The sequence below is a fragment of the Paraburkholderia adhaesiva genome, assembly GCF_021390575.1.
In the GTDB taxonomy this organism is placed as follows: Bacteria; Pseudomonadota; Gammaproteobacteria; order Burkholderiales; family Burkholderiaceae; genus Paraburkholderia; species Paraburkholderia adhaesiva.
In genome coordinates, this window is the sequence record NZ_JAJEJQ010000001.1 from 2405940 (window position 1) to 2463610 (window position 57671).

Consider the following 57671-nt stretch of genomic DNA (forward strand, 5'->3'; position numbering starts at 1 on the left):
TGGAGCGCCGTTTCTGGAAGCACACCCGCGTCGATGAAAGGGCCGCAGCAGTCGACATAGCGCGGCGGCTTCGCAGACGATTTCTGGTTGGGTGCGGCACCGCCGCAAGGACAGTCGGTAGGCCGGGCGGCCCGGGAAGTTTCAGCAGTCATCGGGGAAAAAATCCATTCGGGTGCCGTACGCGGATTCTCCGGACGGCGCGCCCTGTCGCTTTCAAGCAGAAAAATCGTGCCGGTCGGGTTGATTCGCGATCGGTGCGGGATGTAACGTCACCAGTCGAGTTCGGTGCCGTCGTACTGGAAGAAGCGTCCGTTGAACACTTCGCGTGCCGCCGCCGCTTCGGCGATCACCTCGCGCATGGCCGTGACGCTGTGCGCCACGTCGATGGCCGCTTGAGCGCCGCCCATGTCGGTGCGCACCCAGCCGGGATGCAGCGCGATACACGTGGCGCGACGCGTCTGCAGCGAGGTGATCTTGATGACGTCGTTGAGCGCGGCCTTGCTCGCGCGATAGAGCCAGCCCGTCGTGCCCGTGGCCTGCGCGATGCTGCCCATGCGGCTCGACAGTACGCCGAGCACGCCGTTCGCCGCATCGACACGCGGCAGCAACGCCGGAATCAGTTGCATCGGGCCTCGTACGTTGGTGTGCATCACCTGGTCGAAGTCCTCGGCCGTGATCGTCTCGACGCCCTCGGTGCGCGGGCCGTAGATGCCCGCCACGATGAGCGCCACGTCGAGCCGCTCGGCTTCGAGCTTCCAGCCGAGCGCCGCGATCTCATCGGGATGCTCGATGTCGAGCTGAAACGGCTGTGCGCCCAGCTCGTGCAGTCCTTCGAGCGCAACGTTGCCCCGCGCCGTGGCGAGCACGCGCCAGCCCGCCTTCGCATATTGCCGCGCAAACTCGCGCCCAATGCCGCGCGACGCACCCACGATCAACGCTGTTTTCATCTGGCCACCCTGGCATCCTGGTATTGGACGCGCCACCTCCTTGCGGCGCGTCTGTCGCGAGACTACCGCAATTAGCCAGCGTTACAGCAGTTCGATGCCCATCGCCGTCGCTTCGCCCCCGCCGATACACAAGCTCGCGACGCCCCGCTTGCCGCCGCGCGCGCGCAGTGCGCCGAGCAGCGTGACGAGGATACGCGCGCCCGATGCGCCGATCGGATGACCGAGCGCGCACGCGCCGCCGTTCACGTTGACCTTCTCGTGCGGCAGGTTGTGCTCCTTCATGGCGGCCATCGTGACGACGGCGAACGCCTCGTTGATCTCGTAGAGGTCGACATCCGACGCGCACCACCCAGTCTTCTCGTAGAGCTTCGCGATGGCGCCGACCGGCGCAGTGGTGAACTTCGAAGGCTGCTGGGCAAACGTCGTATGACCGGTCACGCGCGCAAGCGGCGTCACGCCGAGCCGCAACGCCGTCGATTCGCGCATCAGCACGAGCGCCGCGGCGCCGTCCGAGATCGAGGACGAATTCGCCGCCGTCACCGTGCCGGTCTTGCTGAACGCGGGCTTGAGCGTCGCAATTTTTTCGAGGTTGGCCTTGAACGGCTGCTCGTCGCGATCGATGGTGGTTTCGCCCGCGCGCGAGACCACCTTCACCGGCGCGATTTCCCACGCGAACGAACCGTCCTCGTTGGCGCGCTTAGCGCGCTTGAGCGACTCGATCGCAAACGCGTCCTGGCGTTCGCGCGAGAAGTCGTATTCGCTCGCGCATTCCTCGGCGAACGTGCCCATCAGACGGCCCTTGTCGTAGGCGTCTTCGAGACCGTCGAGGAACATGTGGTCGAGCACCTGGCCATGACCCATGCGCATGCCCGCGCGAGCCTTCGGCAGCAGATACGGCGCGTTGGTCATGCTTTCCATGCCGCCCGCGACGATCACATCCACCGATCCCGCCAGCAGCATGTCGTGCGCGAACATGGCCGCGCGCATGCCCGAGCCGCACATCTTGTTGACGGTCGTGGCGCCCGCCGCGAGCGGCAAGCCCGCTCCAAGCGCTGCCTGGCGCGCGGGTGCCTGGCCCTGCCCCGCGGGCAGCACACAGCCCATCACGACTTCTTCGATCTGCGCGGGTGCGAGGCCGGCGCGTTCGACCGCCGCCGCAATCGCAAACGCGCCCAGTTGCGGCGCGCTCAGCGACGCGAAATCGCCCTGAAAACCCGCCATCGGCGTGCGAGCCGCCGAGACGATCACGATGGGGTCTTTCAATGTCTCACTCATGTTTGTGCTCCTTGATGACTTCCGCGATAACGGCCGGCACGTCGCCAAGACGCGCGGCGTCCCCGGCGAGCACGTCGTTGTCCGCCTGATGCGCGCCGTGCGCGGACACGGCAGCCACGCAGCGCGCATACGTCTCGTGCAACTGGTCTTGCGCGCCAATCGACATGCCGAGGTCGCGGATGCGCCCGTCGTGCACGCCGTACGCCCAGCCATGAACCGTGAGCGTCTGGCCGCGCGCCCACGCGTCGCCGACGATCGTCGTCCGGCACACGTTCACGACCTGCTCGATCGTGTTGAGTTCGACGAGACGGCGATGGCGCTGCTCGCCCAAGGGCCACTCGTCGAGCAGCCCCGCGTGCTTCTCGCGTACGTCCTGCACGTGCTGGAGCCAGTTGTCGGCGAGACCGACACGGGTGCCGTGCAGCGCCGCGCCGACGCCGGAGCAGCCGTAGTGCCCCACCACCATGATGTGCTTCACCTTCAGCAGATCCACAGCGAACTGGATCACCGAAAGACAGTTGAGGTCCGTGTGCACGACGACGTTGGCGATGTTGCGATGGACAAACACCTCGCCCGGCGGCAGGCCGATGATCTCGTTCGCGGGCACACGCGAATCGGAGCAGCCGATCCACAGGTATTCGGGCGCCTGCTGATGCGCGAGACGCGAGAAGTAGCCGGGATCGGCGGCGAGGCGTGCGGTAACCCACTGGTCGTTGTTCTCGAACAGAGGGGCAAGCGGATGATCAGGGGATGGGGCCATGTCGGTTCAGCGGGTTGGTCCGTGTGCGTCAAGCCGCGCGCGCCGCAGCGGGCGGGCTTTGCTGCGCAAAACATTCGGGGTAGCGCATGCGAAAACGCATCGACGGATCGTAAGGAAAACAGTCCGGCACCTCACCTGCAATGAGACGCGCTTTGCTCTCCTGCCAGAGCGCCGGGTCGAAGAAATCGGGATGATACTCGAGGAAGTAGCGCTTGACGCGCGGGTCGCCCAGCAAGAACGGGCGATACGTCTCCGGAAAGATGTCGCGCGGGCCCACGGTGTACCACGGCTCGCCAGATAGTTCGTCTTCCTCATTACGTGGCTGCGGTACGGTTCGCACGTTGCAGTCCGTGAGGTACTCGATTTCGTCGTAGTCGTAGAACACCACGCGGCCGTGACGCGTCACGCCGAAGTTCTTGTACAGCATGTCACCCGGAAAGATGTTCGCACGCATCAGATCCTTGACCGCGTTGCCGTACTCGCGGATGCCGTGCTCCACATCCGCGTCAGTGCCGTTCTGCAGCCACATATTGAGCGGCACCATGCGGCGCTCGATGTACACATGGCGGATCACGAGATTGTCGCCTTCGTACTCGATCATCGAGGGTGCAAGCCTCTCCAGTTCGCGCACGAGTGCGTCGTCGAGCCGCGAGACGGGCAGCGCGACGCTCGAATATTCGAGCGTGTCGGCAAGACGCCCCAGACGGTCGTGGCGCTTCACGAGCCGGTACTTCGCCTCGACCTCTTCGCGCGTGGTGTCCTTCGGCGCGGGGAAGCTATCCTTGATGACCTTGAACACGTAAGGAAACGAAGGCAGCGTGAACACGATCATCACCATGCCGCGGATGCCGGGCGCGACGACGAACTGGTCCGACGAATGCGAGAGATGGTGCAGCAGGTCCCGATAGAAAAGATTCTTGCCCTGTTTCTGCAGGCCGAGCGACGTGTAGATCTCCCCCTTGGACTTGCGCGGCATGATCGTGCGCAGGAACTCGACGTAGGCCGAAGGCACATCCATATCGACCAGAAAATACGAGTGCGAGAAGCTGAACATGATGAGCAGTTGCTCGGAGCGCAACAGCACAGCGTCGAGCGCGAGGCGACCGCCCTCGACATGGCGGATTGGCAAGACGAACGGCGCGAGCACATCACCGTTGATGATGCGCCCGATGATGTACGCCGACTGGTTGCGAAAAAACAGCGACGACAGCACGTGAATCTGGAAGTTGGTCTTCGGCTCGACTTCGCCGTAGGTGTCGAACATCGTGCGTATCACGCACTTGACGTCGCGCGTGAGGTCTTCGAAGGGCGTCTCCAGCTGGAAGTTCGTGACGATGCGCTCGAGCGTCGCGGCGAGCCCGTCCTTGCCCGGATAGTACGCGCGGTAAGTCGGCTTCGCCGCGGGCTCTTCGTTTTCGATGTATTCCGTCGAAGTCGCGGGACGCACGAAGATGAAATCGTTGTTGAAGTACGAGCGGTGCAGGATCTTGCAGCACACCGAGTTGAAGAACGTCTCGGCGCACTCGGGTTGCCGGTGCGTCGTGAGCAGGCCGATGTAATGCAGCTTGATCTGCTGCCACACTTCATCGTCGATGTTTTCCGCGTCGTACTCGTCCTCCATCGCCACCACGCATTGCTCGACGCGCTCGTCATACGATGCGATGCGCTCGCGCGCGAGCCGCTGCAGACCGTGCCAGTCCGCCGACTCGAAGAGCCCCTTCGCCCGCACCCCCGCGTCGCTGAAATTGCGGTAGTGACTGTCGAAGCCCTCAAGCATCGTCTGGGCAACGTCGAAGCCTATCTGCGAGGAGAGCAGTTTCGGAAAGTGTTTCATCGCGGGCTGGCCTGTGGTGCGTCGGGAGACGACTCCTTCATTGAACCGGGACTTGAACCGAAACCCGGCCGCGACTACTTCTTTGCACCCGCGGCGTCAGCTTCGCGCGCGTCCGCCCGCGCAAGGAGTTCGCGCGCCTGCATCTCGTACTGCGCGAGATCTTCGAGTGTGGCGTCGAGATCGGCGCGCTGGCGCTCCAGGATCTCGCGGTGGCGCACCACCGTGTCGAGAAACGCCTGCAACTGCGGGAGCGTGTCGGTGGGCGAATCGTACAGGTCGAGCAGCGTCCTGATCTCCGAGAGCGTGAAGCCGAGCCGCTTGCCCCGCAGCGTCAACCGCAACCGCGTGCGGTCGCGCCCCGAAAACACGCGCTTGAGGCCGCCCGCCCCTTCGCGGCTAGGCGCAACCAGGCCCTGGTCTTCGTAGAAACGGATTGCGCGCGGCGTCACGTCGAATTCGTGGGCGAGTTCGGTAATCGTGTACTGAGTCATGGTGCGTAATGAGCGACGGGTCCGTAGCCGCCAGCGGGGCGGCGCATTGGGCGATAGAATCAACGTTTACGTTATCGTCAACCTGCCGGTTGCGCAACCTGCCCGCCCACGGGCCGCCTGCAGGATGGATGCGTTGCAACGCCGCTATCAGCGCGCAAACGCCGGTAACAGCCGATAAAAACGGAGAAGACACCCGCAATGAACGCACTCGAACACCAGCTCGACTATCCCTACGCCGACGCCCTTCCGGAACCTGGCCACACCCTCGACGTTGCGCCCGGCGTCAAATGGGTGCGCATGCCGATGCCGTTCGCGCTCGACCACATCAACCTGTGGCTGCTGCGTGACGAGATCGACGGCCAGGCGGGCTGGACCGTGGTCGATTGCGGCATCGCAAACGACACGATCAAGGCGCACTGGGAGCAGGTGTTCGACACGGCGCTGGAAGGTCTGCCTGTGCTGCGCGTGCTGGTCACGCACTGCCACCCCGATCACATCGGTCTCGCCCACTGGATCTGCTCGGGCGGCGACAAGAAGCGCTGGAACGTGCGGCTGTGGACGACGCTCGGTGAATACGTGAGCGCGCGCGTGATGTCGTCGGGCGACGGCTCGAACGCGGGCGGCGAAGGCGCGGCGCGTCATTTCGGGCGGCACGGCCTTATCGATCAACAGTCGCAGGAGTTGCTGCGCAACCGCGGCGGCTATTACACGAACCTCGTGCCCGCGCTGCCGACGCAATACCGCCGCCTGCGCGAAGCCGACATCGTAACGATCGGCGGTCGCGCGTGGCGCATCGTGACAGGCTTCGGCCACTCGCCCGAGCACTGCGCCCTCTTCTGCGAGGAAACCCGCGTGCTCCTGTCCGGCGATATGGTGCTGCCGCGCATCTCGACCAACATCTCCGTATTCGACGTGGAGCCGGAAGGCAATCCGCTACGCCTGTACCTCGAATCGCTCGGGCGCTACGAGACCATGCCCGAGGACACGCTCGCGCTGCCCGCACACGGCAAGCCGTTCCGCGGCGTGCGCACGCGTATCGCGCAACTGCGCGAGCATCACGACGCGCGCCTCGCAGAAGTGATGGAAGCGTGCGCCGCCGAGCCGCGCAGTGCGGCCGACATCGTGCCGCTCATGTTCAAGCGCCCGCTCGACATCCACCAGACGACCTTCGCCATGGGCGAAGCGCTCGCGCATCTGAATTTGCTGTGGCTCGCGGGCAAGCTCAAGCGATCGACGGGTGAGGATGGTGTGATCCGGTTTTCGGCCTGAGCGACACGCGGACACAAAAAGCAAACGGGCGGCTCGCAATGAGCCGCCCGTTTTTCCTGGCAATCTGCAAACCCCGCCGCGTCAGTTAGCGCCACCAGTCACAACATCAGCGCCGGGCGGTTTCACGAACTTGAACGCCGACGCGGGCATCGGCGGATTCTTTTGAATGTTGGAGAACGTGAGCAGCGTCACATTGCCGAACACGTCGTGCAGTTCCATCGCTTCGAGATTGCCGTCGCGAAAACCGATGCCGACGTTCTGGAACTGCGTGTCCTTCGACTTCGGAATGAGCTCCAGCCAGTCGATGCCGTTCTTCACGCCCGCATCGCGCAGCGTGAAGTTCTTCTCGAGGTCGTTGCTGCCGAACAGAATCGCAGCCGGGCTCGCGCCGAGCGCGCCACCAAGCTTGCGCTCGGTGACCTGATTCAGGTCCTTGTCGTAGACGAAGAGGGTCTCGCCGTCGGCCTGAAGCAGTTGTTGATACGGCTTCTCGTACTGCCAGATGAACTTGCCGGGCCGCGCGAACGCGAACGTGCCGCTCGAAGTCCTCGCGTTCAACGTGGCCGTGGCGATCGCCTCGCTCGCGCTCTTCGCGCCCGGCTGCGCCTTCAGCTCGCGCTGCACGAATTCACCGCGCGCCGAATGCACTTGCGCCACGAACTGCTTGAGCTGATCCGTGCCGCTCGCGAACGCGTGCGACGCCAGCAGCACGGAAGTGCCGAGCGCGAGCGCCGCACGTACGCCCATCTGGACAAAACGGGTGGAAAGTCCTGCCTGGAACTGCTTCAAAACGTTCTCCATAGGGAAAGGGAGGTGCGCGGCCGCGTCGGTATCAAGCGTCGGCGTCGCGCGTGGGTACGAGAATCTCGCGGTTGCCGCTCGACGACATCGCGGAAACGAGCCCCGATTGCTCCATCTGTTCGAGCAGCCGCGCTGCCCGGTTGTAGCCGATGCGCAGATGCCGCTGCACGAGCGAAATCGACGCTCGCCGGTTCTTGACGACCACTTCGACGGCCTGGTCGTACAGCGGATCGGACTCATCTCCAGTGCCGCTGGTTCCCGCGCCCGCCGATCCTTCGTCGCCCTCGCCTGCCACGCCGCCTTCAAGGAGGCCGTCGATATAGTTCGGCTCGCCCTGCTCCTTGAGCTTTTCGACCACGCGATGCACTTCGTCGTCGGAGACGAATGCGCCGTGCACGCGCACGGGCAGGCCGGTGCCCGGCGGCAGGTAGAGCATGTCGCCCATGCCGAGCAGCGACTCGGCGCCCATCTGGTCGAGAATCGTGCGCGAGTCGATCTTCGAGGACACCTGGAACGCCATGCGCGTCGGCACGTTGGCCTTGATGAGGCCGGTGATCACATCCACCGAAGGCCGCTGGGTCGCGAGGATCAGGTGAATGCCCGCCGCGCGCGCCTTCTGCGCAATACGCGCGATCAGTTCTTCAACCTTCTTGCCGACCACCATCATGAGGTCGGCGAGTTCGTCGATCACGACCACGATGTGCGGCAGCTTCGCGAGCGGCTCCGGATCGTCCGGCGTGAGGCTGAACGGATTCGGAATCTTTTCCTCGCGCTTCGTTGCCTCGTCGATCTTGTTGTTGTAGCCCGCGAGATTGCGCACGCCGACCTTGCTCATGAGCTTGTAGCGGCGCTCCATTTCGGCGACGGTCCAGTTCAGCGCGTTACCGGCCTGGCGCATGTCGGTCACGACCGGACACAGCAGATGCGGTATGCCCTCGTAGACGCTCATTTCGAGCATCTTCGGATCGATCAGGATCATGCGGACCTGTTCGGCGCTCGATTTGTAGAGCAGCGACAGGATCATCGCGTTGATCCCGACCGATTTGCCCGAGCCGGTCGTACCGGCCACGAGCAGGTGCGGCATCTTCGCGAGGTCGGCGCACACGGGCTTGCCGCCGATGTCCTTGCCGAGACCCATGGTGAGCGCGGACGGCGCGTCCGCATAAACCGTCGAGCCGAGAATCTCGGACAGGCGCACGGTCTGGCGGCGCTGGTTCGGCAATTCGAGCGCCATGTAGTTCTTGCCGGGAATGGTCTCCACAACGCGGATCGACACGAGCGACAGCGCGCGTGCGAGGTCCTTGGCGAGACCCACGATCTGACTGCCCTTCACGCCGGTCGCCGGCTCGATTTCGTAACGCGTGACGACGGGGCCCGGATACGCGGCCACCACGGCGACCTCAACGCCAAAATCCTTGAGCTTCTTCTCGATGAGGCGCGACGTGAACTCGAGCGCGTCGTCGGAGACCGTTTCCTGCGTGGCGGGCGCCGGATCGAGCAGCGAGATGGCCGGCAGCGTGGAATCGCCCGGCAGGTCGGTGAAGAGCGGCACCTGGCGCTCTTTCTCGACGCGCTCAGAACGCTGCGGCGTGGCCACCGGCGGCACGATCATGACCGGCTCGTGCTCCTCGATCTTCACGCGGCTGCTCTCGACCTTGCCTTCACGCTTGACGGCCGCGGCCTCGCCGAGCTTGCGGTCGCTCCGTGCCTCGCGGCGCATCCTCGCGAGCGTGACCGCATTGATGAGCGCCTCGCCGACCTTCTCGGACACGGACAGCCACGAGAAACGGAAATACAGCGACAGCCCGATGCCGAGCGCCAGCAGGAGCGCGAGCGTACCGCCGGTGAAGCCGAACGCGTGCGAGACACCGCGCGCCACGGCATCGCCCACCACGCCGCCGGGCGTGTGCTCGCGCGGCAATTGCACCCTGAGCGACCACATGCGCAACGCCGCGATGCCGTCGCTCGCGAGCAGCACGAGAACGAACGCGAGGCTTTCGGTGATCCAGCTGTGGTCGCGCGGTTTGTCGTCATCGTCGGCGAGCGCTTCGTTGAGCGTGATGCGCCGATAGTTCGCGGAAATGCGCCGGGCGAGCGGCACGACCCACCAGTAGGCGGAGAGGCCGAACAGCAGCAGCAGAATGTCAGAGGTCCACGCGCCGACGCGGCCCGCCCAGTTCGAGATGTGATCGACATGGGCGGCGTGGGTCCAGCTGGGGTCGAGGCGGCTGTAACTGATGAGCGCCATCAGCAGGAAGACGCCGAGCGCGACCTGCAAGAGCCAGCGGATTTCGGTGAACAGGCGCGACATGCGATGGGGCAATGCCTGCGCCTGCGCGGAATAGGTAGCTTTGGCCATTGAATCCTGGTGCTGATCCTTGATGCGTTCGCGGCCGGCGCGCGCTGCAGGCTGATGCAGCGGACCCGCGCAGCCGCCTTTCGTCCGATCCGGCTTATTGTAAACGTGTTGTTTCGGCCCCGGCTGTAAATGACGGTTACCGGCAACAGTGGCGCTGCCGCGCTCAGGGCCGAACCAGCGCGCGTGGCGCATTGTCGCGCACTGGCGGGCGCGCCGCGCCGTGCCTCGCATCCCGGCACATCCGCTGCCGCCCAACCGCCCGCCCACGTACAGGCTATCGGCACGATCAGGAAGCTTCATGAGGCGCGGGCAGGCCCCGGCCTTTATAATTGCGCCCTGATGCCCATATCCATGTGTGTGCCCTGTCGCACCGCCGGGCGGTCTCGCTTTACAGCGCGCTTTTCAGCGTCTGTCTCTGTAGCGTCATACGCAGCGCCTTTTTACGGATTTCGACCATGTCTGTAACCAAACACGCCAAAGTCCTGATTCTCGGTTCCGGCCCCGCCGGCTACACCGCCGCCGTCTATGCGGCTCGCGCGAACCTTTCACCGCTCCTCATCACCGGCCTCGCGCAGGGCGGCCAGCTCATGACGACGACCGACGTCGAAAACTGGCCCGCCGACGCGAACGGCGTGCAGGGCCCGGAACTGATGCAGCGTTTCCTCGAGCACGCTGAGCGTTTCAACACGGAAATCGTGTTCGATCACATCCACACGGCGAAGCTCGATGAAAAGCCGATCCGCCTGATCGGCGATTCGGGCGAGTACACCTGCGATTCGCTGATCATCGCGACCGGCGCGTCGGCGCAGTACCTCGGCCTGCCGAGCGAAGAGCTGTATATGGGCCGCGGCGTTTCGGCCTGCGCGACCTGCGACGGCTTCTTCTACCGCAACCAGCACGTCGCAGTGGTGGGCGGCGGCAATACGGCCGTCGAAGAAGCGCTGTACCTCGCGGGCATCGCGAAGAAGGTGACGGTGATCCACCGCCGCGACAAGTTCCGCGCGGAGCCGATCCTGATCGACCGCCTGCTGGAGAAGGAAAAGGAAGGCGTCGTCGAGATCAAGTGGAATCACGTGCTCGACGAAGTCAAGGGCAACGAAGGCGGCGTGAACGGCCTGCGCATCAAGAACGCGCAGACCGGCGAGACGACCGACCTCGACCTGCAGGGCCTCTTCGTCGCGATCGGCCACAAGCCGAACACCGATATCTTCCAGGGCCAGCTCGAGATGAAGAACGGCTACATCATCACGAACGGCGGGCTGAACGGCAACGCCACCGGCACGAGCGTGGCGGGCGTTTTCGCGGCGGGCGATGTGCAGGACCACGTCTATCGCCAGGCGATCACGAGCGCCGGCACCGGCTGCATGGCCGCGCTCGACGCGCAGCGCTATCTCGAGAGCATCCACGAGATCGCCCAGCCGCACGTCATGAGCGCAGAAGCCGAGCGCTGAAAGCTTCCGGCGCTGGCGGGCGCAGACGGCTAAAATAGCGGTCTGAAGCCTGTCGGCGCACCGGAATCAGGGCCGCGGCCAGCCAGCCGGCGGCCCTTTTCTTTTGTGCCGCGATTTTGTGCCCGGAATTTGTGCTGCGATTTTTTGCTGCGATCGCCACCCGGCTGTCGGCGCGATTTCCGGTGCCATGTCGATATAAGAGCCTCTTCCATCGCTACACTCGCCGCACTGCGGGCGCACCTCGCGCGCCAGGCGGCGGTTGAAACCAGACGACCACGACAACGCCTTCCGCCATGCCGAAGAACAAGCCTCATCCCGGCGAGCCCAAGCGTCCCGCTGCACAACGCCCCGCCGCGCCCGAACCCACTGCCACGACACCTGCTGTCACGACTGAGAAGGGCAATCTCGCCGCGGGCTTTGGAGGGCTAGGCAGCCTGCGCGACGCGTTGAAGGTGCAGACCCGCCAGCGCGAGCGTGAACGCGCGGCGGCGCTTGCGGCCCGCGTAGAAGCCGACGCAGACAGCGAACTCTTCCGCCGCGAGATCGGCACCATCGCGCCGTTGAACGCACCCCCGCGCTCGCCGGCGCGCCGCGCGGCGCCCGTGCCGCTGCCCCTCCAGACGCAGCGCGACGAGCAGGCCGTGCTGCACGAAGCCATCTCCGACGACTTCGATCCCGAAGCGCTCCTCGACACGGACGACTCGCTCTACTACCACCGCCCCGGCATCAGCGACGAGGTCGTGAAAAAGCTGCGACGCGGCACGTGGATCGTGCAGGCGCAACTCGACCTGCACGGCATGCGCCGCGAAGAAGCGCGCGAGGCGCTGCAGACGTTCATCCGTGAAGCGGGCAAGCGCGGGCTGCGGTGTGTCCGCGTGATTCACGGCAAGGGACTCGGCTCGGTCGGGAAGGGGCCGGTGCTAAAGGGCAAGGTGCGCGCGTGGCTCGTGCAGAAGGAAGAAGTGATCGCGTTCTGCCAGGCGCGGCCGCACGATGGCGGCGCGGGCGCGGTGCTCGTGCTGTTGCAGCCGCAAGCGGTTGGTCCCGCTGGAGCACATACGCCGCGCTGACCGGTGCGCCTTCAGTCGTAAGGGGACGTATCGTGAGGATACGTGATGCGTTCCCTCGAAAAAGAGTGCTTCGCGGATTTCGTGGAAGACCGCTAACGGACGGACCGTAGTCGGCCAGGATGTGACATTTGCTTAACGTCTCGCTACGACGTTCCGATGTCCACGGTTCACTGTATTGCAGTCTCCCGCACGCTATAAGACAAAGCCTTCTGATCGACCTTGCCATTGGCTCGCCAGTGCGCACCAACGCATGCCCAGGCGCGAACCGGCCCCGCAGCACCCAGTCCTGCGTGATTCAGCGTACTGTACCGGCAACCCATTGCAGGATCAGCGCTACGGGTGAACTAACCCCCGGCGGGGTCAAGAGGCGCCCTGCAGAGCCTGAATACGACGGTTCATGATCTCTGCGCTAATCGGCAGGTAAGGGGTAAGAACCAAGGCGCACTTCCAACATGTTTAGCGGTGGCCGTCCATGGACGATGATGTCAAGGGTGCGTCTTCCAGATCGATCGGGGCGCAATTGCGCGGACTCATCTCGCGAGGAATCGCAGCCGCTATCCGCAGGACGGGCGGCCACCCGTATGCCGTAGGCATTGCCGGCACCATTTTCGCGGTCGTGGTGATCGCGCTCCCCTTCGTCGTGATGGTGGCCGGTCGCGACGAGACAATCGACCACGCACGGGAAACGTCGAGGAATATGAGTTCGCTTATCGCGCTCGACCTTGAACGTAACTTCGAGTTCTACGATGTTCAGCTTCTGGACCTGATACGCAGCATCGAACAACTAAAAGCGGGGCCTCTATCCACCGCGCTGCAAGATAACGGATTGTTTCGGAGTCTGCCGGACAGCGCCTTTGTTGACCGAAAACTCATTATCGACGCCTCCGGGCGGATCGTTGCGTCCGCTGATGGCCTGAACCGGGACCCCGCGTTGGCGCTGCGCGATCGCGACTATTTCATCGAGCAGCAGCGTAACCCGGCGATGGGCCTCGCCATTTCCCACCCCCTTCGCTCCCGGTTTCCGGACGGCAAGCTATCCATCGCGCTCACCCGTCGTATCAGCGGTCCAGACGGGTCGTTCGCGGGCATCGCCCTTTTCACGGTCCAGTTGGAAAGCTTCCAGCGACTTCTCGACACGATCGACGTAGAGAAGCCGGGATTGGTCGAGATCCTGTCGGCAGACGGAACAGTCCTCGGAGCGAAGCCTGGGTCCGATCGGCCAGTTGGCACGAGCGTTGCCCAGCGCCCGACTTTCGCGGAAATGCGTCAGCGCGATAGTGGCTCGACTATCGCGACCGGAAGTGACGGTATCCAACGGATCTACACCTACCAGCGTGTCAAGGGGCTGCCTTTCATTGCGGTCGTGGCGCCAGCGACGGACGATGTGATGAGGGCCTGGCGGCGCCAGTTTTTTATTACCGCTGCCGCCTCGGTCCTCTGGGGGCTGGTGCTGACCGTCGGCGCCTGGCTTCTCGCGTTCACCTTGCGCGACAAGCTACGCGCGCAGGCCGAACTCGCTCAGTTGGCCGCCACGGATCCGCTGACGAAGCTGAAAAACCGTCGCACACTCGACGACCGGCTTCAGGCTGAGTGGATTCGTGCTGTGCGCGATGGACACAGCGAACTCTCGATGCTGTTCATCGACATCGACCGCTTCAAGCTGTTCAACGACACCTATGGGCATGCAGCCGGCGACGACATTCTCGCGACCGTCGCGGGGTGTATCGCATCGTCGGCAAGACGGTCGATTGACCTCGTGGCCCGATACGGTGGCGAGGAATTCGTGGTCGTGTTGCCGGATACGGGCCACGAAGCCGCCCTCGAAATCGCGGAAACGATTCGTCGCAATGTCGAGTCACTTCGCATCGCGAATCCGGGAAGCGAAACTGGACAGGTGACGGTCAGCATCGGCTGTACGACATACCATCCGGCAGACGGAGGCGGCCCGGAGCAACTCGTTTCGATCACGGACGAACAGTTGTACGAGGCGAAGTCGTCCGGACGAAACCAGGTCAAGGCGATCGTCGTGACGTCGATGCTCGACAAGCAAACCTGATCGGGCGTGGCTGCCTTATTGCGTTACGCGGTAGCAATGTGGATGCTCCCGGACAAGGTCATGCCCGGTGTGTGCTAACCAGTCTCGCTGTTCCATAAGGGCTAGTGGCCGTTATGTTCTCACGTGAGACACAGGTGTCGCCGTGAGCGGGAAAGACCACTTCGGGTCAAACAGAGTCCTGCCCCGGAAATCTACGAAGAACCGATAAAAAAGCCTCACGCGCAACCCGCACGTGAGGCTTTTGCATTAAATCGCCAACACTGAGAGGTGGCCGCGCAAATTCGGACAGTCGGATAAGTGGTTTGGCCGGGGCCTGAGCCAGCGATAATGCTGGCAAAGGAACCGAGGAAATGACGAAGAGAACCCGACGGACGCACTCAGCGGCGTTCAAAGCGAAAGTGGCACTGGCAGCGGTCAAAGGTGAGCGCACGCTGGCCGAACTGGCACAGCAGTTTGATGTACATCCGAACCAGATCACGGAATGGAAGCGGCAGTTGCAGGAGCGTGCGGCAGACGTGTTTGGTGCGACAGGTGCACCGTCGAGCGATCCGCCGGTGGACGTGAAAACGCTGCACGCGAAGATCGGGCAGTTGACGCTGGAGAACGATTTTTTGTCAGGAGCGCTCGGCAAAGCCGGACTGCTGAGCGCAAAGCGATGATTGACTGTACGCATGCGCTGCCGGTTTCGCGACAGACGCGACTGGTTGGCATCGCGAGATCGAGCGCATATTACCGGGCGCAGCCGGTCAGCGAGGTCGATCAGTTGCTGATGCGGCGAATCGACGAACTGCACATGGAGTTCCCATTTGCAGGGGCGCGGATGCTGGCGCGCCTGTTGCGCCGGGAAGGCCATGAGGTGGGTCGCCGTCGCGTACGCACGCTGATGAAGCGCATGGGCGTCGAGGCGCTGTACTGCAAGCCGAACACGAGCCGCCGCAACGCGCAGCACAAGATCTGGCCGTACCTGCTGCGCGGCATGAAGATCGAGCGTGCCAATCAGGTGTTCGCCCTCGACACGACGTACATTCCGATGGCGCGCGGCTTCGTGTACCTGACGGCAGTGGTGGACTGGGCGAGCCGCAAGATTCTCGCGTACCGGGTCGCCATCACGCTGGAAGCCACGCACGCCGTCGAGGCGCTGGAAGAGGCGTTCGCCCGCTACGGACTGCCCGACATCGTGAACACCGATCAGGGTAGCCAGTTCACGGCGGGCGCGTTCACCGAGGCGGTGCTGAGCCGGGGCGTGCGGCTGTCGATGGACGGCAAAGGGGCCTGGCGCGACAACGTGTTCGTCGAACGGGTGTGGCGCAGCATCAAGTACGAAGAGGTCTACCTGAAAGCGTACGAGTCGGTCAGCCATGCCCGGCGCTCCATCGGCGAATACGTCGAGCTGTACAACCGGAAACGGCCCCATTCGAGCCTGGCGGATCAGACCCCGGATGAGGCATACTTCGCGACGCTGCCTGCGATCAAATCGGCAGCATGATTGCCTCGGACGTTCCACTTAAAAATCTCAGATGACTGTCCGAACGAGTGAGGCCACCTCTCTGCTCGTATCAGGCGATCCGCTCTTCCGACTTCGGATCGAAGAGCACCGCCTTCGAAACATCGAACAGCAGTTCCATCTCCTTCTCCGGCTGCGGATTCGCGCTCGGGTGCACGCGGCTCACAATGCGCTTGCCGTTGACCTGCGCGAACACCAGCGTATCCGGCCCGGTCGGCTCGATCACGTCCACCTTCACGGTATGGCGTTGCAGTTCGTGGCCATGGCCATCGTGTGAGCTGCGCGCATCGGTGATGCGCTCCGGCCGCAGGCCGAGCACCACATTCTGACCAACATGCCCGCGCAACTTGTTCACATCGAACGGCAGGTTCAGCACGCTGCGGGCAACACCCGTGTCGAGTTCAAGACCCACACCCGCACCCTGCTCCACGAGCTTGCCGTCGATGAAGTTCATCGGCGGCGCGCCAATGAAGCCCGCCACGAACAGGTTCGACGGCGAATCGTAAATCTCCTGCGGCGCGCCGAACTGCTGAACGATACCGTCCTTCATCACCGCGATGCGGTCGCCGAGCGTCATTGCCTCGATCTGGTCGTGCGTCACATAGACGATCGTCGTGCCGAGACGCTGATGCAACAGCTTGATTTCCGAGCGCATCTCGATACGCAGCTTCGCGTCGAGGTTCGAGAGCGGCTCGTCGAACAGGAACATGACGGGGTCGCGTGCGAGCGCACGACCCATCGCGACGCGCTGGCGCTGGCCGCCCGAGAGCTGACCCGGCCTGCGGTCGAGCAAATGCTGGATCTGCAGCAGCTTCGAGACGCGCTCGACGATCTGCGACTGCTCGCCCTTGGGCACCTTGCGGATGTTCAGGCCGAACGAGATGTTCTCGCGCACCGTCATCGACGGATACAGCGCGTACGACTGGAACACCATCGCGATATCGCGGTCCTTCGGCGAGAGGTTGTTCACCACCTTGCCGTCGATGGAGATCTCGCCTTTGGTGACGGTTTCGAGACCCGCGATCATGTTGAGCAGCGTCGACTTCCCGCAGCCCGAACCGCCGACGAGAATCAGGAACTGTCCGTCCTCGATGTCGATGTTCACGCCCTTCAGGACGGGCACCCCGTTCGGGTAGGTCTTGTAGACGTCGCGAATGGAAAGGCTTGCCATGCTGTGAATCCTTTTCTCAAACTTGGGGATAAGCCCCCGTATCAGCCCTTCACCGCGCCCGCCGTGAGGCCGCGCACGAAGTAGCGGCCGGCGATCACGTAGATGAGCAGCGTGGGCAGCGCGGCGATGATCGCGCCGGCCATGTCGACGTTGTATTCCTTCACGCCCGTGGACGTGTTCACGAGATTGTTCAGCGCCACCGTAATCGGCATCGAATCGACGCCCGAGAACACGATACCGAACAGGAAGTCATTCCAGATCTGCGTGAATTGCCAGATCAGGCACACCATGAAGATCGGCAGCGAGATCGGCAGCAGGATGCGCGTGAAGATCATGAAGAACCCGGCGCCGTCGATGCGCGCGGCCTTCACGAGTTCGGCGGGCACACTCACGTAGAAGTTGCGGAAGAACATCGTGGTGAACGCGATGCCATACACGACGTGCACGAGCACGAGGCCGCCGATCGTGTTCGAGAGGCCGAAGAAGCCTTGCAGGCGCGCCATCGGCAGCAGGATCGCCTGGAACGGAATGAAGCAGCCCACGAGCAGCATCGTGAAGAGCGCATCCGCGCCGCGAAAACGCCAGTGCGTGAGCACGTAGCCGTTGAACGCGCCGATGATCGACGAAATCAGAACGGCCGGAATCACCATCTTCACGGAGTTCATGAAGAACGGCTGCATACCGTCACAGCGCACGCCGGTGCAGGCACCGCTCCACGCCTTGACCCACGGTACGAAGCTCGGATGCGCGGGCAGCGTCAGCATGTTGCCCTGGTGAAGCTCGTCGAGATCCTTGAACGATGTCGACAGCATCACGTAGAGCGGAAACAGGAAGTACAACGCGAACAGGATTAGCGCCGCATAGACGACCACGCGGCTCACCGTCATCTTAGGCTGCATTGCGCGTGCTCCTCGATTCCAGATACATCAGCGGCACGAGCACGGCCACGACGGTGGCGAGCATCATCATCGACGAGGCCGCGCCGACGCCGAGTTGCCCGCGGTTGAACGAAAACGTGTACATGAAGATCGCAGGCAGCGACGACGCTGTGCCCGGCCCGCCCGCGGTCAGCGCGACGACGAGGTCGAACGTCTTGATCGTGATGTGGCACAGGATCAGCAGCACCGAGAAGAACACCGGACGCATGCTCGGGATCACGATCTTGCGATAGATCGTCGGGAGCGTCGCGCCGTCCACCTGGGCGGCCTTGAAGATTTCGCTGTCCACGCCGCGCAGCCCGGCGAGGAAGAGCGCCATGCAAAAGCCGGTGGACTGCCAGACGGCAGCGACCACGATGCAGAAGATGGCCCTGTCCGGATTGTTGAGCCAGTCGAACGTGAAGCTCGTCCAGCCCCAGTCGTGCAGCACGCCCTGGATGCCGAGATCGGGATTCATGATCCACTGCCACGCCGTGCCGGTGACGATGTACGAGAGCGCCATCGGATAAAGGAACACCGCGCGCAGCGCGCCTTCCTGGCGAATCTGCTGGTCGAGCAGGATCGCGAGAAAAAGCCCGAGCGCCACGCAGATGCCGATGAACGGCACGCCGAACCAGCCGAGATTCTGCGCCGAAGTCCACCAGACGTCGTTCTCGAACAGTTCGCGATAGCGATCGAGGCCGGCGAACTCGTAGCGCGGCATCAGTTTCGAGGTGGACAGCGACAGCCAGCCGGTCAGGAGGATGAAGCCGTATACAAATACGAGGCTGATCAGAATGCTGGGCGAAAGCACCAGCTTCGGGATCCAGCGGTCTGCGAACGCCGCCGTCTGCGACGCGCGGCGGGCAGCAGCCGTCGCCGCCTTGCCGTTACCGCTAAGAGAAGCAGTCACTGCGTAACTCCTGGTGCAGTGCGAAAGAGGGTTTCGCACGATGATTGGGTTCAGGTCGAACCGTCATGTCCAGGGGGCCGCGCGCGGCGCTTCGCACGCCGCGCGCGGAACTCACCCTGCTTACTTCGTCTTCGCTGCCTTCGCGAGCGCTTCGACTGCGCTCTTCGAGTCCTGCGTCGAGTTCATGAACTTCGTCACGACGTCGGTGATCGCACCGGCGACCGCGTCCGGCTGAGCCATGCCGTGCGCGAGCGACGGCACGTAGCCACCGGCCTTGATCGCGATCTGCTCGTCAGCGTACGACCGCTTCGCACACGCGTCGAACTTGCTCATGTCCACACCCAGACGGACCGGGATAGAACCCTTGTACAGGCTGAACTGCTCCTGGAACGCCGGGCTCATGATGGTCTTCGCGAGCGCGATCTGACCCGGCGTCGCCGCCTTCTGGTCCTTCTGCTGGAAGAACACGAACGAGTCCACGTTGAAAGTGTAGGCCTTCTCCGTGTGCGGTACCGGTGCGCAGACGTAGTCCTTATCCGGCACCTTGCCGGCGCTCGCGAACTCGCCCTTCGCCCAGTCGCCCATGAACTGCATGCCGGCCTTGCCGTTGATGACCATCGCCGTCGCGAGGTTCCAGTCGCGGCCGGTGCGGGCGTTATCCATATAGCCTTCGATCTTGCGGACCGTGTCGAACACGCCGACCATCTGCTGCGACGTCAGCGTCTTCTGGTCGAGGTCGACGAGCGCCTTCTTGTAGAAGTCCGCGCCCTGCGAGAGGACCACGTCTTCCCACAGCGTCAGGTCCTGCCACGGCTGGCCGCCCGCGGCGACCGGCTGGATACCGGCGGCCTTCATCTTGTCGGCGAGCGCAAAGAATTCCGGCCACGTGGTCGGCGCCTTGCCGCCCACCTTGTCGAGCGCCGCCTTGTTGATCCACACCCAGTTCACGCGGTGCACCGAGAACGGCGCGCCGACGTAGTGGTTATCCGCGCGCATGATCTTGTCGATCTGCGGCGGCAGGTTGGTCTTCCAGTCGGCCGCAGCGGCATCGATCGGCACGAGCACGCCCTGCGAAGCCCATTCCTGGATCAGCGGACCCTTGATCTGGGCGGCGGTCGGCGCGTTGCCCGAAATCACCTGGGTCTTCAGTGCGGTCATGGCCGCCGCGCCCGCGCCACCGGCGACCGCGAAGTCCTTCCACACGAAGCCCTGCTTCGTCATGTCGTCCTTCAGGACGCCAATGGCTTTCGATTCGCCGCCCGACGTCCACCAGTGCAGCACTTCGAGGGATTCGGCTGCCTGCGCCGTCGCGATGCTGCCCATCAGACTTGCGGCGCACAGGGCACCTGCGATCGCCCGGAATTTCATCGTCATAACTTTTCTCCTCCAGACACCTGAACAAAACGATTGACCCCTGATGTCGCCAGGGTGTGGTTGTGGTTCAAACAGGCAAAACACGGGACGGCCGGGCGCCGGAGTGCCGCGCGCGCGTGTGTTTTCATCAAACGCGCACGGACAGCGTGCCGGCTTGCAGCCGCCGGACGCTCAAGAGATGAGTGATTCGGGAAGCAACTGATTGTCTCCTCTTCTGTTTTTCACCGGCGCGGCGAGCAACATGCAGATTGCCCGGCGCCTGCGGCAAGTCGAGGCGCCGCTACGTCACGCGGCCCCACGTCCCTCAGGGCAGCCCCACCCGGCCGCCCAGTTCGCCAAACGACGAATTTCTCGTCCAATGGCATGAGGGATGTTCCGTCCACCCGTGGAAAGCGCGTGCCGATGCCGTTATACCGCTGTTGGCCACGCTTTTTTCATCGAATGAACGTTACCTCTTGATTTGGATTGTAGTTAAACTACAATTCAGTGTCAAAAAAAATTTTATCGGACTACGGCCGCCCGAGCTCTCCTGCAGCGGCCCCTCAGCACTGCGTTGGAGACTATGCAATTCCCGACTGATTCCGGCTTTACCTTCGTTCTCTTTGGCGGCACCGGCGACCTGTCGATGCGCAAGATCCTCCCGGCCCTGTACGAGGCGCACCGTTCGGGCATGCTCGCTGAGGCGGGCAAGATCGTGGGCGTCGCACGCCAGGAAGAGAACCGCGCGCAGTACATCGAGTGGGTCGACACGCACGTGAAGCCCTACGCCGCGAAAAACGGCCTCGACGAGGCCGCGTGGACCAGCTTTCTCGCGCGCATCGACTACGTGAAGCTCGACCTTTCGCGCGCCGAAGACTTCGCGACGCTGCGCGAGGCCATCGCGCCGCTACCTGGCATCCGCGTGTTTTATCTCGCGACGGGCCCGTCGCTCTTCGTGCCGATCTGCCAGGCCCTCGCGTCGGTCGGGTTGAACAGCAACGCGCGCATCGTGCTGGAAAAGCCGCTCGGCTACGACCTCAAGTCGTCGAATGCGATCAACGATGCCGTCGGCGAGATCTTCGCCGAAGAGCAGATCTACCGGATCGATCACTACCTCGGCAAGGAGCCGGTGCAAAACCTGCTCGCGCTGCGCTTCGGCAACGCGCTCTTCGAGCCGCTGTGGCGCCGCGAATGGGTGGAGAGCATCCAGATCACGATCGCGGAAGAACTTGGCGTCGAGGCGCGCGGAAACTTTTACGACAACACCGGCGCGCTGCGCGACATGGTGCAGAACCACCTGTTGCAGCTCTTGTCGATCGTGGCGATGGAGCCGCCGCACTCGATGGATTCCGACTCGGTGCGCGACGAGAAGCTGCGCGTGCTGCGGGCGCTCAAACCCATTGACGCCGACGACATCAACAAGGTCGCCGTGCGCGGCCAGTATCAAGCAGGCGTGAGCGGCGGCCAGCCCGTGCCGGCCTATGCGACCGAGCCGGGCGTGAAGCCGGACAGCCGCACCGAAACGTTCGTCGCGCTCAAGGTGGAAATCGAGAACTGGCGCTGGGCCGGCGTGCCGTTTTTCCTTCGCACTGGCAAGCGACTCGCGGACCGCGTCGCGGAAATCGTGGTGAACTTCCGCCCGGTACCGCACTCGGCGCTCGGCCCGAGCGCGCTGCGTGCCGGTTCGAACCGCCTCGTGATCCGCCTGCAGCCGAACGAAACCATTCGCCTGTATTGCCTCGCGAAACAGCCCGGCGAGGGGATGAACCTCGCAAGCGTGTACCTCGACCTTGCGTTCGATCGATTCTTCCGCGAAGGTCAGATGGAGGCGTATCAGCGCTTGCTGCTCGACGTGATCCATGGGAGGCTCGCGCTTTTCGTGCGCCGCGACGAACAGGAAGCGGCCTGGAAGTGGGTCGAGCCGATCCTTAACGAGTGGGCAACGGCGCCCCGTCAGCCGAAGCCCTACACGGCAGGCTCGTGGGGACCGGCCGCGTCGAGCGCCATGCTCGCGCAGCACGGGACCTGCTGGCTCGAAGAAGAAAACTGACACATGATGGCCATGCCGGCGGTCACGCGAAGTGCAGCCGCCGGGACCTGAAAGACGAAACGCAGTAGAGACGTACAAGAAAGCAGCATGGAGGAGAAGTGATCGAGCTTCATGTATTCGACGACCCGCGCGTACAATGCGACGCGCTGGCGCGAGCCGTGGGCGATGCATTACGTGCGTCGCTCATCGCTCAACAGGCGGCGCCCGGCGCCAGCGCGCATCGTGCGACGCTTGCCGTTTCGGGTGGCACGAGCCCGCGACCCTTCCTCGAAGCCCTGTCCACGCACCGCTTCGACTGGTCCCGAATCGACGTCACGCTGGTGGACGATCGCTGGGTGCCGGAAGCCGACCCGGCCAGCAACGCGAGCCTCGTGCGCGAAACGCTGCTGAAAAACGAGGCCGCGAACGTGCGTTTCCTGCCGCTCGTGGATGTATCGACGACGCTCGACGCCCACGTCGCCGCGCTCAACGCCGACCCGCAACGCCGGTTGCCGAACGTTGCTGTGCTCGGCATGGGCGAGGACGGCCACACGGCGTCGATTTTCGCGGACGCGCCCGAGTGGCACGAGGCGATTACGACGGCCCGCCCGTTCGTCGCCGTGCATCCGCAGGCAGCGCCACATGCGCGCGTGTCGTGGTCGATGCAGGCGCTGCGCCAGGTCGACCGCCTCTTCCTGCTGATCGCGGGAGCGCGCAAGCTCGAAGTCCTGCAACAGGCCGCCGCGGCGGAACAGAACAACGCCATCTCGAAGCTGGCGAACGATAAGGGGGTAAGACTCGATGTCTACTGGTGTGCCTAACAAAGCTGCCCCGTCCGCGGGCCAGCACGCCGACGGACCGAGGCTGCTCGCCGATATCGGCGGAACCAACGCGCGCTTCGCGCTCGAAACCGGCGCGGGCGAGATCGGCCAGGTCCGCGTGTATCCGTGCGCCGAATATCCCGGCGTGGCGGAAGTGATCCAGCAGTACCTGAAGGACACGAAGACTGCACGCGTGAACCACGCGGCGATTGCGATCGCGAATCCGGTCGACGGCGACCAGGTGCGCATGACCAATCACGACTGGACGTTCTCGATCGAGGCGACGCGCCGCGCGCTCGGCTTCGACACGCTGCTCGTCGTCAACGATTTCACCGCGCTCGCCATGGCGCTGCCGGGGCTCACCGACGCCCAGCGCACGCAGGTGGGCGGCGGCACGCGTCGCCAGAACAGCGTGATCGGCCTGCTGGGTCCGGGCACCGGCCTTGGCGTCTCGGGCCTGATTCCCGCCGACGACCGCTGGATCGCACTCGGCAGCGAAGGCGGTCACGCAAGCTTTTCGCCGCAGGACGAGCGCGAAGACATCGTGCTGCAGTTCGCGCGCAAGAAGTGGCCGCACGTCTCCTTCGAGCGCGTGTGCGCGGGGCCCGGCGTCGAGCTGATCTATCGCGCGCTCGCCGCGCGCGACAAGAAGCGCGTGAACCCGAACATCGACCCCGCAGACATCGTGAAGCGCGCCCACGAAGGCGAAGCGCTCGCGCTGGAAACCGTCGAATGCTTCTGCGGCATTCTCGGCAGCTTCGCTGGCAATATCGCCATGACGCTCGGCTCGCTCGGCGGCATCTATATCGGCGGCGGTGTCGTGCCGCGTCTCGGCGAACTGTTCGCGCGTTCGTCGTTCCGCCAGCGCTTCGAAGCCAAGGGCCGCTTCGACGCGTACCTCGCGAACGTCCCGACCTACGTCATCACCGCCGAATATCCGGCGTTCCTCGGCGTGTCGGCGATTCTCGCGGAGCAGTTGTCGAACCGCGCGGGCGGCAGTTCGTCGGCCGTGTTCGAACGCATCCGCCAGATGCGCGACGCACTCACGCCCGCCGAGCGCCGCGTGGCCGACCTCGCGCTGAACCATCCGCGCTCGATCATCAACGATCCGATCGTCGACATCGCGCGCAAGGCCGACGTGAGCCAGCCCACCGTGATCCGCTTCTGCCGCTCGCTCGGCTGCCAGGGGCTCTCCGACTTCAAGCTCAAGCTCGCCACGGGTCTCACGGGCACGGTCCCCGTGAGCCACAGCCAGGTGCATCTGGGCGACACCGCGACCGACTTCGGCGCGAAGGTGCTCGACAACACGGTTTCCGCGATCATCCAGCTGCGCGAGCACCTGAACTTCGAGCGCGTCGAGGAGGCCATCACGCTGCTCAACGGCGCACGCCGCATCGAGTTCTACGGGCTCGGCAACTCGCACATCGTCGCGCAGGACGCGCACTACAAGTTCTTCCGCTTCGGTATCCCGACCATCGCGTACGGCGATCTGTACATGCAGGCGGCGTCGGCGGCACTGCTTGGCAAGGGCGACGTGATCGTGGCCGTGTCGAAATCGGGCCGCGCGCCCGAGTTGCTGCGCGTGCTCGACGTCGCCATGCAGTCCGGCGCGAAGGTGATCGCGATAACGTCGAGCAACACGCCGCTCGCGAAACGCGCGACCGTCGCGCTCGAAACCGATCACATCGAGATACGCGAGTCGCAGCTCTCGATGATCTCGCGCATCCTGCATCTGCTGATGATCGACATGCTTGCGGTGGGTGTTGCGATCCGCCGTGCGTCGTCGGAAGGCGAACTGCACGATGCCGTGGAGCGCGCGCGCGAGCAAGCCGACGACGACGCATCCGCCGTGCTCGACTGGCTGAGCCACGGGGCGTCTTCGACAACTCGCGACTGATTGCGGCTGCTCGCACTTTGCACGTGCGAAAAAATGGGACGCCGAGGCGTCCCATTTTTCATTGCGGCGGCTTTCACACGATCACGTCGAGACAGGCTGCTGCACCTGCCCCGGCACCGGATGGTTGTGCCAGCGCACAACGAGGATGCGCCCGACGTACGTCAGCACGCCGCATGCACCGATCGTGATGCCCATGCCGAACGGCGAAACACCGGGAAACCGGCCGACCACGGCACTCGCGAACGCGCCGAGGCCGAGCTGCGTTGCACCGAACACGGCTGCCGCCGCGCCCGCGTTCTTCGGATAGCGATACATCAGATCGGTCGCGCAGTTCGCGCTGAGCACGCCCACCACGCCCACGACAAAGAAAAGGCCGAACACGATCGACCACAGCCCGCCCCAGCCCGTCAGGCACATCAGCGCGACGAAGAGCGACGCGACACAACTCACCGTCGACGCCATCGACACCATGCGCAGCGCGCCGAACCGTCCGACGAATCGCGTGTTGAGGAGGTTGCCGAGCATGATGCCGATGATGTTCATGCCGAAGAAAAGCCCATAGTGCTGCGGCGAGACGTGGAAGTACTCGATGTAGACGAATGGCGTGGCGGAGATGTACGTGAACATCGCGGCGAACGCCATGCCGCCGCAGAGCATGTGCCCCCACACGAGCGGATCGCGCAGCAGACGCCCATAGGCCCCGAACGACCGGAGCACAGCCGAGCTTTCGCGCTTCTCGCGCGGCCAGGTCTCGGGCACGCCAAGGTATGCCGCGACGGCGCACACGAGCCCGAACAGCGTGAGCGCGACGAACACGACGCGCCAGCCGCCGAGCAGCAACAACTGTCCGCCGATCAGCGGCGCGAGCAGCGGTCCGATTGCCGTGACGATGGCAACCATCGAGAGGACTTTGGCGGCATCGGACGGCTCGTGGGCATCACGGGCGATGGCACGCGAAAGCACCGATGCCGCGCCTGCACCGAGCGCCTGGAGGAAGCGCACGATGATGAGTTCGTGGATCGAGAACGACAGCCAGCACGCGACGCTCGCCACGGTGAAGAGCGCAATGCCGCCGAGCAGGACGGGACGGCGGCCATAGGCGTCGGATACCGGACCGTAAAGCAACATGCCGATCGAGAAGCCGGCCATGAAACTCGTGAGCGTTGCAGCCGCCGCAGCCGTCGGCACATCGAACGCCCGCGCGATGCTGGGCAGGCTCGGCAGGTACATGTCCGTCGCGAGCGGGCCGCAGGCCGCGAGTGCGCCGAGCAGCAGGATCAACCGGATATCGGGCCGGCGGCGTGACGAATGAGGCATGGGAGCGAGAGGAAACGGGCCGTGTGCGGTACGCCGCGGCCGCAGGTGTTATGGGCCGCTTCGCGCGTAACGCGAGGCGGCGTCAGAGCATGCAATTGTACCCGACGCTTTGAAGCGTCTTGCGCGGAAATCAGGCTGCTGCCGCCCTTCCCCGCGGCCGGAGCGGCTTCGGGTTTTGCCCGGCGTTGCCTTGCAGTTTCAGACCTTAGCGGGCTCGCGGCGCGCCTCGCGGGCGCATTTCCGCCGATCCGGCGCATCAGGACCGGAACCCGCCAGGCGACAAAGCGGTATGAGGCCCGCCAGCCATGGCGTGTGCGCATGCGGCGCGGAGCGACGTTGCGCCTCCGCCCGTTGCCTTCGACTCCGGTACAATTTCGGGAGAATGTCCCATCGCCGCGCGAGACCTTCGCGGCATATCGGCCACACTGGCCACCCCGGCCACGCCACTCACGCAGATCCAGCACTCATGTCCAACACCCAGTCCAGGAACGAAGTCCTCTTCGAACGCGCCCACCGCACCATTCCGGGCGGCGTCAATTCGCCCGTGCGCGCCTTCCGCTCGGTCGGCGGCACCCCGCGCTTCATCGAGCGCGCTGCCGGGCCGTACTTCTGGGACGCCGACGGCAAGCGTTACATCGACTACATCGGCTCGTGGGGCCCGATGATCGTCGGCCACGTCCACCCGGAGGTGCTCAAGGCCGTCGAACAGGTGCTCGCGAAAGGCTTCTCGTTCGGCGCGCCGACGGAGTCCGAGATCGAGATCGCCGAGGCAATCTGCAAGATCGTGCCGTCGATGGAACAGGTACGCATGGTGTCGAGCGGCACCGAAGCGACCATGAGCGCACTGCGTCTCGCGCGCGGCTTCACGAAGCGCGATCGCATCGTGAAGTTCGAGGGCTGCTACCACGGCCACGCCGACAGCCTGCTCGTGAAGGCCGGCTCGGGTCTGCTCACGTTCGGCAACCCGACTTCGGCGGGCGTGCCGGTCGATATCGCGAAGCACACCACCGTGCTCGAGTACAACAACGTCACGGCGCTCGAAGAGGCGTTCAAGGCGTTCGGCGACGAAATCGCTGCGGTGATTATCGAGCCCGTCGCGGGCAACATGAACCTCGTGAAGGGCTCGCCGGAGTTCATCCGCGCGTTGCGTAGCCTGTGCACGAAGCACGGCGCCGTGCTGATCTTCGACGAAGTGATGTGCGGCTTCCGCGTGGGCCTGCACGGCGCCCAGGCGCTCTACGGCGTCGAGGCCGACATGGTGTGCCTCGGCAAGGTCATCGGCGGCGGCATGCCCGCGGCGGCGTTCGGCGGCCGGCGCGAGATCATGGACCATCTCGCGCCCAACGGCACCGTGTATCAGGCGGGCACGCTCTCGGGCAATCCGGTGGCGGTTGCAGCCGGTCTGAAGACACTCGAACTGATCCAGGCGCCCGGTTTCTACGATCGCCTCTCGGCACAAACCGCGCGTCTCGCACACGGTCTGACCGAGGCGGCGCGCGAAGCGAAGGTGCCGTTCGTCGCGGATTCGGTCGGCGGCATGTTCGGCCTCTACTTCGCCGACAAGGTCCCGGCGAGCTTCGCGGAAGTCACGAAGAGCGACATCGCACGCTTTAACCGCTTCTTCCATCAGATGCTGGACGAGGGCGTGTACTTCGCGCCGTCGGCTTACGAGGCGGGCTTCGTGTCGAGTACGCACGACGACGCGATCGTCGACGAAACGATCGCTGCCGCGCGGCGCGCGTTCGCGTCGGCATAACGCACGCGATACACGCCACACACGCCACGAGAGAGCGCCGGGTGGCTCACCCGGCTCACCCGACCCGCCGCCGCGGAGAAAGCACGACGATGTTCTCGCAAACCGATTTCGTCCACATGGAACGCGCGCTCGCCCTCGCGGCGCGCGGCCTTTACACGACCGATCCGAATCCGCGCGTCGGTTGCGTGCTGGTGAAGGACGGCGTCGTAATCGGCGAAGGCTTCACGCAACCGGCAGGCCAGGACCATGCCGAAATTCAGGCGATGAAGGATGCCCGCGCGCGCGGGCACGAACTGCGAGGCGCCACGGCGTACGTGACGCTCGAACCATGCAGCCACTTCGGCCGTACGCCGCCCTGCGCCAACGCGCTGATCGAGGCGAAAGTCGCGCGCGTGATCGCTGCCATGGAAGACCCGAATCCGCTCGTTTCGGGGCGCGGCCTCTCGATGCTGCGCGACGCGGGCATCGACGTGCGCTGCGGGCTGCTTGCCAACGAAGCGCGCGAGATGAACATCGGCTTCGTCTCGCGCATGACGAGGAAGCGCCCGTGGGTGCGCATGAAGATCGCGGCGTCGCTCGATGGGCGCACCGGTCTGCCCTCGGGTGAGAGCCAGTGGATCACGGGCGAGGCGGCGCGTGCCGACGGCCACGCGTGGCGCGCACGCGCCTCGGCGATTCTCACCGGCATCGGCACCGTGAAGGAAGACGATCCGCGCATGACCGTGCGTGCAGTCGACACGCCGCGCCAGCCGAAGCGCGTACTCATCGACAGCCGACTCGAAGCAGCGCCCGAAGCGCAGATTTTTGTGGGCGCACCGACGCTCGTGTTCTGCGCCTCGCTCGACGAACGCAACGCCGAGCGCGCAGAGATTTTGCGCGCGCACGGGGCTGAACTGGTGGCGCTCGGCAACGGGCACGGCAAGGTCGATCTGCCCGCGATGCTCACCGAGCTGGCCGCGCGCGGCGTGAACGAGCTTCACGTCGAAGCGGGCAACAAGCTCAACGGCTCGCTGCTGCGCGAAGGTTGCGTAGATGAACTCCTGCTCTATGTCGCGCCGTCGCTGCTCGGCAGCGACGCGCTCAGCATGATCGACATCGCAGCCCCGGCAAAGCTCGACGAGCGCAAGCAACTCACCTTCCATTCAGTCGAGCGCATCGGCGACGACCTGCGCATCCTCGCGCGGCTCGTGCGTGCCGAAGACCTGCAGGCGCAGTGAGCCTCGCTAACGAAACGAACACAAGGAACAGCACGATGTTTACCGGAATCGTCGCGGCAGTGGGCCGCATTGAATCGATCAAGCCGCTCGGCGCAGGCGCCGACGCGGGCGTGCGTCTCTCCGTCAACGCCGGCGGGCTCGGTCTCGACGACGTGCAGGTCGGCGACAGCATCGCCATCCAGGGCGCGTGCATGACCGTGATCGAAAAATCGGCGACGGGTTTCGACGTCGACGTATCGCGTGAAAGCCTGAATCGCACCGTGGGGCTCGCCGCAACGGGCGAAGTGAACCTCGAAAAGGCGCTGCGCGCGAACGACCGGCTCGGCGGACACATCGTGTCGGGGCATGTGGACGGTCTCGGCACCGTCACGCGCTTTGCGCCGGTGGGCGAATCGCATGAACTGCGCATCCTCGCGCCCGCCGAGATTGGCCGTTATTTCGCGTATAAAGGCTCGGCGACGGTGAACGGCGTCAGCCTCACCGTGAACTCGGTCGAAGACCGCGCCGACGGCTGCGAATTCTCGATCAACCTGATTCCGCACACCGTCGAAGTTACGACGCTCAAGCATCTGCAGGCCGGCTCGCTCGTGAATCTGGAGATCGATCTGATTGCGCGGTACGTCGAAAGGATGCTCGGGGCGTCCACAGACGCCTCTAATTCGTTGAAATAACAGCGTTTTTACGACATCCACTGTCTATTGTCGCCTAGTGGAATCCAGCTACATCCACAATATGTGACGGTATTTCTGACGGTATACGGCCGTTTTTTGCGATTCGTATACCGTCACGATCCTGGAACTTGGCTGTTCCGTGCTCCTGCAACTGGCGGTCTGCCGCGCCAGTGTTGGCGTTACGCCGGATCAACCCGGAAGACTCACTGCGGGTATTTTTCAGCTTGGCGCGGGTTTTCCAGCGGGATCGTTGGGAATTAAGGATATGTGCATCGCGGTTGATGCACGCACTCCTCGTTGCGTTGCATCAACGCGCTGAAGCCGCACATCAACTCGGACATCCGTTCATTTTGATAACAGTTTCTCAGCAGCTACCCGACATCCAGCGACGCTGAACATACAACGGATCAATGACTTAGTCTCCGACGGATTCGGTGTTGCCCGCGCCCCTCTTCGGCAGGGGCAGGTTGGTAACGACGAATAGGTTGAGGATGTAGTGGTCTAATGAATCCGGACACTGATTTAGGCGAGAATGGTCGCCATGAAGAGGTGTCTGATGAGCAAGCAACGACGTACGTTTTCCCCGGAGTTCAAACAGCAAGCCGCCTGTCTGGTGCTCGACCAGGGCTATAGCCATATGGAGGCAAGCCGCTCGGTCGGTGTCGGCGAGACGGTGCTGCGTCGCTGGGTGCAGCAACTTCAGATGGAACGCCAGGGCGTCACGCCGCAGGGCAAGGCAATCACGCCGGATCAACAGCGTATTCAGGAACTCGAGGCGCGTATCGAACGCCTCGAGCGTGAGAAGGCCATTTTAAAAAAGGCTACCGCGCTCTTGATGTCGGAAGGCATCGAACGTACGAAGTAATTGATCAGATTGGCGCAAGCGAATCGGTCGAACTGATCTGCGCGGTATTCGACGTATCGCGATCCTGCCTGTATGCGTACCGGGAGCGCGCCCAGCGCGTTGACGCCGAGCGCATGGCACTGCGTAGCCGGGTACACGAGCTGTTCGTCGAGAGTCGAAGCTCTGCCGGCAGCCGCAGCATCATGGGCATGATGCGCGAAGAAGGTACGGTGATTGGCCGCTTCAAGGTCAGCCGCCTGATGGAAGAACTCGGGCTTATCTGCAAGCAGCCGGGTCGCCATGCCTACAAGCAGGCCACGGTCGAGCGGATCGATATCCCGAATCATCTCAATCGTGAATTCGAGGTTGGTACGCCGAATCAGATCTGGTGTGGTGACATCACCTATGTCTGGGCGCAGGGCCGTTGGCATTATCTGGCCGTAGTGCTCGACCTGTTCACGCGTCGGGTTGTTGGCTGGGCGTTCTCGACACGCCCGGATGCCGATCTGGTCGTGCAGGCGTTGGAGATGGCCTATGAGCAGCGTGGTCGTCCGCAAGGCTTGCTGTTCCACTCGGATCAAGGCGGCCAGTATGCAAGCCGGAAATTCCGTCAGCGCCTGTGGCGCTATCGGATTCAGCAGAGCATGAGCCGTCGTGGAAATTGCTGGGACAACTCCCCGATGGAAAGGCTGTTCCGCAGCTTCAAGACGGAATGGCTGCCGTCAGTGGGGTACACGTCGACGCAGGAAGCACACCGGGATATCAGCCACTACCTGATGCACCGTTACAACTGGATACGGCCGCATCAGTTCAATGACGGACTGGCGCCGGCTGTTGCGGAAGAAAAACTTAACGCAGTGTCCGGGATTAGTTGACCACTACAATTACCGGTGGTTTGTTTGGAAACGACGCCTTCTGGCTGGCTGGAAAGTGCTCCAGCCAGCAGACAGCCGCTTCAGTCCAGCCGATATCCAGCAATTCATATTTCGCGTATCCGACGAGATCTCCTTCATCGGATACCGAGGACATCACGAGCCCACTCGACGCCGTCGGAACCAACTGCGCATTCAGTAGCAAGCTTTTGAGGTTTGCGAGAATGTGATGCACGGGTGAAGAATTGGCGTCTCCGTTGATCAGATCATTGGTCTGGCTTTGCGCCTGGTTTAAAAGAAAGTCGACCATGGGGGCGTTGGACGTTGGGTCGGCTCTAATGGCGGCAATCGCGGCCAACGCCCTTTGTCTCAGAGAATTGAGCTCATCAGGGTCAGCCTGTGCTGCGGCGAGAGGAGCAAGATTCTGCGTGACGGAGGCGGGCGTATTCATCTTTTGACTCGTCTTTGCGATATTGACCTGCCTGATTTCTTCGGACCGGTTCAATCTTGGAGAACGGCCTCGGTTGCTTCAGTTGAACAATACCGCTGCTTAAACTCGTTGGGCGTCAGGTAGTCCAGCGCCGAATGCGGCCGAATCGCATTGTAATGACGCCGCCACTGCTCAATCACGACTTTGGCTTCGACCCGTGAGCGGAACCATTCCAGGCTCAGACATTCGTCACGGAACTTGCCGTTGAAGCTCTCGTCTGCACCGTTCTGCCACGGCTTGCCGGGATCACTGAGCGCCATGTCCATTCCGTTCTGTGCGGCCCACTTCAAGATGGCGCGGGACACAAACTCTGGGCCGTTGTCCGAGCGCAGGTAACGCGGTGTGCCATGCAGGCTGATCAATTGCGACAGCACTTCGATTACCCGCCCTGAGCGAATCGACCCGGCAACATCGATGGTCAGACATTCGCGCGTGTATTCATCGATCACCGTCAGGCACTTCAACTGCTGACCGTTGGCGCATCCATCGAACACAAAGTCGTAAGCCCAGACGTGTCGTGCTGCCGTGGCTGGTGTCGGCCAGGGACGACGAACCGACACACGCCGACGCGGACGCTTGCGTGGCACCTGCAATCCGGCGAGCCGCCACAGTCGCCATGCTCGGTCGGCGCTCATCGGGTAGCCCTGCCGTTCCAGAAAAATCTGGATGCGACGGTAGCCGTAGCGCGGGTATTGCGCCGATAGCACGCACATGGCCGCCGTCACGGGCGCATCCCGCTCAGCCAGCTTCGACTGGTAATGCAGCGCTGATCTTGCCACCAGCATCAGCGCGCACGCTCGTCGCTCCGACAGGCCCCGTGCCCTCGCATAGGCAACCTGCTGGCGTCGTGCGCACGCGCTCACCACTTTTTTGCGTTGATCTCCTTCATCACGTCCAGTTCGAGATCGCGTTCGGCCAGCATCTTCTTAAGCCGGGCATTCTCCTGCTCCAGCTGCTTCAGGCGCTTGACGTCCGCCGCATCCATGCCGCCAAAGTGCTGGCGCCAGTTGTAGATCGTCTGGTCGCTTACCCTGTATTTCTTCGATACCTCCGCGACCGACGTTTTGTCCGCCTCGCGCAGCATCGTGACCATCTGCTCTTCCGTGAACCGGCTCTTTTTCATGACTTCCTTCTCTCGGTTGGAAGCCATTCTCTCAAGTTTCAACTGGTCCGAAAATCGCCGGGCAGGTCAATATCGGCAAAAGAGGCAGCGGGCGGGCCGGATACGTTGGGCCCTTTGAATAGCACGAATGCGAAGTACGATCGGAACGAATGAAGGCCCATAGGTCGCCGCCCGATCGAACAAGCATAGGTTGGCGTTCGCACCCTGCGAAATTTCGTCGTAGCCGTTATGCCGTCTAGCAGACATTCGATGCGTCATACGAAACGCGATCGCGGGCGGATAGAACCAGTCTTCGTGCGTCTCGAACAAGCCCGCGATTCGCCTCTTCTCGCCATAAGTATTCGAAAGTGCTTGCCGTCCGCGGTCAATACGGAAGCCGCCGATAATCCAATGATCTTTGGCGTGCGTAGCCGACGGCGTTGCCGTCATCCGCCACGAAGGATGAAAAACAGTTTCTGTGCGAATTTTTCTTGGGAAAATGCTCGTCATTGAGCCGGCAGCGGCCACGAGAGGTCTCGTGAATCGAGAACCCTAGTCGTTGGCAGATAGAGTACATTGGGCTCCTTAGTTGGTCGTGAGCATACGGCTCCGCCGCGCAGTTCCCAACGTAATCGGATGCGGCGCACGTCCATCTGGCGTTCAATCGAGCGTCCCTTACCACGTCTAAACTGCGGAACTTACTGGCAAAAACATCCTGCTACGAAAATACAACGGCGAAAGCAGGACAGTCCGAGCTAGCCATCGGACCATGACTCAAACTAACCTACGGCCGGCGAATAACTGGCGTAAGCCATAACGCGACTCCACGCCCTGAATGTGGTCAATGGCCGCGACGGGTTGCCTGCAGCCGTTTGCTGCCCCGCGAGGTACGGGGTGCGTGAACAACTACGCATGAAACCTCATGGACGATCTGTCGCATGAATGCCGAACAACACCGTGTTTCACGACCATATTTCATCAATATTGCTATCTTTTTCGAGCTTATCCCGCAGTGCAAAACGGGACGCTCGCTGCGTGTGAGCGCTGCATTCAGGAGGCGCCTGATCTTGCAGATGCGCATTCAACCTCGCGCCATTGCACGACCCACTGGGAGAGACTCGATTTTATCGAGGACCGTTCCGTGTGAAGTTTCCGGCCCGTACAGGGGAGTGGCAGCACATCACGGTCGCATAACTGCATGCCTGCGAGAGACGGAGAGAGGCGGCAGGCCTCTGAACGCGACGTATGCGGCGTTGCGCACAGATTGCTTTCCGCTTTACTGCCATAAATCGGAAAGTTGCGCTCCGATCTTCGCGGCACGTTACGCCGAACTTGATGAGCGTCAGTGACCTGAGGACAATTTATGCCCTTACAAAGTGTCGGCTTCTTCGCACTCGGCGAGCTAGCGATCGTATTCGTGATGGCTTTGTTGATCTGGTCTCTGGGAATACCCAATTCACAGGAATCAAAGCTGGTTCACTTCGCGGCTGTCATACTCACGACCCTTGCCCTCATTTTCTTGCTTAGCATGGCAATGTACTACTGGGAACCCAGTCTTCCCAATCTCAATCCCAGTGACGGTCGAGGAGCGAAGATTTTCGACCGATGCGCGCAAATCATTCCGCCAATCGTAACGCTTGTCATAGGTTACTTTTTTGGTCGACAGGAAAAGTAAACACTAGCAATCGAATGCTCACCTGCGCTCGATCGTTCGAGCTAGCTTCCGGGCGTTGCAGGGGAAGAACTGCAGGTTTCTTCGACTTCGGGACTTCAACGGCAAATGGCCTTCTCGACGGCTTGAACAGAGGTGGCCGCGCAAATTCGGACAGTCGGATAAGTGGTTTGGCCGGGGCCTGAGCCAGCGATAATGCTGGCAAAGGAACCGAGGAAATGACGAAGAGAACCCGACGGACGCACTCAGCGGCGTTCAAAGCGAAAGTGGCACTGGCAGCGGTCAAAGGTGAGCGCACGCTGGCCGAACTGGCACAGCAGTTTGATGTACATCCGAACCAGATCACGGAATGGAAGCGGCAGTTGCAGGAGCGTGCGGCAGACGTGTTTGGTGCGACAGGTGCACCGTCGAGCGATCCGCCGGTGGACGTGAAAACGCTGCACGCGAAGATCGGGCAGTTGACGCTGGAGAACGATTTTTTGTCAGGAGCGCTCGGCAAAGCCGGACTGCTGAGCGCAAAGCGATGATTGACTGTACGCATGCGCTGCCGGTTTCGCGACAGACGCGACTGGTTGGCATCGCGAGATCGAGCGCATATTACCGGGCGCAGCCGGTCAGCGAGGTCGATCAGTTGCTGATGCGGCGAATCGACGAACTGCACATGGAGTTCCCATTTGCAGGGGCGCGGATGCTGGCGCGCCTGTTGCGCCGGGAAGGCCATGAGGTGGGTCGCCGTCGCGTACGCACGCTGATGAAGCGCATGGGCGTCGAGGCGCTGTACTGCAAGCCGAACACGAGCCGCCGCAACGCGCAGCACAAGATCTGGCCGTACCTGCTGCGCGGCATGAAGATCGAGCGTGCCAATCAGGTGTTCGCCCTCGACACGACGTACATTCCGATGGCGCGCGGCTTCGTGTACCTGACGGCAGTGGTGGACTGGGCGAGCCGCAAGATTCTCGCGTACCGGGTCGCCATCACGCTGGAAGCCACGCACGCCGTCGAGGCGCTGGAAGAGGCGTTCGCCCGCTACGGACTGCCCGACATCGTGAACACCGATCAGGGTAGCCAGTTCACGGCGGGCGCGTTCACCGAGGCGGTGCTGAGCCGGGGCGTGCGGCTGTCGATGGACGGCAAAGGGGCCTGGCGCGACAACGTGTTCGTCGAACGGGTGTGGCGCAGCATCAAGTACGAAGAGGTCTACCTGAAAGCGTACGAGTCGGTCAGCCATGCCCGGCGCTCCATCGGCGAATACGTCGAGCTGTACAACCGGAAACGGCCCCATTCGAGCCTGGCGGATCAGACCCCGGATGAGGCATACTTCGCGACGCTGCCTGCGATCAAATCGGCAGCATGATTGCCTCGGACGTTCCACTTAAAAATCTCAGATGACTGTCCGAACGAGTGAGGCCACCTCTAACCTTGGAATAAGGCCGATTTCTTCCACGTCTGATCTCAATGGGCTTCGTTTACCACCAGGCGTCTAGAATTGAAAACCGAGATTGCGTGGGCCATATGCAAGCAAACTCTCGAGATGGTTCACGTTTTTGTCTTCGAAAAAGTTCGTGGATGGCCCGGGCTGGGAAACACCGCATCATAGCAGCAGGCTCGACGTACTAGCGGCGGAGGGTCTGCTTCCGCACTAAGTATCGAATGCGGTGTTCGCCAGTCGATTTATTTGCTGACCTCACGGGAAACGCAATCTGTCCCGACCTGCTCAGCGACTATGCGGATTCGCGTGGATACGATAACTCGGGTGACGGACCGAGGAAGCCTGGTTTTGTGGACGAAGCACAGTCAAAATCGCGACGCCGAAGAAATCGCGAGTGTGACTCATGAAGGCGTGGTAGTGACCGAAGACGTATGGATCGTCGACGCTGTGCTCCAGTACGAGATCGAGTTGCGTTAGGCAGGCCACACACCATCGGTCTCGTGCATTGCTATCGTATTCGCCGCGGAAGCACAACTCCACGCGGACCGAGCTGGACGGCAGTGTTCAGTAGCAGAGGACATACAAACAGTGAGGCGACCATGAATGATCGATATGGCCTGCGCACCATTGCCGTCGTGGCGGGCGTGTGCCTGTGCCAATTGTTGACGAACTGCTCGAGTATTCCACCGTCCTTCAGCGGGGCGCCAAATGACTGCTGGCCGATGGGAACGAGCGGCAACCAGGTACCGTCGTCCAGCGCGCCGAAATGCGGGTCTCAGTCAGCGGGTACGCCGGTCGTCCAGCCAGACAATCAGACACGCGGGACGGACATTGTCAAGGCAACCGAACTGTCCGACGGGACGTTCGTCGGAATCGCGCTTTCGGGCGGCGGCAGTCGCGCCGCGAATTTTTCCGCCGCTGTGCTCTACTACCTGAAGGAGGCGGCCATTTTCGACCCAGCACATGCCGCAATCATCTCGTCTGTATCCGGTGGCTCGCTAACGGCCGCCTATTTCGCTGTGTACGGCGACGCGGGTCTCATAACCGTCAAACAAAAAATGTTCCAAGACTTTCAGAGTTCCTGGGAAGCACGCTGGTTCTATCCGGGAAATGTGGTCAGATATTGGTTCACGCCCATGAGTCGCACCGACATCATGGCCGGTGTCTTCGATGAAAAGCTGTTAGGTGGAAAGTGGGTTACCTACGGTGACCTTCCAGGAACCATGCCCAAAATCGTCCTGAACTCGACTTCGGCGATGCAAAATCGATTTTCATTCACCGATACATCCTTCAATCGCCTATACGCACGACTCGGAGATTTCCCCATCGCCTATGCGGCTGCCGCTTCCGCTGCATTCCCCGCCGCGTTTAGCAGCGTCGCCCTGCGGGACTACAGTCCATCCAATGGTTCCCCGCTGTCTTCAGAGTCACGCGACAGCTATGTCCATGTGTTCGACGGTGGCCCGTCGGACAACCTCGGCGTCGACGCCATTCAACAAGGTATTCTGACAGTGGGCAGGAAAACGACCGCGAAAAGCTGCCTAATGATTATCGTTGACGCTTACCCCGATGAATCGGACGAAGAACCCCACACGCCGGATACAAGGGGGCTGTTCGGTAGACTCATTGATCAGAACGCGATGTGGGCTATGGATACGTTGCTGACGCAACGTCGGCTCGACACCCTGCGAGAACTCGACTACTGGAACAACTCCCAGACTTCGGGCTCGTCGTTCAGCGTAAACTCGCCGCTGAAAGTCAGAAACCTGGTAAGTGGCAAGCCGGCCATTCTCAACACTGACCCGCCCGGGAACCGGTCCGTATGGGTGGCTGATATTCAAAACTCGCGGAATGTCTGCACAATTTGGCACCTCACGTTCGATCATCTGCCAATACTCAGCCGCGATGACTCATTTTCGCGAACCGAGCCTGCACTGCCAGAAAAGATGGTGAGGATTGCGACTATTGCGAACTCAACGCCAACTTTGTTTTATCTGAAGCCCTATCGAAACCTCGACTCCGCCACCGTCCAAAATGCGATCTTTTGTGCGGCCAAGATCCTGGTAACAAAAGACCAGCAGGCTTTGGACAGGGTGCGACAGATCGTCGGTGCGAATGCCTCCGGCGATCAGAGCGAATTCGGCAACGATGATGTATGTGACAAATCATTCGACTATCAATAGGGGCGACACAAAACGGACACTCCACTCACTTGATACGGGCAGCATGCACGCAGGGGTCAGGAATGCATACCAAGCGGAAATACAGATGGCTTTCGCTCGTGGCGGGCGTCGCCCCCTTAGGGCTGTCGGGCTGCGCGCTCTGGATTCCGGGAGGAGATCCAACAGGCCCACAGGCTTTGGTTGAGACGATTGCTCCGGATTGCGAGCTACCCCGTCCGACCGCTCTGTCGCACGGGATAGCAAGCGTGGTTCTCAACGAAGCGTTCAATCGCGTGCGCAGCGCGACACCAGTGGATATCGATACACGTGCCTCTGCGGCGGCCGCGGCGAGCGGGGTCGTGCTGACTAACCAGAAGATCGGCGCACCGGTGCAACATGTCAACGCCACTTCACTTGTGGCTCATGACAACGCGCGTATTCAGAATCTACAAAGCACGCTTGCAGCATTGCAGGCGGCGTTCAAGGCAAATGACAACTCGGTCGAATACGAGCTGGCCCGGCGCATTCCATGGCTCGCTGACGAAGTACTGCCGAGTGGACGTCTCTCCGGCTCACAACAATCGGAGGCGGCAAACGCCACGCTCAATCTGATCAGTTTCGTAACTGATAAGAAAGCCACGCTCCTGAGCAAAAATAGCGGTGGAGCCACGACGACGTTCGGTGCCGGTGACCAGAAACAACTCTTGCCGACCCTTCAGCAACTTGCCGGCCTAGCGCCGTTCCGGCTTGTAACGCTGCTCGTCGCGCAACAGATCATTGACCAGTTTCCCGAACCACGCACGGACGCCACCGAAACTCCGCAGCTGATTGCGCTCGTCGCGATTTTCAATGCTGCCGACTTTCTCGCAACGTATTTCGACGCTTACTTCAGGAGCAATCAGTTCATTCAGGTAACAGTCGACGAAAGGGCTCTTGAGAACGAGGTCCTCAACCTTTTCAACACGCGGTTGAGCTCGCCTCTCCCCGACAGCGCGCAAACGGATTTGCGCAATGCGATTGCTGCGGCCTGCAACAAGATTGCAGGAAATTGCGCATCGCCGCCGGCGCTCGGAACCACGAGTTTCATCGCCTTGTTTGGGCAGTCCGTGCAATTCGGGGGCGTCACCATTGCGGTCAGCGACACCGCGGCGGGAAAGCCAGTGCGGGCTAGCGCGCCAGCGGTAGGTGTTTTTGGTCCCCAGATGACACAGGTGCTAATCGAAGCGCTGTTCGACGCAAACGGCCCGCATCCGCCCGCGCTCACCACCTCGACAGCTTGTGTGACCGGCCTCTATTCGATGAAGAGCGAATGTGTAGCGCCCACCAAAACCGATAGCCTTTGGTCGAAGACGAACCTTGTGGGTAACGCAACGGAGGGGCTGATGACGGCTGGCGTTGGCACCGTGATTCGTGGAGGCAATGTCGCAGCGCTCAACAACGAGGCAATCGCATCGATCGTCGAAACACTGGCGGGTGTGTCCACCCGCAAGGCTGTGCAGCAAATCATGGCGTTCTGTGGTGGCAATCCATCGTCGGCAAGTGTCTCTCAGCAAGCCACGTCAAAATAACCGCGGCGTGTGTTCCGCGATTTGCATCACACCATTGGCGGCAAAGCAGATGCTGCGGGCGGCGTCTCGCATCCTTCGTGGTAAGGTCGCCGACGAGGCTTCGGTCGACATAGCGCCTCAATGCGCTAACAACGCGGCGTGCTGGGCCTCGTAATCGATGTCGGTGCCCATCGGGGGGCCGAATAGTTGCTACCTGCTGCTCCCGCCCGACGAATTTTCGGGTTTGCCGCCGTGGGACAAAGGCGTGAAATTGCGTAAGTGACGTGGCTTAAGCGTCGGTGATCGCGACGTGACGGCCGTCGGAAAGATGGCGCCGAGAACGCACGAATGGATGATTCGGCCCCGTCAACCTCGTCGAGAAGACTCGGGTTGGCCGAATGCGCGGGGATGCACGGCGGGACGAACCGGCGCAAGGCGACGGCGTGTTCGATCCACAGAATCACGTCATAGCCCGTTCGGCGTAGCTGGTCCGGCGCAGTCATCAGTTCCGCGAATGGCTGTTGGCTGTCCACGTCAATACTCCTCGGGAAAGAGCAACGTCGTGACGCTGCGATCAGCCTCGGTGATGATCCACACGCGTTCGTTGGCGATCAGGTAGCTCGACAGGATGCGCGCGCCATTCACGACTGCCCACCGGTTCGCCTCGGCGTCTTCGGGCGGCACCATACCCCAGTCACCCCACGCGTGCCGCCGCAGGTACTGTTCAGCGTCGATTCCATTTTTTTCTAGGTGCAGCAAAACGCTGCGGGTCGCGACTGTTCGCCCTAACGGGAACAACGGACGTGATGGAGGGGGCGGCACATCACAGCGATCATCGGGGTTGCTTGATGGTGAGAATTTGCAGGACATGAAGGTCTCCTTCGTGGAAAAACGCCCTCCACCACAAACACGCACCCCGTAAACGGACGAAGCCGGAGCATTGCGCTCCGGCTTCGGTGTGGTGTTGCGGCAAAGGGAATGGTCCGGGCCGTCAGGCCCGATTGCTTAATTGCGTGATTGCACGCCCGTATTCAGGTGTTGCACCGTCACTTCTGTGTGACCGCCGGTTGCTGCCCAACCGGCCAGGCGTTGATGTCGTTCATCACCTGTGGCTCGATGCCGAGATAGCCGTGGGGCGAGTGTCCCTCACAGTCCGATTTCCAGTCGCCTCCGCCCTCATGGGATTCTTCGGCGATGAAGGGATACCCGCTGCTTTCGGCCAGTCCCCTGCCGCTGGTGTACGGCGACGCAATGCACACGTCACCCTTGTTGCCGACATACAGCACGCGGAATTTCTCAGGGTGATCGGCGTGAACGCTAGCTAAACCCGAGTGATGCTTGATGACCACCGAGACCGGCGAAGTCAGGATGTAGGCGTCCGCAAGTTCCGGCTCACGGTTGAAGATGTTGGCAACCGAGATCGTCCCGCGACTCGTGCTGATCAGCGCCACCTTCGCACCGGGGAACCGCTTGTGAACCTCGGCCACGATAGCCTCCGCGTCCTTGAGCGCGTCCTTGCTCATGCGATAGCCGTCAGTCGCGCCATCAGCAAAGTCGGACGGGGTATCGACCATGACCGTCGCATCGCCCTGTTGAATCCAGTAACTCGCCGTGCGGATCGTAAAGTTGCCCTTGGTACGTGTCGGGCCGTCGGTGCTCAAGGACAGGTCGCCGCCGCCTCCGGGGAAATCGAGCACAACCCACGTGGGCGTCTGTGTTTCGGTTTCGATGTAGATCGGCTGTGTGGCGTCAGGTCGGCTTTGCAGCGTCACGAGATCGCCCGTGTGCGGCGGGAACGAGTGCATATCGGCATACGCATTAACGGGCATTACCGACACGACTGGCAGTACGACAGACAGTGCAAGAATCAATCGCTTCAGCTTCATCAGGTCTTCTCTCGTCGGTTATTGTTGGATGCAAAAACGGCACCTGCTTTACCACAGGTGCCGTCATGGTAGGGCTGTGCCGCCGGTTCGTGCTGTGCGACTCTCACGGTTGGCAGTCGAGGCCAACCAAAGAATGCGCGAAATACCGGTCCGGTCTATCGAACGCTGACGTGCAGGCCATGTGACGAATGGCGATTGCAGCCGTACACGCACGTACCTGCCGGGGGCGATGGTGCATGTGCCGCGAAAGGGCTGGCTTGCGTTGCTTGAGCGGTTGGTGCAGGCACGGGAACAGTCGTCTGTGCTTGTGCAGCGTCCAATGCCTGATCAGCAGCAATCTCCCGGCGCGACGCATCACGAAGCCGCTGCGCGATGATATTTACGGGATCAATCGCCAGCACCGCCTCAGCCGTCGCGACTGCGCTCTGATATTGACCCGCGTCATACTGCTGTTCCGACTGCGTAACCAGGGCCTGCACCTTCATGGACAATTCCTGTCCCATGTCGGATTCCTGCGCGGCGCCATTCGCTTGCGCGTTCGTGTCTACGGTCGAGGTGGCCGACTGCCCCGGAGTATTCGGTTGCTGGACGGCTGCGATGGCGTCACTCGCCGGGGTGTTCATGTGACTTGCTTTCGAGCCTGATTGAGCTGCGCTTCCGACCGGGATATCTGAATTCGCGGCGGTTAACACGGCAGGTACAGTCGTCTGCGTGCGATGCGGCCAAATCCATTGGGATATCGCGGCCATTCCCAGGCCGTAGTGGTCGATCTCCTTCTTCAGCCCGTAGACACTCGCTGCTATCCCCATCAATCCCGGCCCCAGGAAAATCGAAATGACTGGCAGCCATACCGACCAGCTGGCCTGAACGACAACGCGCCGGTCTCCGGCAAGGTATCGGCGGTAGCGTCGTTGAGATGCAAGTACGTCGCCGTGCCTAGGGTTCAGGTAATCGTTCTCAAGCTTGCGCAAACCCGCCCCAAAAAACAGCCGTGCCAGAATACCGCGCCTTTTCAGCTTCTCCGCGGTATATGGCAAATCTGCCCGTGGAAAATCATCCATCTCTCTACTCATTCTTATGTTGGTATCGCGACACGCGTGTCGCTGCTTCGGATAACAGGGCAGCACATGCAACGAGCCACGCGCCGCCCTGAATACCGGCCGGTCCGAAAACCGGCCGCACAGAGAAATTCCGGCTTCGCTGAGGCTCAGTCGTTGTGCTTCGCGACGTTGTAGTGAAGGTTTCGCCCTGGCGAGTGGCCTCGCGCGCTCGTGTGTCGGCGAGGTGGAGCGGGGCAAGCGCAACATCGCCCTCATCAACATCTGCATCCTGGCCGACACACTCGGCGTAGCCACGTCCGCCTTGCCCGATTTCAGTGAGTCGAGACCGGCCAAGGGTGGCAAGCCATCTAAGGGCCTATAAGCCGTTTGTCCCGATCCGTCGATGGGCAAGCCTGCTACTTGCCCGCGCCCGCCTTGCTGTTCATCGCGTGGATGCCGATCGCCCATGTCCCTGCGACACCCTTGAAGTTCGTCCGAACCCGGTCAGCTGGTTTGCACCAGGGCGCCGGATCGAGCGCATATTCGATGGTCGTACCGGGGGTATGCGATGCCTTGGCCCGATGGAACAGGATGTGCCGACCGACCTCCATTTCGTCGTTGTAGTCGAGCAGGATCAGAGCGACGTCGGGGATATCCGATACGCGGGAAATCTCCTTGTACACGGTCGCCACGAGCCCTAACTGGGCCATCAATGCGGCGATAAGCGTCTCGCCGAGGTAGTACGGTCCACGGGCTGGATGCTTGATCTTGGCGATGGCGATCTCGCGCACCTCTTCGATCGTCTTGCCCGAGAGCATCGCGGCGCACGCGAAGACGTCATCGAAATCGTTGGTCTGCGCGACATACGGAAACGCGGGCGTGAAAGTCGTCGGGGTACTCTCGACCCCGGTGGGCAGCACAGGCATGGATCAGCTCCTGGAAATGCAAGAAATGAGCGCGCAGCAACGCCTGCCTGGCGGGCATCGGACATTTTGGGTGAATCAGAGGGGAAAATTCGCGGCGAAATCCGGCCAAATTCCGGCGGATTCACTCAGGCGTGCGCTGCGGCGCGAGCGGCGAGCCGAAAACCGGTTTTCGAGCAGTTTTTCGGTCGTATTGACACGTTACCAGGGTCAAATCGTAGCCTCAACAGCTAAATAACTTTGAAAATCCAGCCAAATTCGTCAAAAGTCAGCGAAATACTCCGACATTTTGCAACAATCCGCCAGCCAGATTGATCCAGATCGATGACCATCATGCTGGCGGCACACGTACCAATAAAATACAATAGAATTTATTTCATTCGAATAGAGAGGTCGGTGATGACTACGGCAACAACCCGCACCTTCACTGCGCAAGTGCCGATTGCGCTAGCAGAAGAAGTCGACGCCCTCGCAGAGCAGCTCGAACGTCCGCGTCAGTGGATCGTCAAAAAAGCATTGATCGCCTATCTCGCCCGTGAGAAGGAAAAACGTCGGCTCATTCAGGAAGGGCTGGACGATGTGGATGCCGGTCGCATGGTGTCCATGGAAGATGCGCAGGCTTGGGCCGATAGTATCGGCACCGAGAACGAACTCCCGGTACCGCGTGCGTGAATATCCCGGTCAAGCCAACCAGCAAGGCAATGGGCGATCTTGCGAACATCTCTGTGCACATCAAGACGTTCAATGATGGGGTCGCCGCGCGCAAGGTCGTGAAAGCCCTGCTGAGCGAAGCAGACAAGCTGGGAGAAGATCATCACCATCGCCTCGGCGAGGAACTGGACGGATACGAAGGCCCACCGCCCCGCGAGGTACACAAATGGGTCTGCCTGCACGGCCGATACGAACTGCACTATGAGGTTATCCCTGCTTACGCGGATACGCCGAAAATGATCGCGCTCTTGCGCATCTGGGACACCCGGCAAGAGCGCTGAAACAGCGAACAACCAAAGGTCCGGCCCCCAACTATTTCATGCCTCTCCGCAGTGAATTCGATGAGCAAAAAGAAAAAAGAAAAACCTACCACCCTCAAGTTGCCGTACGCACACGACCAGCGCACACCGAGAAAAAGAAAAGCTGGATCAACGTGGCAGCAGGGCTTGTTTTGGGCTCGGGACTCGTGGCATCAGCCACCGGCGGCGCTTACCATTACTTGTGTGGCGATGTATCACTCGATTTCGTAAGAGCACTGGATCGGGGCTACGAATTTCAACTGAAGAACCCAACACCTGCAGACAAAATCGTCACGCGCCTCCGGATCGTGGCGCCGCCACATCAGCAGATCATTTATCACATAACTCAAGACACGCCGGCACAGCAAACTCCGAATGGCGTTGTGTTGCCCGGTGGTAATAAGACGTACATCCCCGCGGTCGAGTACAAGGAACTTGATGGCCGGAAAATATCGGCAAATTCAGACATCAAATTTCGCGTACCACCGCTCTCTGATCGGCCGTCGATGGAGTCGGACGCTGCAATGTTCAGCATCAAATACGAGGCCGAATCGTCCAACCGATTACTTCATTCTCTGGAGCACGCACTCGGCGCGATTGGGCTTTGGTCTCCAGAGGTCACGATCAAGTATCTAGTGGTGAACAACTACTGGATCCCCACAAATTCTGAATCTCCCGGTGAAGCAATCCGCATTTACTATAGAGACAACCAGGATCTTGCAAGCACCAGCATGTGCCGCGATCCCGGATAGTGCCGTACCGCATGACACCTGTGCGCTTCAGATCAACGTTCAGAATCGATATTGAACCAAGGCCTTAGGTGACCGACCAGCCGGTCCTCGGTGAAAAAGCGCTCGGCAACAGCGTTGTCCGCAAACTTGTCGCAGTAGGAAAAGCCGACGCATTTTTTGATGAGCTGGAGCGGGCTGGACTCAGTAGAGAAGACGTGCTCGATGCCAAATCGCACTTGGCATGACGTCGTGCGCGGCTTGGCCTTCCGGTTTCCTGCTATCCACGGATGTACACGACCCTTTGTACCTCGCATTAGGTGCTGACTGAAGCGCTTCTTCAAATCCGTGCTCTTGCCGACGTATAAACAGGGATACGGCGCGTCGCTCGGCCACCAGTCATGGTAGTAGACATCGACGTCACCTCCCCCCGGGCCCTTCAGCATGATGTGCCGATTTGCGTTCATGAGCTGCTCGCGATCGCCGATCCACCAAAAGGCATATACGCCCGCATGAGATGGCAGATCGATGCGTCCACGATCATCGGGGGCGATCTTTTCCACCGCACGAACAGAGTCCCCCGTAAGCATCTCTGCGGTCAGCGATTCCCATGCAACCAGCACTTCCTCAGCATGATTTCTGTCGTTCATGGTCGCCCCTCTTCTCGTTTTGCCGGCGCGATTTTACCTCTTGCCAAGAAGTATTGGCCGCGAGCTAGGGCCACCGTCAGAGGACAAAATATATGACCGAATTCGAACGTCGACCACACACAGATGTAAGAGGTGGACGCCAGAATACGCCGGCCTACGTCTACGGACGTCTCGCCACATATTCAGCCGAGCGACGGTATTTCTGACGGTATACTGACGCACAACTGACGGCCCAGCCTTTTGTGACAAGCCTTTCCAGCCAGACTCAACATAATTGCGCGGTATGTGGAGCGGATGCTCTCGTCGTCTCAGGATGGCTCTGAATCCTTGAAGTAAGCGTGGTCAGCGCCGGCTCGCGCCGCTCCCCCGCACCGGCGAACGTGTGAACGATACGCAACCTGACGCTAGCGGTGCGGTAGCCGGAACTGTCCGCTGAACGTCCAGACACAGTCACCCATCTGGAACAACGGGTAGGCATGCGACTGGGTCTATGGGGTGCTTGCCCCGGTCGCATAACTATCCCTCTTCTTCCGCCCGGGGGAGATCGCTTCATCGAGCAGCGACGAACGATCCGACGGTGGCTGCGAGTACGCTGAGCGCGACGGACGCCCCGCGCCCCCGGAGCGAAGTCACGGCTAAAGCCTTGCGGCCGACAGCCCTTCTTACTAACCCCACCGACTTCCTTTCCTCTCATTACATACGCATCGCCCATGCGCGGAGTGCGTCTATGATGCGTGCCTTGCCGCCCAGGCCGGGCGTACATTCATCGGCCATCACACCTGCCCGCAAACGTTTCACAGCCATCAACGAGGGCACCTGTCTACTTCTGGGCCTCGTGAACAACGGGGTGATTACGAAACATGCCGGGAAATCGCCGAAAGTCGCCGCGTCAATCACTGACGAAGAGCCATTTGTTGCCGTTGCCGTCGGCGAACGTACACGCGATGTCACTCGAGAATCATCTGGCCTTCGCGGCCGTGAAGGCGGGCAACGGGAGCCTTGAGCAGATGAGCCGCCTGCTGCGCGTGGTGTATCTGGGTTATTACCTGCGAGATGAAACAGCGTCGGGTGGGGATGTCGAACATTACCGGCAGGCCGAGCAGGCACTGGCACGTTGCGCTGAGCGCGCTATACAAAGCAACGCTGCGTGGACTCTGATGCCGGATGAGCAGCAGGTTGTCGGGCAGCTACTGGTGTTGCTCGACGCGCAACTCGCCGAGGTGCCCGTACATCGTTTCGTGCGTGCGCGGGAGCGTCTGGATATTTTCGTGGCAGCGAACCAAGGCCGCTCAATTGTCGATTGAGTTGTATCGCCCGAAAAGGGACGGCACATGAACGAAAACGAACGAAATCCAGTTTTTATTCACGGTGGATTCAGGACGTCGAGCACCTGGCTTTGGTCAAGATTCAGGCGGGACATCCATTTCTGGTGCTACTACGAAATCTTCAATAGCGTCATTCCATTTGTTGATTTTTCTAATTTCACGAATTTTTCACCCAAGGCGTGGAATTCCCGCCATCCAAAATCAGAGCCTTACTATTTAGAATACCTGCCGCTGCTGCCCGATAGCGGTCGTCTCTCTTTCTTCCCGGTCGAAAATCAGCGCGGCGAATCATTCACTCCCGCAGGTGGAATTTCGGCGCCCCTTGATCAGGTTTCCAATAGTTACGTGGCCCATTTGATCGATTTCGCGCGGAGCGATGGAAAGCAGCCGGTTCTGACGTGTACAGGCATGCTGGCCAAAGTGGCCGGTCTGAAAAGTGAATTTGGCGGTATCCATATTCTGCTGGTGCGGAATTTATTTTCACAATGGAACTCGTATTCCGGTCAGCAGCGGAATGGCACTTCGTTCTTCATGATTTATTTGTTCGATGCGCTGAGGTTCGCAAGAGATGACCCATTCTTGCTGTATCTGAAGGAGTTATCCAGGGTCGACGAGTTTGACTCTGCTGATGAATGGTCCTCACGAGACAGGTACGATGACGCGTTTTGCATATTCATCGCATTTCATGTGTATTTGCTCGTGAATGCAGCGAGATATTGCGACATCGTCATTGATTGCAATCGGCTGGCGAGTGAGCCTGACGGTTATCGAAAGGAAACAGAGAGCATGCTTACCCGCTTGATCGGCCATCATGTCGATCTGTCCGGCGCGCGTGAAAGCATCGATTGCCCCCAGTACATGATTGCCAACCCTGCCAGGACCAGATTCGAGATCGAACGCCTTGCCCGGCAAGCTTGTGTCGAGTCGGCAGCAAGCGCTGACGAGCAGCAGATGGTGTCGTCGATGCTGGAAGATCTGTGGCGCAAGCACGAGCAGTTTGTCTTGTTCGGCCGAGCCGCTTTCGAGCAATTCGATAAGGCGCGAAGCGACATCGGGAGATTGCAGAGGGAAAATGAACAGCTCAAGCAGCAACAGCGGTAGCCTCAGATCCTTGCGTCATGAGGCTCGTTTCTGAGCTACCCAGGCTAAGTCCCTCTTCCATGGAGCCCTTCGTGCCGAAGCCCTGCGCCGAGCCCTGTGTCTATTGACGTCGCGCTACGGCTGCAATCAGGTGATGGTTTTCTGACGGCATACGCGGCCATCGCAGCGAGCCCCTCCATGTGAGGCATGGCTTTGCCGCCAGACTCAACATGGTTGCGCAGTATGTGAAGCCGATGCTCGGGGCGTCTCCGAACGGGCATCACCCGCCGAAATATTCTGTTTTTCGGGTTCGACTGTCTACGATCGTCCGGCTGACACCCACTACAGCTTCGGTTTTGTGACGGTATGCAGGCCGTTTTCCGCGGGTCGCATACCGTCACGCCGTCAAAATTCCGTCGTCACCGAGAACCACGCGGTACGCGGTGCGCCCTGGGTCAGATAGCCGCCGAGCGCCGACGACCAGTACGAGCGGTTTGCCAGATTAGTCACGATCATGTTGACGCTCGTGTCGCGATTGAACACGCGAGTCTTGTAACGCGCACCGATGTCGAAGCGTGTCCATGACGGCACCTGCAGCGTGTTCGCCTGATCCAGATACTGCGTGCTGGTCCACAGCGCGCGTGCCATCAGCGTGAGGCCGCTTGCGTGCGGCACATCGTATTCGACGTTCGCGTTGAAGGTCCAGGCGGGCACGCCGATCGGACGATTGCCGCTCTCGGCACCGCCATTGGTGTCTTCCAGCTTCGCGTTGATATACGACACGCCGCCGATCAACCGCACGCCGTTGAGCGGCTCACCGTACATCGAGAATTCGACGCCGCGGTGACGCTGGATACCGTTCGCGCCGTAAATGCCGGTCACGCTGTCGGTAAAGGCGACCTGCTGGCGAATCTGATAGAGCGCCAGTGCGGCGCCGTAGTGGTTCGCGTCGTACTTCACGCCCGCTTCGTACTGGGTCGCGCGAAACGGCGCGATGACTGAGCCGACATTGACCGCGTTGGCCGGTGCAGTGCCGCCCGAAAGCAGGCTCTCGCTGCGATTCGCATAGACGGACAGGTTCGGCTGAAGCTTGTAGACCACACCGAACACCGGCGTCGTCGCCGACTGGTTGTACGCCGCGTTCTGCACTTCCGTGCCGTAGTCGTAGCCGTTCTGGATCAGGTTCTGGCGGCGCGCGCCCAGTGTGAAAAGAAGGCGGTCGCCGAAGAAACCCATCGTGTCCGACACCGCAAAGCTGCGCATCAGCGTCACGGCGGTCAGGCCGGGGTCGGCGAAATCGCCCCCGCTGAAGAAACCGTCGGGACGGGCAACCGGCTGTGGGTTGTACAGGCTGGTCGGAAACGACGGGCTGAAGTCGAACGCGTTGTACGCGGCAACGCGGTTGATCTGCCATCCCGCACTGATTGCATGGCTGACCGGGCCGGTGACGAATTTCCCGCGTACGCCCGCCTGCGCCGAGAGCGAGTATTCGTCGTGCGCGGTGCCGAGACGGTATGCGCTCGTCGCGCCGTTGATGCCGTAGGTCGGGGTCAGGTAGTCGCCGTTCTCGTGCGTGTGGCGCGTGCCAACGCCCGCATACACGGTCCAGTCCGGCGCAATGTCGTATTCGCCGCGCAGCATCCCGACGGTGTCTTCGAGCGACGACCACGTCCACGGCTGGGTGTAGTTGTGCGTCGCCGACGGCGAGGACGGCAGTGCGTCGCCACTCACGAAGACGCCGGGACGGCCTTCCGTGATGCGCTCCTTCTGATACAGAAAATCGGCATTGAGGCGCAGTTTGTCGCCGCGATAATCGAGCGAGACGGCGGTCTGCTGTGCGTGACGTGCTTCGTCATCGATGCTGGTGTCGCCGCCCTGAACGGTCTGGTTCACGCGAATCCCGAACTGGTCGCTGTCGCCGAAGCGGCGACCGACGTCCACGTGCGTGGCCAGTTCGCCCGACGCGCTGCCGGCCACGGTGAGCTGCGTGAGCGGCTTGTCGTCAGCGACTTTCGTCTGCACGTTGATGCTGCCGCCCACCCCCGATCCGCCCGGCGACGCGCCATTCACGAATGCGTTGGCGCCTTTGAAAATATCGACGCGCTCGATCGCGCCGGTGTCGACCATCTGGCGCGGCGTGAGGCCGTACATGCCGTTGAGCGCCACGTCGTCCGCGTAAATCTGGAAACCCCTAATTATGTAGGTTTCCGAAAAATTTCCGTAGCCGAGTGCCGTGCGTACCGCCGGATCATTGGCGACGACGTCGGCAAGCGTGCGGGCCTGCTGGTCCTCGATCAGCTTCGACGTGTAGCTAGTCACAGAGAACGGCACGTCGATCAGCTTCTGCTGGCCGAGCACGCCGATCTGCGCACCGCTCGCGACCTGTCCGCCGGGGTAAGCGGCGGACAGGTCGCCCGGCAGCGCGGCGGCGGTTGCCTGCACGCTCACGGTCGGCAACACGTTCGACGCCGGTGCCGAAGTCGGCGTGCTCGCTGCATCGGCTGCGTGCGCCTGCGACGAAAAGCCGGCAGAACAGACAGAGAAGCAGACGGCGATGGCGGGGAAAAGCTGGCGTACAGCGGCGGCGGCGGGCGCAAGGCGAAGCGTGTGTACAGACGACTGTGTCGTTCCCGTTCGTTTCATGGTCGTAATCGTTGGCTTTGTGATGGATCGGGTCGATGGGGTTAGCATCGAAGGCCGCCATCGTATATCTAAATGCGAACGATTACCATTTGCATTGGTAAAAAACCTGACGGTTGGTAAGGGAATGGCGCGCGAAATAGAGTGCCCGGCCAATCAGCGGGCGTCGGACCACCGCCCCCACGCGATGAGTGCGCCGTACACGGTCCCGGCCGCAACGCTGGTGCTGCCGCTGAACGCTACGAGGCCCAGCGCCCAACCCTGACCGGCGACAACGAGCACGAGCGCGATCCCCAGCGAGCACCAGCCCGCGCCACGCAGGCAACGCGAGTGCACAACCGGAAGCGCCCGTCCAAGGAGCGCTTCCTGGTGACGTGCCATCGCCATTGCAAGACACGCGAACGCGCCGACGCACAGGAGCAGCGCGAGCAGCCGCATCACGTGCTCTCCTCGTGCAGTGGGGTCACGGCGCGGCGCTTGAGGGGTGACTGCACGCGCGAGCGGTGTCGCGACGTGCGCACGGCGAGCGCACCGTGAAGCGCTGCCAGCGCCCATATCGTCAGATCGAAGCCCGCGTAGACCCAATCGCCGTCGGCCACGCTCCGCCAGAACGGGCGCTGGGTCGTCAGCGCATTGAGCACCGGCAACAGCGCGAGCAAGGCGCACGCGAACCACAGCAATTCGATCCAAGCGCGCCGGGCGGGACGGGCTAACGCGTAAAGCAGCGTGGCGGCCCAGATCGCGAAAAACGCATCGACTTCGACGCCCGCGCGACCGGCCAGCGACGTCGGCAACAGCCGGTTGCTCCACAGGAAGCCCGCGATCGCAATCGACAATCCCGCGATGCTCGCGATGTTCAGACGCTCGACCAACCGGAAACCGAAGTCGGGCCGCTCGGGATCGGGCAGCTTCTGGCGGCGTTTCACGGTCCACATCACGAGTCCAGTGCCGACCATCGCCGTGCCAGCGAGGCTCACGAGGAAATACAGCCAGCGCAGCGGCGGATCGCCAAAGCGTCCCATGTGCAGCGCGTACAGTACGCCGCGCGTTTCCGCTGCCCCGCCGACGCGGTCCTGCACGTCGAGCAGCGTGCCGTTTGCGCCGTCGAACAGCAGGTATTGCGGACTTGTCGATACACGCGCGGCCGTGCCTCGCGTGACCACCACGCGTGCGTTTGCGTCGCCGGGGTTCGTCACCAGCACGCTCGCGACACCATTGCGGCCCCAGCGGGCCTCCCCTGCCCGCACCATCGCGTTGACGGGCGCGAGCGCGGCCTTCACGCCCGAACGCGCGACGGGCTCGATGAATGTGCTCAACTGCATGTCCAACGCATGCTTCTGGGACGGTGTCCTCAGCGCGAGCTGCACGCCCCAGGGCATGTACATCGTCATCAACATGACGAGCCCCGTGTACGTGATCATCAGGTAGAACGGCAGGCCGAACACCGATAGTGCGTTATGCGCATCGAGCCACGCACGCTGGCCCTTGCCCCAGCGAAACGTAAAGAAGTCCACGAAAATCTTTTTGTGCGTGATGACGCCGCTGATAATCGCGATCAGCATGAACATCGCGCACAGGCCCGCGAGCCAGCGGCCCCACACGACCGGTAGAAAGTAGAACTGATAGTGGAAGCGATAGAAGAAATCGCCGCCGAGTGTGTCGCGTGTCGCGAGTATCATGCCGGTCGCCGGATCGAACGTCGCGCTCTGGAAGGCCTGCTGACCTGGCTGCGGGTGCGGGTGCGGCGCGAGCCATAACGCACTGACGACGTTGCTGCGTGCCGTCGGCAGTTGGATGAACCACTGCGAACTATCCGGCGCGACGGTGCCGAGCGTCGCGCTCACGCGCGCGGCCGCGGTCGCCGCATCGGGAGACTCATGGTGAAACGCGAGTTCCGGGCGCATCCATTGCGAAATCTCGTCCCTGAAATAGCTGACTGTGCCGGTCAGGAACATCGCGTAAAGCAGCCAGCCGGCAAGCAGGCCCGTCCACGTATGCAGGCCGGACATGCTTTGCCGCACGCTGCGTCCACGACGCGCAAGAAAGACGCCAATTACCGTACATGCGTACACGATGAAACTCGCGAGCATGCCAGTGATCGCCGCTTGCGTCGTGCCGATCGGGAGCGCGAGCGCCACGACACTCGCAAGCGCGCCAAGCGCATAACCACCGAAGACGGCGCCGATGATGCGCGCCGTCATGGGGCCTGCCCGGCGCACGCGATCGAACAGCGCGCTCATGCCGACCTGGCCGTGGCGTCGGCAGTAAAGCGCATCGATGGCAAGCGTGCCGTCCAGTCCGGTTGCATCCGTTCCCCTGCAAGGTAGTAATCAAGGCGGCTCGTGCGCGAGTTGTGCCCGGCCCCAAAGCCCAGGAGCGGAATCTTACCGTAATGCGATTGCGAATGATTCGCGTTTCGTATAATATTTTTCGGCCGGCAATCAGCCGGAATAAGCCGGACGGTGCGCATGCCCGCGTAGACGACGTTCGAAACCCCTGCTTCATCCATGGAATTGAGTACACAGCCCATGCTTTTTGCTGCCGGAGCGGATCGCCGCGTCGCCACAGCAATCGCTCTCGTCGTTGCACTGCATGCCACGTTGATCGCAATCGTGCTGACACGACGCGACGCCTCCACATCGGTCGCGCTGGGATCGCACGCGATCACCGCCGAACTGCTTCAGCCCGATCCGGTTGCGGTTGCAGCCGCAGCCAGTTTGCCCCCGACTCCGCCAAAACCGGTCCAACGCGTCGCTCACGCAAAACCGGCAGTGCAGCCAACGGTGCGCCCCGTGCCGCTGCCCGTTGCGCAAGCGCCGTCGGAGCACCAGAACGAGACGGCCGCACAGGCATTGCCGACACCGTCCGCCGCCGCGCCTTCAGCGCCTGAGGCGTCGCCGCCTGCCGCCGCACCCGCGCAGGGCAAGCCGACGATGGAATTGAGCGCACCGAAAAACGTGTCGCACCTCGACTGCCGGATCGCCCAGCCGGATTACCCGATGCTCTCGAAGCGGCGTGGCGAAACCGGCACCGCGTCCGTAAGTTTCGTGGTCGGCCTGAGCGGGCAGATCGAAGACATCCGGCTCCAGAAGAGCAGCGGTTACAGCCGTCTCGACGACGCCGCACTCGCAGCGATGCGCGACAGTTCGTGCAAGCCGTATAAGGAAAACGGCGAGCCCGTGCGTGCCGCCTACACTCAACCTTTCGACTTCAGTCTGCATAACTAAGGATGAGTGAAGCCGTGAATATCATGAATTGAAAAGAGGAAAAAACAATGCAGAACTACGGTATCGCCCACGTCTGGGAGCAAGGCGAATTCGTGACACGCGGTATCGCGCTCACGCTCCTGATCATGTCGGTGCTGTCCTGGTGCGTGATCGTCGCGAAGGGCTGGAATGTCGTGCGCCTGAAGCGACTGACGAAGCACGCCGAAGAGAGGTTCTGGCATTCGGACAATTTCGCCGAAGGCGTGCAGAAGCTTGGCCACGCAAACCGGGAAGACAATCCGTTCCTCGCGCTCGCGCTATCGGGTCAGGAGGCCGCCGAGCATCATCACCAGACGCAGCCCCATCTGCACGACCGGATGGACGTGTCGGACTGGCTAACGCGCTGCCTGAAGGACACGATGGACGACGCGGTCGCGAAGATGCAAGGCGGTCTCGCGGTGCTCGCGTCGATCGGCAGCACGGCGCCGTTCGTCGGTTTGTTCGGCACCGTGTGGGGTATCTATCACGCGCTGATGACGATTGGCGCAACCGGTCAGACGTCGATCGACGCGGTCGCGGGTCCGGTCGGCGAGGCACTGATCATGACCGCGTTCGGCCTGTTCGTCGCGATCCCCGCAGTGCTCGGCTATAACGCGCTCACTCGCGCAAACAAGGCCATTGTCACGAAGCTGAACCGCTTCGCGCATGGCCTGCACGGCTACTTCGTGACCGGCGCGCGACTGTCGTCGCCGATGGGCAACCTGCGGGTCGCCGCGCACCGCCAATAACGACGGAGGTTTTCAATGGCGATGAATGCCTTTTCCAGCGACGAGGACGATGGCGTGATGAATGAGATCAACATGACGCCGCTCGTCGACGTCATGCTCGTTCTTCTCATTGTGTTCATGGTGACGATCCCGGTGATTCGCCACGCGGTGAAGATCGACCTGCCGCACGCGAGCAGCCAGAAAGAGGACGCGAAACCGGCGCAGGTCAACGTGTCGATCCAGCAAGACGGCTCCGTGCTGTGGAACGGTGAACCGGTTGACGACAACGCGCTGCACCTGAAGATCGCAGCGGCTGCGCAGGCGTCGCCGCAACCGGAGATACATCTGAATGCGGACCGGCGAGTCGCGTACGAACACGTCGCGCAGTTGATGTCGGCCGCACAGCGTGGCGGTCTCTCGAAGATCGGATTCGTCACAGATCCAGCGCAGCGCTAACGTGGTCGCGTCTTGAGTGCGGGCCCGAATTAGTGCCTGCTGGATGTGGAGATTTGCGGCCTGGTTGAGTTGCCAGTGACCCGCTCCCCGCGTCCATCACAAACCGTATCCTCCAACGCTCGCCGGCGAAAAGCGGCATGCATCCAATGGGGGAAAACCTGCGAGGATCAAGACAGAGCCTGCGCACCACAGTGGGGGAGCCTGCAACTCCCTAGCGCGCCTTCCCCGCGGTAACGGAATTTATCGATTCCTGGGAAGCGGAAATCAGGTGAGCGGACGGCGACACCATTTCGCCAAGCCGCTGCGCATCCTCCAGTCGGCGCTCGGCTGAATGTGCACGCATGATCGACTCCCAGGCAAAGTAGGTGCCGACGGCATAGTCCCGGCAGCTTCTGCGCTCCAGTTCAGAGGACGCAACATGAGCCTTTTGGAGTTGCAGTTTAATCTCGGCCTCGACTGCGGCAGTCAGTTCCGTATAACTCCAACTTTGAGCGTCCATGTCGACCTCCTCCTGCAGCAGCCTGGTGGTGTGCGTCGTCAGAAACGACATCGATGCGAAGCGCCGCCGCTTCGCGTCCCAAAACGCCTGACTTAATTTGTAGGTCAAAAACGGCGAAACTGCCAGCCGCCGGGCAGAAACGGCACATCGGCGACGCATTCGCAGCGTGGCAGTTTGCCTTTACGCCGCTTCGATCGAACGCCCCGAACTTCCTGCAGCCCCTGAACGGTGGCGGCAGTGCTGTCATTTGACGCGTGCCGTTTGAACTCGGCAGAAACGGTTCATCAGTTGAGGCTGGCGCCGACGTAACCACCCGGTTCAACAATCGTCTTTCGATCTACGGCGATGCGCTCTATCAGCGCCGCGTCGTGTCGTACGAATTGAACGGCTGGTTTATCAATGCCGGTTCCCGCTACTCGTTCTGAGCAGTCGAATAGTGCGGACGTCGTTGGCATGGCGGCAATACGTATGCCGATCTGATCGGGCCCGGCACGGCTCCCTCTTTAGGGATTGGCGTGGCTCGCGCGCGGCCAGCCCCCCCCCCCGCCTGCCGCTCGGAGCGAAACCGCCTCGCGCTTGCCGCTATACTGACCGCTCGACCAACGCACACGTCCCCGGCGAGCATGGCTACGTTCATGCAATTCGTCCTGCAACTCGACCAGGACCTCGAAGCGCTGCTGGTCCAGCATGGAACGCTGGCCTACGCGATCCTCGGGGCGTTCATCTTCTGCAGTGTCGGTGTACTGCCGCTCGTCTTTCTGCCTGCGGACATGCTGCTGTTCCTCTCAGGCGCACTCGCCGCCGTCGGCGTGCTGCAGCCCGTGTGGCTTGCGCCGGTGCTGGTCGCGTCCGCGGTCGCTGGAAAAGTGTTCAACTATTGGCTCGCACGTGCCGTCGCGTCGGTATGGCAGCCGAAGAGCAGCGGCTGGATCGACAAGCTAACTGCACGAACGCGCGCGCTCTACGCGCGTCACGGCGCTGCGCTGCTGCTGTACTCGCCCTTCATCGCAATCGTCCGGGCGGTCGCGCCCGCCCTCGCCGGCGCAACGAAAATGCCGTTTCGCCGCTTCGTGCGCTTCGCGACCGGGGGCGCGGTGATCTGGGTATGCACGCTCGCGGGGCCCGGGTATTTCTTCGGCAACGTGCCGTGGGTCCGTGCGCACCTGCCGGCGGCGATGGCGATCGTGATAGCCGCGGGCGTTATCGCGCTGGTCGTCGGCGTACTGTGGCGAGGACGACGCAAGCGCCATGCCGCCGACGAGTCGTTATCCGGTGAAGAGTCCCGCTGCGACTGACGCAGCGGTCCGCAACCCGGCAGGCAACGCTGCTCGCAGGGGAACGCATGAACCAGGCTCTGCTGAAATGCACATGTGCTGCCGTGCTCGCCACGCTGCTCGGGTGGGGACTGTACGTCGGCCGCTCCGTACTGGTGCCGATCGCGTTCGGCATCATCGCGACTTATGT

General features: G+C 62.0%; 52 protein-coding genes (2 of these 52 cut by a window edge). 26 read left to right on the forward strand and 26 right to left on the reverse strand.

What is annotated here, in order from left to right:
• The 6 genes from L0U80_RS10910 to L0U80_RS10935 form a co-directional block, all read right to left on the reverse strand.
• On the reverse strand, window positions 1-152 hold the beginning of the coding sequence (locus L0U80_RS10910; RefSeq protein ID WP_233864020.1) for a YchJ family protein. 301 nt of this gene lie to the left of the window's left edge; 152 of the gene's 453 nt are visible here — the first part of the coding sequence; its start codon is at window positions 150-152; its stop codon lies beyond the left edge, outside the window.
• Between the two features lie 117 nt (window positions 153-269).
• Window positions 270-947 (reverse strand): SDR family oxidoreductase, encoded by a 678-nt coding sequence (locus L0U80_RS10915; protein ID WP_233864021.1) that lies wholly within the window; start codon window positions 945-947, stop codon window positions 270-272.
• Window positions 948-1028: 81 nt separating this feature from the next.
• A complete protein-coding gene (locus L0U80_RS10920) occupies window positions 1029-2222 on the reverse strand; it encodes an acetyl-CoA C-acetyltransferase (RefSeq protein ID WP_233864022.1) in 1194 nt (397 codons plus the stop codon).
• Window positions 2215-2982 (reverse strand): carbonate dehydratase, encoded by a 768-nt coding sequence (gene can, locus L0U80_RS10925; protein ID WP_233864023.1) that lies wholly within the window; start codon window positions 2980-2982, stop codon window positions 2215-2217. The genes L0U80_RS10920 and can overlap by 8 nt, the downstream gene beginning before the upstream one ends.
• 28 nt (window positions 2983-3010) lie before the next feature.
• Entirely contained in the window at window positions 3011-4816 is a 1806-nt protein-coding gene (gene aceK / locus L0U80_RS10930; RefSeq protein WP_233864024.1) for a bifunctional isocitrate dehydrogenase kinase/phosphatase, read from the reverse strand.
• Window positions 4817-4890: 74 nt separating this feature from the next.
• On the reverse strand, window positions 4891-5307 hold the full coding sequence (locus L0U80_RS10935) for a MerR family transcriptional regulator (protein ID WP_233864026.1): 417 nt from the start codon (window positions 5305-5307) through the stop codon (window positions 4891-4893).
• Window positions 5308-5505: 198 nt separating this feature from the next.
• On the opposite strand from L0U80_RS10935, the gene L0U80_RS10940 reads away from it, so the two are divergent.
• The gene (locus L0U80_RS10940) at window positions 5506-6576 is read left to right on the forward strand and encodes an MBL fold metallo-hydrolase (protein WP_233864029.1); all 1071 of its coding nucleotides are present in this window, start codon (window positions 5506-5508) and stop codon (window positions 6574-6576) included.
• 81 nt (window positions 6577-6657) lie between these two features.
• Here the strand turns inward: L0U80_RS10940 and lolA are convergent, their stop codons facing one another.
• Together lolA and L0U80_RS10950 are read right to left on the reverse strand one after the other, a co-directional pair.
• A complete protein-coding gene (gene lolA, locus L0U80_RS10945; protein WP_233865864.1) occupies window positions 6658-7323 on the reverse strand; it encodes an outer membrane lipoprotein chaperone LolA in 666 nt (221 codons plus the stop codon).
• Between the two features lie 85 nt (window positions 7324-7408).
• Window positions 7409-9736 carry a DNA translocase FtsK gene (locus L0U80_RS10950; RefSeq protein ID WP_233864030.1) on the reverse strand — a complete coding sequence of 776 codons (2328 nt, stop codon included), beginning with the start codon at window positions 9734-9736 and terminating at the stop codon, window positions 7409-7411.
• Between the two features lie 455 nt (window positions 9737-10191).
• Between L0U80_RS10950 and trxB the strand changes: the two genes are divergently transcribed.
• The 4 genes from trxB (at window position 10192) to L0U80_RS10970 (ending at window position 15799) form a co-directional block, all read left to right on the forward strand.
• Window positions 10192-11187 carry a thioredoxin-disulfide reductase gene (gene trxB / locus L0U80_RS10955; RefSeq protein ID WP_233864031.1) on the forward strand — a complete coding sequence of 332 codons (996 nt, stop codon included), beginning with the start codon at window positions 10192-10194 and terminating at the stop codon, window positions 11185-11187.
• Between the two features lie 293 nt (window positions 11188-11480).
• The gene (locus tag L0U80_RS10960; RefSeq protein WP_233864032.1) at window positions 11481-12257 is read left to right on the forward strand and encodes a Smr/MutS family protein; all 777 of its coding nucleotides are present in this window, start codon (window positions 11481-11483) and stop codon (window positions 12255-12257) included.
• Window positions 12258-12873: 616 nt separating this feature from the next.
• Entirely contained in the window at window positions 12874-14313 is a 1440-nt protein-coding gene (locus tag L0U80_RS10965) for a GGDEF domain-containing protein (RefSeq protein WP_233864033.1), read from the forward strand.
• 350 nt (window positions 14314-14663) lie between these two features.
• A protein-coding gene (locus L0U80_RS10970) for an IS3 family transposase (protein WP_373322092.1) occupies window positions 14664-15799 on the forward strand; the annotation gives its coding sequence in 2 pieces (ribosomal slippage) (window positions 14664-14919 and window positions 14919-15799; 1137 coding nt in all).
• Between the two features lie 70 nt (window positions 15800-15869).
• On the opposite strand, the gene L0U80_RS10975 is transcribed toward L0U80_RS10970, so the two are convergent.
• The 4 genes from L0U80_RS10975 to L0U80_RS10990 all read right to left on the reverse strand — a co-directional run bounded on the left by L0U80_RS10975 (window position 15870) and on the right by L0U80_RS10990 (window position 20186).
• Window positions 15870-16988, reverse strand: coding sequence for an ABC transporter ATP-binding protein (locus tag L0U80_RS10975; RefSeq protein WP_233864035.1), 1119 nt, complete (start codon window positions 16986-16988; stop codon window positions 15870-15872).
• Between the two features lie 41 nt (window positions 16989-17029).
• Complete coding sequence (locus tag L0U80_RS10980; RefSeq protein WP_233864037.1) at window positions 17030-17887, reverse strand: carbohydrate ABC transporter permease; 858 nt, start codon at window positions 17885-17887, stop codon at window positions 17030-17032.
• Window positions 17877-18818, reverse strand: a complete 942-nt coding sequence (locus L0U80_RS10985; protein WP_233864039.1) for a carbohydrate ABC transporter permease — start codon at window positions 18816-18818, stop codon at window positions 17877-17879. Before L0U80_RS10985 ends, L0U80_RS10980 begins: the two co-directional genes overlap by 11 nt.
• A gap of 120 nt (window positions 18819-18938) precedes the next feature.
• Complete coding sequence (locus L0U80_RS10990) at window positions 18939-20186, reverse strand: ABC transporter substrate-binding protein (protein ID WP_233865866.1); 1248 nt, start codon at window positions 20184-20186, stop codon at window positions 18939-18941.
• Window positions 20187-20754: 568 nt separating this feature from the next.
• Here L0U80_RS10990 and zwf point away from each other — a divergent pair.
• From zwf to L0U80_RS11005, 3 genes are all read left to right on the forward strand, one after another.
• Window positions 20755-22221 (forward strand): glucose-6-phosphate dehydrogenase, encoded by a 1467-nt coding sequence (gene zwf / locus L0U80_RS10995; protein ID WP_233864041.1) that lies wholly within the window; start codon window positions 20755-20757, stop codon window positions 22219-22221.
• Between the two features lie 98 nt (window positions 22222-22319).
• Entirely contained in the window at window positions 22320-23021 is a 702-nt protein-coding gene (gene pgl / locus L0U80_RS11000; RefSeq protein WP_233864043.1) for a 6-phosphogluconolactonase, read from the forward strand.
• A complete protein-coding gene (locus tag L0U80_RS11005) occupies window positions 23002-24918 on the forward strand; it encodes a bifunctional transcriptional regulator/glucokinase (RefSeq protein WP_233864045.1) in 1917 nt (638 codons plus the stop codon). Before pgl ends, L0U80_RS11005 begins: the two co-directional genes overlap by 20 nt.
• Before the next feature lie 81 nt (window positions 24919-24999).
• On the opposite strand, the gene L0U80_RS11010 is transcribed toward L0U80_RS11005, so the two are convergent.
• On the reverse strand, window positions 25000-26235 hold the full coding sequence (locus L0U80_RS11010; RefSeq protein WP_233864047.1) for a Bcr/CflA family multidrug efflux MFS transporter: 1236 nt from the start codon (window positions 26233-26235) through the stop codon (window positions 25000-25002).
• A gap of 466 nt (window positions 26236-26701) precedes the next feature.
• On the opposite strand from L0U80_RS11010, the gene hemL reads away from it, so the two are divergent.
• The 4 genes from hemL to L0U80_RS11030 all read left to right on the forward strand — a co-directional run bounded on the left by hemL (window position 26702) and on the right by L0U80_RS11030 (window position 31598).
• Window positions 26702-27991 carry a glutamate-1-semialdehyde 2,1-aminomutase gene (gene hemL, locus L0U80_RS11015; protein WP_233864049.1) on the forward strand — a complete coding sequence of 430 codons (1290 nt, stop codon included), beginning with the start codon at window positions 26702-26704 and terminating at the stop codon, window positions 27989-27991.
• A gap of 89 nt (window positions 27992-28080) precedes the next feature.
• On the forward strand, window positions 28081-29208 hold the full coding sequence (ribD, locus tag L0U80_RS11020; RefSeq protein ID WP_233864051.1) for a bifunctional diaminohydroxyphosphoribosylaminopyrimidine deaminase/5-amino-6-(5-phosphoribosylamino)uracil reductase RibD: 1128 nt from the start codon (window positions 28081-28083) through the stop codon (window positions 29206-29208).
• A gap of 35 nt (window positions 29209-29243) precedes the next feature.
• The gene (locus L0U80_RS11025) at window positions 29244-29879 is read left to right on the forward strand and encodes a riboflavin synthase (RefSeq protein ID WP_233864053.1); all 636 of its coding nucleotides are present in this window, start codon (window positions 29244-29246) and stop codon (window positions 29877-29879) included.
• Between the two features lie 556 nt (window positions 29880-30435).
• Window positions 30436-31598 (forward strand): IS3 family transposase gene (locus L0U80_RS11030; RefSeq protein ID WP_233862016.1). Its coding sequence is split into 2 segments (ribosomal slippage): window positions 30436-30691 and window positions 30691-31598, totalling 1164 coding nucleotides; the frame shifts between segments, so codons are not numbered across the junction.
• Here L0U80_RS11030 and L0U80_RS11035 read toward each other — a convergent pair.
• The 3 genes from L0U80_RS11035 to L0U80_RS11045 form a co-directional block, all read right to left on the reverse strand.
• On the reverse strand, window positions 31591-32046 hold the full coding sequence (locus L0U80_RS11035; RefSeq protein WP_233864054.1) for a hypothetical protein: 456 nt from the start codon (window positions 32044-32046) through the stop codon (window positions 31591-31593). The two genes, L0U80_RS11030 and L0U80_RS11035, sit on opposite strands and share 8 nt — an antisense overlap.
• 50 nt (window positions 32047-32096) lie before the next feature.
• Window positions 32097-33208, reverse strand: a protein-coding gene (locus L0U80_RS11040; RefSeq protein WP_233864055.1) for an IS3 family transposase whose coding sequence is annotated in 2 segments (ribosomal slippage) — window positions 32097-32959 and window positions 32959-33208 — 1113 coding nt in all. Because the reading frame shifts where the segments join, the coding sequence is not laid out codon by codon here.
• Window positions 33209-33274: 66 nt separating this feature from the next.
• Entirely contained in the window at window positions 33275-33715 is a 441-nt protein-coding gene (locus L0U80_RS11045) for a hypothetical protein (protein WP_233864056.1), read from the reverse strand.
• A 1362-nt stretch (window positions 33716-35077) separates the two neighbouring features.
• On the opposite strand from L0U80_RS11045, the gene L0U80_RS11050 reads away from it, so the two are divergent.
• The 3 genes from L0U80_RS11050 to L0U80_RS11060 all read left to right on the forward strand — a co-directional run bounded on the left by L0U80_RS11050 (window position 35078) and on the right by L0U80_RS11060 (window position 40018).
• A protein-coding gene (locus L0U80_RS11050) for an IS3 family transposase (protein ID WP_373322092.1) occupies window positions 35078-36213 on the forward strand; the annotation gives its coding sequence in 2 pieces (ribosomal slippage) (window positions 35078-35333 and window positions 35333-36213; 1137 coding nt in all).
• A 674-nt stretch (window positions 36214-36887) separates the two neighbouring features.
• Window positions 36888-38471 (forward strand): patatin-like phospholipase family protein, encoded by a 1584-nt coding sequence (locus L0U80_RS11055; protein ID WP_233864057.1) that lies wholly within the window; start codon window positions 36888-36890, stop codon window positions 38469-38471.
• A gap of 245 nt (window positions 38472-38716) precedes the next feature.
• On the forward strand, window positions 38717-40018 hold the full coding sequence (locus L0U80_RS11060; RefSeq protein ID WP_233864058.1) for a hypothetical protein: 1302 nt from the start codon (window positions 38717-38719) through the stop codon (window positions 40016-40018).
• A gap of 513 nt (window positions 40019-40531) precedes the next feature.
• Here L0U80_RS11060 and L0U80_RS31655 read toward each other — a convergent pair.
• The 4 genes from L0U80_RS31655 to L0U80_RS11085 form a co-directional block, all read right to left on the reverse strand.
• Window positions 40532-40684 (reverse strand): hypothetical protein, encoded by a 153-nt coding sequence (locus L0U80_RS31655; RefSeq protein WP_308444852.1) that lies wholly within the window; start codon window positions 40682-40684, stop codon window positions 40532-40534.
• Between the two features lie 359 nt (window positions 40685-41043).
• The gene (locus tag L0U80_RS11070) at window positions 41044-41883 is read right to left on the reverse strand and encodes a hypothetical protein (protein WP_233864060.1); all 840 of its coding nucleotides are present in this window, start codon (window positions 41881-41883) and stop codon (window positions 41044-41046) included.
• Between the two features lie 155 nt (window positions 41884-42038).
• Window positions 42039-42944, reverse strand: a complete 906-nt coding sequence (locus tag L0U80_RS11075; protein ID WP_233864062.1) for a hypothetical protein — start codon at window positions 42942-42944, stop codon at window positions 42039-42041.
• A gap of 395 nt (window positions 42945-43339) precedes the next feature.
• Entirely contained in the window at window positions 43340-43849 is a 510-nt protein-coding gene (locus tag L0U80_RS11085) for a hypothetical protein (RefSeq protein ID WP_233864063.1), read from the reverse strand.
• Here L0U80_RS11085 and L0U80_RS11090 point away from each other — a divergent pair.
• The 4 genes from L0U80_RS11090 to L0U80_RS11105 all read left to right on the forward strand — a co-directional run bounded on the left by L0U80_RS11090 (window position 43848) and on the right by L0U80_RS11105 (window position 45608).
• Window positions 43848-44084 carry a hypothetical protein gene (locus L0U80_RS11090; protein ID WP_233864065.1) on the forward strand — a complete coding sequence of 79 codons (237 nt, stop codon included), beginning with the start codon at window positions 43848-43850 and terminating at the stop codon, window positions 44082-44084. The genes L0U80_RS11085 and L0U80_RS11090 overlap by 2 nt on opposite strands.
• Before the next feature lie 86 nt (window positions 44085-44170).
• Window positions 44171-44518, forward strand: coding sequence for a CopG family ribbon-helix-helix protein (locus L0U80_RS11095; RefSeq protein ID WP_233864068.1), 348 nt, complete (start codon window positions 44171-44173; stop codon window positions 44516-44518).
• Window positions 44515-44838, forward strand: coding sequence for a type II toxin-antitoxin system RelE/ParE family toxin (locus L0U80_RS11100; RefSeq protein WP_233864070.1), 324 nt, complete (start codon window positions 44515-44517; stop codon window positions 44836-44838). Before L0U80_RS11095 ends, L0U80_RS11100 begins: the two co-directional genes overlap by 4 nt.
• 38 nt (window positions 44839-44876) lie before the next feature.
• On the forward strand, window positions 44877-45608 hold the full coding sequence (locus L0U80_RS11105) for a hypothetical protein (RefSeq protein WP_233864072.1): 732 nt from the start codon (window positions 44877-44879) through the stop codon (window positions 45606-45608).
• 32 nt (window positions 45609-45640) lie between these two features.
• Here L0U80_RS11105 and L0U80_RS11110 read toward each other — a convergent pair whose 3' ends face one another.
• Complete coding sequence (locus L0U80_RS11110; RefSeq protein WP_233864074.1) at window positions 45641-46234, reverse strand: GIY-YIG nuclease family protein; 594 nt, start codon at window positions 46232-46234, stop codon at window positions 45641-45643.
• A 944-nt stretch (window positions 46235-47178) separates the two neighbouring features.
• Here L0U80_RS11110 and L0U80_RS11115 point away from each other — a divergent pair.
• Complete coding sequence (locus L0U80_RS11115; RefSeq protein WP_233864075.1) at window positions 47179-47538, forward strand: hypothetical protein; 360 nt, start codon at window positions 47179-47181, stop codon at window positions 47536-47538.
• A 27-nt stretch (window positions 47539-47565) separates the two neighbouring features.
• Window positions 47566-48660 (forward strand): hypothetical protein, encoded by a 1095-nt coding sequence (locus tag L0U80_RS11120; RefSeq protein WP_233864076.1) that lies wholly within the window; start codon window positions 47566-47568, stop codon window positions 48658-48660.
• Window positions 48661-49044: 384 nt separating this feature from the next.
• Here the strand turns inward: L0U80_RS11120 and L0U80_RS11125 are convergent, their stop codons facing one another.
• The 4 genes from L0U80_RS11125 to L0U80_RS11140 all read right to left on the reverse strand — a co-directional run bounded on the left by L0U80_RS11125 (window position 49045) and on the right by L0U80_RS11140 (window position 53809).
• On the reverse strand, window positions 49045-51282 hold the full coding sequence (locus tag L0U80_RS11125; RefSeq protein WP_233864077.1) for a TonB-dependent receptor: 2238 nt from the start codon (window positions 51280-51282) through the stop codon (window positions 49045-49047).
• A 153-nt stretch (window positions 51283-51435) separates the two neighbouring features.
• Window positions 51436-51717: a DUF3325 domain-containing protein gene (locus tag L0U80_RS11130; protein WP_233865870.1), complete on the reverse strand. Its 282-nt coding sequence runs from the start codon at window positions 51715-51717 to the stop codon at window positions 51436-51438.
• Window positions 51717-53519 carry a PepSY-associated TM helix domain-containing protein gene (locus tag L0U80_RS11135; RefSeq protein ID WP_308444853.1) on the reverse strand — a complete coding sequence of 601 codons (1803 nt, stop codon included), beginning with the start codon at window positions 53517-53519 and terminating at the stop codon, window positions 51717-51719. Before L0U80_RS11135 ends, L0U80_RS11130 begins: the two co-directional genes overlap by 1 nt.
• Window positions 53516-53809: a hypothetical protein gene (locus tag L0U80_RS11140; protein WP_233864082.1), complete on the reverse strand. Its 294-nt coding sequence runs from the start codon at window positions 53807-53809 to the stop codon at window positions 53516-53518. The genes L0U80_RS11135 and L0U80_RS11140 overlap by 4 nt, the downstream gene beginning before the upstream one ends.
• On the opposite strand from L0U80_RS11140, the gene L0U80_RS11145 reads away from it, so the two are divergent.
• From L0U80_RS11145 to L0U80_RS11155, 3 genes are read left to right on the forward strand one after another with little or no spacing between them, the layout of a single operon-like run.
• Window positions 53808-54506 (forward strand): energy transducer TonB, encoded by a 699-nt coding sequence (locus tag L0U80_RS11145; RefSeq protein WP_233864083.1) that lies wholly within the window; start codon window positions 53808-53810, stop codon window positions 54504-54506. The genes L0U80_RS11140 and L0U80_RS11145 overlap by 2 nt on opposite strands.
• A gap of 47 nt (window positions 54507-54553) precedes the next feature.
• A complete protein-coding gene (locus L0U80_RS11150) occupies window positions 54554-55273 on the forward strand; it encodes a MotA/TolQ/ExbB proton channel family protein (RefSeq protein ID WP_233864085.1) in 720 nt (239 codons plus the stop codon).
• A 15-nt stretch (window positions 55274-55288) separates the two neighbouring features.
• A complete protein-coding gene (locus L0U80_RS11155; RefSeq protein ID WP_233864086.1) occupies window positions 55289-55708 on the forward strand; it encodes an ExbD/TolR family protein in 420 nt (139 codons plus the stop codon).
• A gap of 211 nt (window positions 55709-55919) precedes the next feature.
• On the opposite strand, the gene L0U80_RS11160 is transcribed toward L0U80_RS11155, so the two are convergent.
• Window positions 55920-56315, reverse strand: coding sequence for a hypothetical protein (locus L0U80_RS11160; RefSeq protein ID WP_233864088.1), 396 nt, complete (start codon window positions 56313-56315; stop codon window positions 55920-55922).
• A 527-nt stretch (window positions 56316-56842) separates the two neighbouring features.
• Between L0U80_RS11160 and L0U80_RS11165 the strand changes: the two genes are divergently transcribed.
• Window positions 56843-57502 carry a DedA family protein gene (locus tag L0U80_RS11165; protein WP_233864089.1) on the forward strand — a complete coding sequence of 220 codons (660 nt, stop codon included), beginning with the start codon at window positions 56843-56845 and terminating at the stop codon, window positions 57500-57502.
• Window positions 57503-57549: 47 nt separating this feature from the next.
• Window positions 57550-57671, forward strand: partial view of an AI-2E family transporter gene (locus L0U80_RS11170; RefSeq protein ID WP_233864092.1) — the 5' portion only. 910 nt of this gene lie beyond the right edge of the window; the window shows 122 of its 1032 coding nt (coding positions 1-122); it begins with the start codon at window positions 57550-57552; its stop codon lies off the right edge, out of view.

Bases quoted from the DNA above. Each gene is read 5' to 3' on its own strand.
- L0U80_RS10935 (WP_233864026.1), bottom strand. From the start codon at position 5,307: ATGACTCAGTACACGATTACCGAACTCGCCCACGAATTCGACGTGACG.
- zwf (WP_233864041.1), top strand. From the start codon at position 20,755: ATGCAATTCCCGACTGATTCCGGCTTTACCTTCGTTCTCTTTGGCGGC.
- can (WP_233864023.1), bottom strand. From the start codon at position 2,982: ATGGCCCCATCCCCTGATCATCCGCTTGCCCCTCTGTTCGAGAACAAC.
- L0U80_RS11140 (WP_233864082.1), bottom strand. From the start codon at position 53,809: ATGGGCTGTGTACTCAATTCCATGGATGAAGCAGGGGTTTCGAACGTC.
- L0U80_RS11085 (WP_233864063.1), bottom strand. From the start codon at position 43,849: ATGCCTGTGCTGCCCACCGGGGTCGAGAGTACCCCGACGACTTTCACG.
- ribD (WP_233864051.1), top strand. From the start codon at position 28,081: ATGTTCTCGCAAACCGATTTCGTCCACATGGAACGCGCGCTCGCCCTC.
- L0U80_RS11155 (WP_233864086.1), top strand. From the start codon at position 55,289: ATGGCGATGAATGCCTTTTCCAGCGACGAGGACGATGGCGTGATGAAT.
- hemL (WP_233864049.1), top strand. From the start codon at position 26,702: ATGTCCAACACCCAGTCCAGGAACGAAGTCCTCTTCGAACGCGCCCAC.
- L0U80_RS11005 (WP_233864045.1), top strand. From the start codon at position 23,002: ATGTCTACTGGTGTGCCTAACAAAGCTGCCCCGTCCGCGGGCCAGCAC.
- L0U80_RS11070 (WP_233864060.1), bottom strand. From the start codon at position 41,883: ATGAAGCTGAAGCGATTGATTCTTGCACTGTCTGTCGTACTGCCAGTC.
- L0U80_RS10920 (WP_233864022.1), bottom strand. From the start codon at position 2,222: ATGAGTGAGACATTGAAAGACCCCATCGTGATCGTCTCGGCGGCTCGC.
- L0U80_RS10990 (WP_233865866.1), bottom strand. From the start codon at position 20,186: ATGAAATTCCGGGCGATCGCAGGTGCCCTGTGCGCCGCAAGTCTGATG.
- L0U80_RS11035 (WP_233864054.1), bottom strand. From the start codon at position 32,046: ATGAATACGCCCGCCTCCGTCACGCAGAATCTTGCTCCTCTCGCCGCA.
- L0U80_RS11075 (WP_233864062.1), bottom strand. From the start codon at position 42,944: ATGGATGATTTTCCACGGGCAGATTTGCCATATACCGCGGAGAAGCTG.
- L0U80_RS11145 (WP_233864083.1), top strand. From the start codon at position 53,808: ATGCTTTTTGCTGCCGGAGCGGATCGCCGCGTCGCCACAGCAATCGCT.
- L0U80_RS11130 (WP_233865870.1), bottom strand. From the start codon at position 51,717: ATGCGGCTGCTCGCGCTGCTCCTGTGCGTCGGCGCGTTCGCGTGTCTT.
- trxB (WP_233864031.1), top strand. From the start codon at position 10,192: ATGTCTGTAACCAAACACGCCAAAGTCCTGATTCTCGGTTCCGGCCCC.
- L0U80_RS11125 (WP_233864077.1), bottom strand. From the start codon at position 51,282: ATGAAACGAACGGGAACGACACAGTCGTCTGTACACACGCTTCGCCTT.
- L0U80_RS11110 (WP_233864074.1), bottom strand. From the start codon at position 46,234: ATGAACGACAGAAATCATGCTGAGGAAGTGCTGGTTGCATGGGAATCG.
- L0U80_RS11095 (WP_233864068.1), top strand. From the start codon at position 44,171: ATGACCATCATGCTGGCGGCACACGTACCAATAAAATACAATAGAATT.
- L0U80_RS10950 (WP_233864030.1), bottom strand. From the start codon at position 9,736: ATGGCCAAAGCTACCTATTCCGCGCAGGCGCAGGCATTGCCCCATCGC.
- L0U80_RS10960 (WP_233864032.1), top strand. From the start codon at position 11,481: ATGCCGAAGAACAAGCCTCATCCCGGCGAGCCCAAGCGTCCCGCTGCA.
- L0U80_RS11090 (WP_233864065.1), top strand. From the start codon at position 43,848: ATGGATCAGCTCCTGGAAATGCAAGAAATGAGCGCGCAGCAACGCCTG.
- L0U80_RS11115 (WP_233864075.1), top strand. From the start codon at position 47,179: ATGTCACTCGAGAATCATCTGGCCTTCGCGGCCGTGAAGGCGGGCAAC.
- lolA (WP_233865864.1), bottom strand. From the start codon at position 7,323: ATGGGCGTACGTGCGGCGCTCGCGCTCGGCACTTCCGTGCTGCTGGCG.
- L0U80_RS11165 (WP_233864089.1), top strand. From the start codon at position 56,843: ATGCAATTCGTCCTGCAACTCGACCAGGACCTCGAAGCGCTGCTGGTC.
- L0U80_RS11055 (WP_233864057.1), top strand. From the start codon at position 36,888: ATGAATGATCGATATGGCCTGCGCACCATTGCCGTCGTGGCGGGCGTG.
- L0U80_RS10940 (WP_233864029.1), top strand. From the start codon at position 5,506: ATGAACGCACTCGAACACCAGCTCGACTATCCCTACGCCGACGCCCTT.
- L0U80_RS11025 (WP_233864053.1), top strand. From the start codon at position 29,244: ATGTTTACCGGAATCGTCGCGGCAGTGGGCCGCATTGAATCGATCAAG.
- L0U80_RS11135 (WP_308444853.1), bottom strand. From the start codon at position 53,519: ATGAGCGCGCTGTTCGATCGCGTGCGCCGGGCAGGCCCCATGACGGCG.
- L0U80_RS11150 (WP_233864085.1), top strand. From the start codon at position 54,554: ATGCAGAACTACGGTATCGCCCACGTCTGGGAGCAAGGCGAATTCGTG.
- L0U80_RS11010 (WP_233864047.1), bottom strand. From the start codon at position 26,235: ATGCCTCATTCGTCACGCCGCCGGCCCGATATCCGGTTGATCCTGCTG.
- L0U80_RS11120 (WP_233864076.1), top strand. From the start codon at position 47,566: ATGAACGAAAACGAACGAAATCCAGTTTTTATTCACGGTGGATTCAGG.
- L0U80_RS31655 (WP_308444852.1), bottom strand. From the start codon at position 40,684: ATGGTGCCGCCCGAAGACGCCGAGGCGAACCGGTGGGCAGTCGTGAAT.
- L0U80_RS11105 (WP_233864072.1), top strand. From the start codon at position 44,877: ATGCCTCTCCGCAGTGAATTCGATGAGCAAAAAGAAAAAAGAAAAACC.
- L0U80_RS10915 (WP_233864021.1), bottom strand. From the start codon at position 947: ATGAAAACAGCGTTGATCGTGGGTGCGTCGCGCGGCATTGGGCGCGAG.
- aceK (WP_233864024.1), bottom strand. From the start codon at position 4,816: ATGAAACACTTTCCGAAACTGCTCTCCTCGCAGATAGGCTTCGACGTT.
- L0U80_RS10975 (WP_233864035.1), bottom strand. From the start codon at position 16,988: ATGGCAAGCCTTTCCATTCGCGACGTCTACAAGACCTACCCGAACGGG.
- L0U80_RS10980 (WP_233864037.1), bottom strand. From the start codon at position 17,887: ATGCAGCCTAAGATGACGGTGAGCCGCGTGGTCGTCTATGCGGCGCTA.